Origin of the sequence: Aquidulcibacter sp. (genome assembly GCF_049239865.1) — a bacterium.
Classification (GTDB): domain Bacteria; phylum Pseudomonadota; class Alphaproteobacteria; order Caulobacterales; family Aquidulcibacteraceae; genus Aquidulcibacter.
On the sequence record NZ_JBMLTR010000176.1, the window covers coordinates 1 to 55,214 of the forward strand.

The window sequence follows — 55,214 nt, forward strand, 5'->3', positions numbered from 1 at the left end:
CGAAAAAGGTCGATGACATCAGCGAGAAACTGGGCCGTCGCTTGGCCTTTTTGGTGGGCAAGCCCGGCCTTGATGGCCATTCAAACGGGGCCGAACAAATCGCCACCCGCGCCCGCGCTGTCGGCATGGATGTGACTTATGAAGGCATCCGCATGACGCCGGAAGAAATCGTGGCCCGCGCGTTGGAAAAGAAGGCCCATGCGGTGGGTCTGTCGATCCTCTCAGGCTCACACCTCGACCTCGTGCGCGATGTGGTGGCCCGTATGCGGGCAGCAGGACTGGAGCATGTACCAGTGGTCGTCGGCGGCATCATCCCGCCAGAAGATGCCCGCGCGCTGAAGCAATTTGGCGTCGCCGCCGTCTACACGCCCAAGGACTTCAAAATCACGGAAATCATGGGCGATTTGGTCGATATTGTCGCCACGCGGGTCGATCAATTGGTATAAGTAGGGCTTTCCGACTCGCGCAAATCCTAGGTTGCCAGATCACGCGATTGGCCTTAGCCTCGGGCACTATTCAAGGTGTTGTGGGATTGGAGGCGGGAGTGGGCAAAAGGAAATATCTTCCGGGTGTCGAAGTCGCCCAAACGCCCGAGGAGAAAATCACGGCAGGATTGCTAGAGGTGCAACACTGCTTTGCGGGGGCATCTCACGGCTTATCGGTCGTTGCGATCGGTATGTTAAACTTGGCGTGGTTCACAATGGCCACCGAAGAGCAGGCTGTCCTTTTCTTTGTACAAATGGGTCTTGGAGTGCTGCTTCTGTTTTCTTGCATCGTATGGACGCTTCGAGTTCAGCCATGGCCAAAGGTCTCTTTGGTCACGGATCGAGAAGTACGTTGGCATGCGCCGTCGAGCCTTTTGGCGATCGTTGGGGTCGCAGCCTTTATCTCCACATTCTCAGTCCCAATTATCTCGGCATTCAATCAGGGTCCCGAGTGGGAGAAGGTCTTAAAGTCCGACTTTGGCATTTTGGCAATGGGTACTCTAATTGCGGGTGCTTTTGTTGCCCTGTCACGAATTGCCGCTGGTCTAGAAACGCTGGCGTGGATTAAGGACATCCGCCGAGGGGAGGGCGTCGTCGAACTTTCAACGGGCCAACGCATCACCAAACAAGCCGAACAAGAACCCCAACTGCCCAGCTGGGCGCAGACTTTATAGGGAGGGGTAGTATGACCGAACCTGTTAGCCACACGGCCGAAGTCCGAAAGTTTCTGTTCTTCAAGGATTCTCGCCCGCTTGGTCCAACCATTGACGACAAGATCAATGCGGCGGTGCAAGAGATTATCCATGGTGTCAGCATGGGGTTCTGGAGCGTGTTCCAGTTTTGCCTTCCTATCAGCATGATCGCGTCGTTCAGAGATAGTCCCCTATTTGATTTTTTGAGTGTTCTGCTGGTTGTTGTCTTCATACTTGCAGTCATCGGAATGCTCACTGCAAATAGCAAAATCGGACCAAGACCTTACCAAAGCGGTATTCCGAGGCATCGAACCTATGTTTCCGATGCTCTCGGTGTGGGTATGGTGGCGGTGGTGGGCTGCGCATTTGCTTTGGTCTTTGACCTATGGCGGCCAAATGGCCCGCTAAGCGAACAAAATGACGCCAGTAACCTCGCGCTACTTGCAAGTGCGTTCCTGATGCTTCTGTGGAGCTTACGCTCGATCCAAGAACGTATCCAATGGGTTCTCGATCTGCGGGCAGAGCAGGGCCATATGTTAGCGCGGGGTACTGAAAGGGACGAGATTGATCCGAACGTCGAGCCAGCTTGGTATCAACGGCCAGCGAAATGAAAAATCGAGGTTTCCCCCATGTCTGACAAACACCCCAGCCCGCAAAAAATCCTGTTCTGGACCGATAAGCGGCCCTTAGCGCCCGATGTGGAAACCAAAATCACCTGTGCGATTGCGGAGATTGGGGTGGCTGCTGCCCAAGTGGTGAGCAGTTTGACGTTCATCGGTTTCCTGTTCCTAATTCGAGCTGGGGAAACAGAAGATTTTTCATTGGCGCGATCTATGTTTGGCCCACTCTTAATGACGCTGGCAGTCGGTCTCGTGTTCGTGAGCGTGACTGGCGCAGACAAATGGTTTCCACGTTCGGTTTTTCAAAGTGGCACCCCCTCAGATCAGACCCGTTTGAGCCGAATTCTTTTGGTGATAGCGATGTCTGCCCTAGCTTGCCTGATGGTGAACGTCGTACTTCTGGTGCTGAACCGTGCCGAGCGTAGCGATTCCTATCTCGCAGAATTGGCCGGTCTTTACACCGTGTGTGCGCTGGCAAGCTACGGAAGCTCAATTATCGTTAGAGCCCGCTGGATTCTCGAACTGCGAGTAAAGCAAGGCCATAAGCTGCTACTACGCAATGATGACGATGAAACCACGGCGTCCCAACCCGCTTGGTATCAACGGCCAGCCAAATGATCCAGCGAAGTTTCCCTCATGTCTAACAAACACCCCAGCCCGCAAAAAATCCTGTTCTGGACCGATAAGCGGCCCTTAGCGCCCGATGTGGAGACGCGGATTACCTGCGCCATCGCGGAGGCCATCGGCGCGATTGCGGGGATGGCGTCGTTCCTTATGTTTGTTGGCTTCATCTATCAATTCAGTGTGCGGAGACAGAGCCCAAGCAATTCCCACCTCGGAACATCTGAATTTTCACTGGCGTTTGTTTTCATTGCGGTGGTGCTGATTTATGCGATTGGGAACAGTCTGGCGAAACGAACTGGCGGGCGAAATGTGTTGCTTCAAAGCGGAATTCCCCCTGTGCGAACTCGCGTCAGCCGCGTGATTAAGATAATTTTTTACGCCTGTTTGGCTGTCTTTCCGCTTGCATTGTTTTATGACCTAGCTGGTGGCCGATTCCGAGGTGGGGTTGCTGATGTCTACTTCGTTGAAATCTTTGTTTTGGTAGCAATCTTCGGACTTGCATCGGGGATCTCCGCCGCGCAAGAAAGATTGAGCTGGATCCTGGACCTCCGCGCCCAGCAGGGGCACCAAATTCCAATTAAAGACCACCCAATGGCCGCCCCAAACGTGGTGGAAAATGACTGGCAGAAGAGGCCGACGCCTTAAGTCACCAGCGCCTTGATAACCACCGCCAGCGCCGTAAAGGCCAGATAGGCCCCGAATACCCGGCGCAGCATGGTCTTGTCTAAGCGGTGGGCGAGCTTGGCACCATAGGGGGCAACGGCGCCGGTCAAGAGCGCTAAAATGATGAAACCGGGCACATTGATATAGCCGAGCGACAGTGGCGGTCTGCCGTCGACGCCCCAGCCCATCAGGATAAAGCCCAAGGTTGCAGGCACGGCGATGGCGACGCCAAAACCTGAAGCGGTCGCCACCGCTTGATGGATGGGTCTCCCTGCCAAGGTCATAATGGCGGAACCAAAGGCCCCGCCACCTATGCCCATCAAGGCGGAAACGGCACCAAGGCTTGTACCAATTCCGGCCCGCGCGGGTCCGGTGGGGACGTCGCGCATAATCGTCCAACTCTCCTTGCCAAGGCCCATATAGGCGGCCAAGGCAATGGCAAAGGCCCCATAAATCAGGCCAAGGGTTGCCTTATCGGCAAAGCCCGCCATCACGGCCCCAATAATGGCACCTAAAGCAATCCAAGGAATGAAACCCTTGAGGACCGCCTCATCCACCGCCCCATGCTTGCGGTGGGCAGCGACCGAGCGCAGTGAGGTGGTAATGATGGTTGAAAGGCTGGTGCCCACGGCCACATGCAGATTGGCTTCCCCCCCCAATCCAAACACGCCAAACGCATAAAATAGGGCAGGGACAAGGACGGTCCCGCCCCCTACACCAAACAGGCCTGCGATCAGGCCCGCAAACACGCCAGCCCCGGCCATAGCTGCAACCAGAATGACAAGGTCTTGGATTGGCGGCATCAGGCCGCGATCTCGCCGCGATTGGCAAAGCGGGTCGCTTCGCGCTCAATCAGTTCCAGCGCGCGATCGTAAACTTCAATGCCAGCTCCGGCGCGGCTCTCTTCACCCAATTGCCGCCGGAACATGCGTGCCCCGGGCTTTCCCGCAAACAGGCCCAGCATATGGCGGGTGATGGCATGCAAGGGCACACCCTCGGCCAAGCGCCGCTCTACATAAGGCCGATAGGCACGATAGGCTTCTTCTGGGCGGATAATCGCGCCATCATAGCCCAAAATCTCACGATCCACCCGACCCAGAAGGGCAGGGTCATGATAAGCGGCCCGGCCCAGCATGACACCATCCAGACCTGCGACCACTACTTGGGCCTGTTCGATACTACTTATCCCACCATTCAAGATGATGGTGAGGTGCTGGTGGGCGGCTTTGAGCTCGCGCACCAGACCATAATCTAAGGGCGGGATCTCGCGATTATCCTTGGGCGATAGACCTTTCAGGATCGCCTTGCGCGCATGGACAACAAACACAGTCACGCCTGCCTTGGCCACGGTCTCCACAAAGCCAAACAAGCTTTCGCGCGGGTCTTGTTCATCCACGCCCAAACGATTCTTCACCGTGACGGGTAAGTGTGTGGCCGCCTGCATGGCGCTGACGCATTCCGCCACCAGTTCCGGCTCACGCATGAGACAGGCACCAAACCGGCCCGACTGCACGCGGTCTGACGGACAGCCAACATTAAGATTTATCTCCCCATAGCCAAAGTCCGTGCTAATCTTCGCAGCTTCAGCAAGCTTGCGGGGATCAGAGCCACCAATTTGTATCGCGACGGGGTGTTCACTTGGGTCAAAACCGATCAGGCGGTTTCTATCGCCATGGATCAAAGCGTCGGCCGTGACCATCTCTGTATAGAGTAGGGCGCCTTTGGACAGCGTACGGTGAAACGCCCGGCAGTGCCGGTCTGTCCATTCCATCATAGGGGCCACGCAAAAGCGCCGGTCGAGTGTGTCGGAAGTCATGGCCGCTCCATGCCTTTTTTAGCCCCAAAACGCAAATCTGCAGAAAAATGCACAAGGGGCGAAAAATGTGTTTGACACATGTGGTGTGCTATAGTAGTAATACACCCATGCACTACAGCAGTGCAGCACAAACACAACGACAGACCAACAGGAGAAACCAACATGATCACTTTTATCGTCACAATCTGGCTCAGCGCTTTGGGTGCCGGCATGGCCACGATGGCAGCCACCGAACGCAACTAAGTCAAATCTTCCACATTCTACCTCCCCCCCAAAAATCCTCCCCGCTTCAAGAAATCAAAAGGAACATCAACATGATCACTCTCGCAATCACCGCTTGGCTCAGCCTCTTAGGCGCAGGTTTAGCTTCCATGGCCGCTGCTGAGCGCGGCTAAGACTTCAAGCGCACTCCACGCCATCTCCTTCGACCCTCCATAATTCGCCGCTAAAACACATCATAAACCTGCTCCTCCCCGAGCTTCACACCAAGGATAAACAAAATGATCAACCTTATTGTCGCCGCCTGGCTTTCTGTTGTCGCTTCTGGCCTTCTGGGTATGGCCGCTTCTGACCGCCACTAGTCGGACCACCTTTCAACGAACCGGCATCGTCAGCCCCTACGCCTCCAACGTCCCTACGATGCCCAAACTGGGGCCGGTTCAGCCGGCCCTATTTTTTGTCTGACGGTATTGTCTGGGGCTTGTGCGGTCCAAGCCTTGGATGGCGCGCTCAAATCGCCTACATCAAGATCATGGCTCGTTATCTGATCACTTCTGCGCTTCCTTATATCAATGGCATCAAGCATCTCGGCAATTTGGCGGGGTCGATGTTGCCTTCTGATGTGCATGCTCGCTTCCGCCGCTTACAAGGTCATGAGGTCTTGTTTGTCTGCGCGACCGACGAACATGGCACGCCTGCAGAATTGGCGGCGGCGGAAGCGGGCATGTCAACCAAGGCCTATTGTGATGAGCAGCATGACATTCAGCGCCGGGCAGGGGACGGTTATTCCCTGTCGTTTGATTGGTTTGGCCGCTCCTCCAGCGTGCAAAACTATGCGCTGACCCAGCACTTTGCCGAAATGCTCGAAGCCAATGGCCTGTTGGAAGAGCGCGTCACCAAGCAAGTCTATTGCATCGATGATGCCCGCTTCTTGCCCGACCGGTATGTGGAGGGGACGTGCCCAATCTGTGGGTTTGAGGATGCGCGCGGCGACCAGTGCGATAATTGCGGGTCTTTGCTCGATCCCACGCAACTGAAGAATCCGCGCTCAAAAATTTCGGGCTCCACCAATATTGAAGTGCGCGACACGGCGCACCTGTTCTTGCGCCAGCCTCTGATGGAAGACAAAATCCGCGCTTGGGTCGATGCCGCTCAAGACTGGCCGCATTTGGCGCGCTCCATCGCTTACAAGTGGCTTGACGAGGGCTTGCAGGACCGGGCGATCACGCGCGACCTTTCCTGGGGTGTGCCGGTCTTGAAAGATGGTAAGCCACGGCCCGGCTTTGAAAATAAAGTGTTTTACGTCTGGTTTGACGCGCCCATCGAATATATCGCCGCGACCGAAGAATGGGCGCTGGCCACGGGTGGCGACTGGAAGCGCTGGTGGCGGACCGACCAAGGTGGCGAAGACGTCACCTATGTGCAGGTAATGGGCAAGGACAATGTGGCCTTCCACACTGTCTCTTTCCCCGTCACGATCCTAGGCTCGGGCGAGCCGTGGAAATTGGTTGATCGCCTGAAGGCGTTTAACTGGCTGACCTGGTATGGCGGGAAATTCTCGACCAGCCAAAAGCGCGGTATCTTCATGGACCAAGCGCTGGAATTGCTCAGTGGCGATTATTGGCGCTGGTATCTGATGGCCAATGCGCCTGAAAGCTCTGATGCGGCCTTTACGCTGGAAGGCTTCCAAGCCACCGTGAATTCCGACCTTGCCAATGTGCTCGGCAATTTCGTCAATCGCATCATGAAGTTCGCTGCTGCCAAGTTCGAGGGCAAAGTGCCTGAGATCGGTGTGGCAGGCGAAGCAGAAGCCAAGTTATGGACCGAAGTCTCGGCCAAAATCGGGGCCATCACCGCCTTCCATGAAGAGATGGAATTCCGCAAAGCCGCTGCGGAAACCCGCGCGCTGTGGGCATTGGGCAATGAATATCTGCAAACAGCCGCCCCTTGGACCGCGATTAAGACGGATGAGGCCTTAGCTGCCGTGGGCGTTCGCACGGGCCTGAACCTCGTCGCGCTTTTCGCAATCTTGGCTCAACCCTTTGTGCCAGAGGCTGCCGCGCGGATATTGGATGGGATTGGCGTGCCTGAGAAGAATCGCATGTGGCCCAATGCTGATGATGCAAGCCTGCTCGACGCCTTGCCGCATGGGCTTCAAACTCAGGTCCCCGATCTCTTGTTCGCCAAAATTGAGGATGAGCAGGTGACAGCTTGGGCGGAACAATTTGGTGGCGGTGGCTAAGCCATGGTGACGACAAACGCGACCGATCCGATCCTATTTGTCGGCAATGGCGGCGGTTCTATGCTGGCCGAAATCGTCTTGGGTATGGCTGGTGTCCGGTTCCGGGTGGAAGTGGTTGGCTGGGGCGATAATGGCCTTGAAAGCGATGGCCTGCATGCCAGTAACCCGCTAGGCCAAGTGCCGACCTTGGTCTTTCCTAATGGGACGGTCTTGACTGAAACGGCGGCAATTATGCTGACGATCCATGACTCGCGGCCCGATCTTGAACTGGTCCCGACGCTTGAAAGTGGTCTTCGTCCGTCGTTCTGGCGCTGGCTGATGTTTATCAATGCAGCAATCTATCCAAGCTTCACGTATGGCGATTATCCTGCGAAATGGGCCGATCAGGACCAAGAGGGCCCGCTGCGAACCCGAACAGACCAGCACCGCAAGCGTCTTATGCTCCATCTGGAGCAGCAAGTCAGCCATCCGTGGTTCTTGGGCGAGACCTTTAGCGCGCTTGATCTGTATGTTTGGATGCTGATCCAATGGCGGCCTAAGCCTGATTGGTATCAGGCCCATGCGCCGAAGCTCTATACGATCGCCAAGCGCGTCGACGATCTGGCCGCCACCAAGCGCGTCATTGCACGCAATGGCGTAAAGGCTTTGCCCTAAGGCCAGTGGGTAACAAACAAAAAAGCCTCCCCATGACTGGAGAGGCTTCTTCGACTTAAGGACTAAAGCCCGTTGGCTTTAGAACTTACGGACATAGCTGACGGCATAGCCGTTAGTGCCCTTGCCTTCGGTATAGCGGGTGTAGTCCACGCGGACGCCATTGGCATCGTCCAGCATGTATTGGCCACCGACGCCGATTGCGAACGAGCCATCGTCGTCTTTAGCCTTTACGCCGCCGGCTTTGGCTTCGGCCCACTGGTGAACATAGCCGGCGCGACCCATCAACGACAGACGCTCCGCCACGGGTGCACTGACGACGGCGAACGCACCCAAGGTGCCACGGGTCTTGACGGTAACGCCATTGACCTTGTCGTCATTGACGCCAAGACCGCCTTCGCCTTCAACGGCGAAGTTTGGCGTGATCTGATAGCCAACGCGGCCGTTCACGGTGCCAGTGTCAGAGGTCTTGGATTGGAAGTGGTTGTAGCCACCATTGATATAGACTTGACCAGCTGCATCTTGTGCAAAGCTAGGAGCCGAAGCGAAAGCGGTAACAGCCAAAACGGCGAGAGCGAAAATACGCATGATTTAGTTCCTTTGTTCGTTCTGCGACCACATCTCACAAGCCTGATTGGCTAAGAGACGATCGCTAGTTGATCCAAAGGCTCCCGAGGTGTGACGCCGCTCTTTGTCGGTCGTCTAAAGGGGGAGGAGAGCCTTTCGACAGGACAAAGGTAGGGGCTCTCACCCTGCTTTCGCAAGTGACCATTCTGTCATGTTGGGAGTGCAAATAAGCAGTGTGATCAATAAGATACAGATTGTGGCGGAACCTTGTCCCTCAGATGAACCGAGGGTAAATGCATACCGATTTCGCCCAATTCGTGCCGCAATTGCCCCGAATTTGTGTCAGATGGAACATGCAAAACTGCATGGAACGATCACATGCCTATGCGTTTAAGGATTGCCGAATAGGCGAGCACGGGTTTGCTCTCTTGGCTCAACACGCCACGGACAAACAACATGGTGCGCGTCGCCCGCACAATTTCCGCCGTTGATTCGATCAAGAGACCGGCCTTCGCCCCGCCAACAAATTGGCTCTCAAACTGCATCGTCACGCAGGGTTGTTCATTCATATAGTCATGACAATGGGCAAAGAGCGCAAAGTCGGCAAAGGTCATTAAGCAACCACCATGAATATTGCCCATGCCATTGCAATGACGTTCTTCCGGCATAAAGGCACAAATGTATCCACCCTCTGGCAGGGGCTTCATATAAAAGGGGCCAGTTAAGGTCTCAAACGGGTCAGACCCATTTCCCCAGGTGGACCAGTTTGCAAACGCACCCTCTGTTACTAATTGCGGCTTGGAAGGCGTATTCTCGCTCATGTGCAACAGGCTTTCTTTTAGGTCTCGTCAGGAGGGTGGGTTGGGTCTTAAAGTGCTGAGCGAATAATACAAGAATGCCTGCTTGAGGAGATGCCAATGGCCTATGATTCTGAGACGACCCAAGAGCTGGTGAGCTTAGTTGCCCGCTTTGTGGCGGAAAAGCTGCGCCCCATTGAGGCTCAAGTCTCTGAGGAAGATGCCGTGCCCGACGCCATCGTCGCACAGATGAAGGAATTGGGCCTTTATGGTCTGACGATTCCTGCCGAGTATGGCGGGCTGGAGCTGTCGATGGAGGCAGAATGTCGGGTGGCGTTTGAGCTGGGCCGCACCAGCCCAGCCTTCCGTTCCTGCTTTGGGACCAATGTCGGCATTGGTGCGCAGGGCCTAGTGATGTTTGGCACCGAGGCACAAAAGCAAAAATATCTGCCCGGCATTGCCTCAGGCGAGATCGTCACCAGCTTTTGTTTGACCGAAGCCGAAGCCGGCTCTGATTCAGCAGCCGTGCAAACCACGGCGCGGCTGGAGGGGGACCATTATGTGATGAATGGCTCCAAACGTTACATCACCAATGCCAATAAAGCCGGCCTATTTACGGTCATGGCGCGCACAAGCCCTGACGTGAAAGGGGCTAAAGGTGTCACCGCCTTCCTCGTGGAGCGCGATAGCCCGGGCCTTAGCATTGGCAAGCCTGAAAAGAAGATGGGTCAGCAAGGTGCCCATATTTGCGAAGTCTATTTTGACAATGTCAAAGTGCCAGTTGAAAACCGCTTGGGCGGGGAGGGCGAGGGCTTTAAAGTTGCCATGCAAGTCCTCGACCGGGGGCGTTTGCACATTGCGTCGGTCTGCGTCGGTGTGGCTGAGCGCTTGATTGCGGACAGTCTGACCTATGCGATGGAGCGGCAGCAATTTGGCAAGCCCATTGCCGAACACCAATTGATCCAGGCCATGTTAGCGGATTCCAAGACCGAAGCTTATGCAGCCAAGTCTATGGTGCTGGATGCGGCGCGCCTGCGCGATTCCGGCCAATCCATCACGTTGGAAGCCGCAGCGGCCAAATATTATGCCTCAGAAATGGTCGGTCGTGTCGCCGACCGGGCAGTACAGATTTTCGGCGGGGCAGGCTATGTTGCCGATTATGGCATTGAGCGTTTCTACCGCGATGTGCGCATCTTCCGCATTTATGAGGGCACTAGCCAGATCCAACAAATCGTCATCGCGCGCGAGATGATGAAAGCGGCGAGGACCTAAAAACATGAGCCCGGAAGAAGCCGCCATTCTCGCCCTGATCGCCGCCTCTAAAAAAGGCCGCACCATCGACCCAACCGAAGCTGCACGCGCCGTCTATACCGGAGAAGACCCAGACGGCTGGCGCAAGCGTCTGCCATCGGTCCGCCAAGCAGCAATCCATTTGGCGCGATCTGGCCAAATCAGTATTTACCGCAAGGGCAAAGTCATTGATCCCAATGGCTTTAAAGGGGTGTATCGCTTGGGCGTTCCGGGCGAAGTGCCAGTTGTGACCCCATCTGATGTCGAGCCTGATGATGCGAGCGTGGTCGCTGACTAAGCTTCGGCAAAGTTTGAGGCGATGGGCCACAGCCTCGCTCGGCCTAATCGGCGTCTTGCTGGCCGCGTGTACACCCGTGCGGCAGAGCGCGCAGATTCCAGGGCCCGGCTACCAAGGTCCGCGCTTTACCCCAACCCAGTTTGTCAGTTTCGATGGCACGGCGCTGGGGCTTTCGACTTGGCAGGCGCAAACGCCGGAACCAAAGGCTGTCATCGTCGCGCTGCACGGCATGAATGATTATGCGCGTGCCTTTGAAACAGCAGCGCCCTATTGGGCGGCCCGAGGCATCACGACCTATGCTTACGATGCTCGCGGCTTTGGACGCTCACCCCAACGTGGGGTGTGGGGCAATGAGGCCCTGATGATCAAGGATCTGCGCACGGCCTTACAGGCGGCGCGCGCGGCCCATCCGGGGGCACAGATTGTGGCGGTCGGTGAAAGTATGGGGGCTGCAACGATTCTGGCCGCAGCGGGTGAAGCTGAAGGGATTGCAGCCGATCGCCTTGTCCTGATCGCGCCTGCGGTTTGGGGCTGGTCTAATCTGCCCTTGGCTTACCGGGTTTCTTTGTGGACCACGGCGCATCTACCCGTTTCGCGTAAGCCCTTCGATCCGCCCCGAACGGTAACGCGCACCATTACGGCGTCAGACAATATCGAAATGCTGCGCCGTTTGGGCCGCGACCCCAATATGATTTTCGCAACGCGCCTAGATGCGGTTTATGGCTTGGTTCGTTTGATGGAAAAGGCATATCGGGCAGCTGATAAATTGCCCCCACAGACCTTAGTGCTCTATGGCGCACGCGATCAGATTATTCCTCGTCCGGCTTTGACGGCGACTGTTGCAAAGCTTCCGCCGACCGTACGCACGGTAGAATATCCCGATGGCTATCATATGTTGACGCGGGACCTGCAGGCAGAACGTGTTTGGGCCGATGTCGCAGCTTTTATCGTCGACCCAAAGGGGGCCTTGCCCTCAAACCTTGGACCCATTGGTAGAGCGGCAAAATAAGGAACTCGTTAAGCCTGTTTTGCTAATTCTTTCACCATGGCTTTGAAGATCGCTCTGCCTCTACCTGCGTTGCCGAAGTTCGACCCCGTAACTTTGGCGCAAACCCGTGCCCGCTTGGTGGCTTGGTGGGATGGCGGCGATCCACCGGACTTAGAGGCAATCAAGGCCGAAATTGAGGCGCAGAATGAGCCGGGTAAGCTCAGTGCGAAACACAAAAAGCTTTATGTTACAGCCAGTCACATCATGTGGGGACCGGACCGGAACTTCCCAACTTCGCTCGATCTGACGGCGCAATTGGGCACAGCTGTGGGGGCCAAGAAAGACGCGACCCTCGCATGCATCGGTGCCGGCAGCGGTCTGATCAGCCGGACACTCCTCGAGCAATTTGGGGTCAAATTGACGGCCTACGAATCCGACCCCACCATTCGTGGATTGGCGGATAAGGCTGTCAAAAAAAGCAAGTCGCGCAAAAATTACGTCGCCAAACCCTATAACGGGCAATTGGCAGGCCTCGCAGAGCGCCAAGCCGAGCTTGCAATGCTGTTGTTCCAAGGTGGCGGCACCGAGCGGGCTGAGCGCGGGGCTTTTTCGATCCTGCGGCTTCTAAAGCCCGGTGGTCAGGCGATCTGGTTTGACCTGTTCTCAGCCGAGGGCGAAGCCTCTCTTGACCTCGCCAAAGGGATCGAGAATCGGGCGTTTACACCGGTGGACGTGTTCAAAGAAGCAGCCCAAGCCGCTGGTTTGACCATCGTCTCAGAAGCGGAGTGCAATTTGAACTTCTTGGCCGCGATCAGCTCGTGCTGGTCCGTGATCGGCAAGGACTTTAACAAGCGCCAAGCCGCCCTAATCAAGGCTGGCGGGCAAGAGGCAGCTAGCCTTGCCCTGCATTCGATTGTCACGTGGAAAGCGCGCGCCGCCGCGGTCCGTGCCGGGCAATTAAGCGCGCGCTATATTGTGGTCTCTGCGCCGGCTTAGGCCTTTGCGTTCCGCATCAAGAATTAGGCATTCACCGCAAAGGCATCGCCCAAAGCATCCGCAAGGCTAGAGCGCGGGGCTTCTTCATTGGCGACGGGTGCTTTTGTTTCGGCTGCAGCAGACGTTTGGGCTTTTGCCGCAGGTGCCTTTGCTTTTTTAGCTGGCCGTTCTGCGGTGGCTTTTTCCTCGATATGGGTTGTTTCAATCGACGGACCGGCGAGGGGGTCTGCCGAGCGCTTGGAACGACCTTCAAATTGACCACCCTCTTCGATGATCAATATCGCATGGGTCAAATCGCCATCGATAGAGCCAGAGGTTGCCAATTGGATCATGCGCGCCCGTACATCGCCGGAAACCCGGCCGCGGATGGTCGCGATTTCGCTGATCACATTGCCCTTAACTTCGCCATTCTTGCCCACAACCAAGGTGTCGCAACGTACGTCACCAATTACGATGCCTTCGATATGGACGTCACCGGGTGAGGAGAGCGAGCCGCTGACGACTGCGCCAGCTGCCACCACTGACGCGGCAGGCTTTGGGCTTGGTGCCACAACGGCGATCGCCGGGGGGTCATTCCGTGGTGCAGGCACAGCAACGGTTTCCGTTTCAACATAGGATTCTTTGGATTTAGCATTCCAAAAGGCCATCGTTTTCTTCCCTTAGATTGGCGATCTCGCGCCCTTGTTACGCATGCCGGAGTGTCACGCAACACCCGAAATCCTGTTTGGTGTGTATTCCCTTAGGAATTACACCAATTCTTGCACTGCCTTTAGAACAGCTTCATCATGACCGGGAACTTTTACTTTCCGCCAGATGTTTACGACCGTTCCATTTTTATCAATCAGGAAGGTTGCGCGTTCGATCCCGAAATATTTGCGACCATACATGCTCTTTTCAACCCAGACGCCATAGGCTTCACATATCTCTGTGCCAAAATCTGATGCTAAGGTCACATCTAAGTCATACTTTGCCTTAAACTTGTCGTGGCTAGCGACTTTATCCTTGGAGACTCCAATGACTTCGCACGAAAGGGCACGAAACTTGTCTATGTTCTCGGTGAAGGCAATGGCTTGGCTTGTGCAGCCCGAGGTGTCGTCTTTTGGATAAAAATACAGGACAACGCTCTTTCCTTTCAAACCAGACAAGGCCACGGTTGCGCCGCCATCTGTCGGCATCTCAAAGTCAGGGGCCAATTGGCCAATTGCAATTTCACTCATGGTGCTAAATCCGATCCGTTCGCGCCGAAAGCGCCGTGTTCAGGCAGATAAGCCTGAGGCCGCTGGCTTGCAAGCCGCGGACGGGCCACCTCGCGGGCAAGAGGCTTCTTCCACAAAAGTGCGGCAATCACGTGACAAGAAACGTGCAAAGCAGATCGCGCCAGAGTTTGAAGAAACACCAAGCGGGACTGTCGTCGCGAAGCGGACAAAAAAGCCGTTAAGCCAAACCCGTCATTCCCGGTTTTGGATGGAAAGCGCGACGGTGGCTCTGGCGCTTTCGGGTTTGTTTGCGGGCTATCTGGCGTGGCGCTTGTCGATTGGCACAGTTTCCATCTCAGCCACGACTCCCTTTGTCGAAGACTCGCTCAGCCGTCTCGTCGGCGGGCAAACCAAGATTGGGTCTCTTCGGTTAGGCTGGGACCAACAGGCGCGCGACTTTGTGGTTTTAGCGAGCCAAATCACAGCCAGAACGGACCAGAGAACTTCGCCTTTGCGTCTGGGGAAAGTGGATCTAACGCTCGATGCGCCGTCGCTCCTAATTGGTCGGGCTGTGGTTAAGCAGGCCCGCTTGTCTGGCGTTGAGGCCGTTCTGGTGGTCGACAAACAGGGCCGCACCGCCTTCGGGTTTGGCTCGGCAGAAGAAGTATTGGCGCTGCCGCGTATCAAAGGCGAAGATGGCGGCCTCGCGCGGATATTGAAGGCAACCCGCAAAGCCCTTGACCCCAAGGGTCAAGCAGGGCGTGTGGCCCAAGTCGTGCTGACCGACGCCCGGTTACAAATGATCGATCCAGACAGCGGCCAGCGGCTGATACTAGAGCGCGCGCGCGCCGGCCTGTTCCGCAGTGCCGCGGGCATCATTACTTTGCAAGCCTCTGGTAAGATTGAGAAGTCTAACTCGAGCATGAATGTAGCAATTGCGGCGCCGCCAGCAGAAGACGGTGCGCTGGCTCTGGTGGCGCAACTGCAAGACATGCGCTTTGCCCAACTGCCGCTTAGTCTGCGTGGGCAGAGTTTGGAACAACTCGCCAGTTGGACCAGCCCTTTGAGTGGCCGCGCTATGGTCTATTTGACACCCGAGGGCAGTCCGATATCCGTCCAAGGCACATTACGGCTTGGACGCGGACGTGCCGGAGGCGTGGCGGTCGAGCGGGCTGAAGGCACAGGCGCTTGGGCAGAAAGCACCGGCATTATCCGTTTAGACCGCCTCGATGTTGTCAGTGACCGGATCCAAGCGACAGGTGTAAGTGGTCAATTCTACCCCGCTATTGCGGGGCAGCGCCGCTTAGAATTTGCGGCGAAGTCCTTTTCCTTAGACGCGCCAAATGCGGGTGGCGTTGAAGGCGAAGGGGCGAGCGGTAAGGTCTTAGTTTCCGAAGATATGCACCTGATTTCCGCGGATCTTGTTGCGCAAGGATTTGGCTTGTCGCATCCAAATTCAACAAGCGCGAAACTCTTGGACGCAGAGATCAAAATCCTGACCAGTGGGCCTCGTGGCACTCAAGGCAAAGGTGAACCGCTTGGTATTTTTGCTGGTGGCAAAGTCAGCATTACGGCAAAGTCTGCTCGCCTCTCATTGGGCGATCGGCAGGGTACATTTGGCGGTGGAGCGGGCGTTGATGTGACGCTGGATCGCGCATCGGCCAGCAGCCCTTGGAATGCACAAGCCAATCTCGCCAGTCTAAACTTGTCAGGCCGCGGGCTTATAATCCCCCAAACCAATGGGCGTGGCTTGGCCCTTCAATGGAGCGGCACGGATTCCGCCGGTTCTGGCCAGATTGTTGCGCGCGTCGGTTCCATGACGACCAGCCAGTCTGGCATGCGTGGTCTGGGGCTTGCAGGGGCCAATCTTGCTGTTGAAGCCACCCGAACCAAGGATGGGGTTTTTGACCTCACAGGCTTCTCGGCGGACAGTTTTGCTTTCAACAATCCGGTTGTTTCGATTGCCACTGGATCTGTGGCGCTCGCAGGTAAGTTGAGCTCAGAGGGCTTGACGGAAGCGTGGCTCAAGACGCCGACTTTGACCCTAACAAACCCTAACCAATTGTCGCGACCGTTTGTGGCAACAGACGTGGACATGGTGGGCGATATCTTACCGCGCGGCGTTCGGTTGTCAGCCGTCCAATTGAACCATCGCGGTATCGCCGTTCAAGGCGGGGTAGAGGTTGCGCTCGCACGGCGCGGCTCTGCTATGGTCAATCTGGATGCCGATATCGATGGCGAGATTGATGTCGAATCCCTGCTGGCAGGGTGGCCCAAGAGCTTCTTGCCCGAGACGCGCACCGCCATCGCCAATGTGGTCAAAGAAGGTATTGGCGAAACAGATCGCTTGGTGCTGCGGATCCCAGCAGGCTTGTTGAAGGGCCAGCCAGGTGGGCCGGACATGATTGCTTTGGACTTTGATATCCGCGACGCGACCCTACAATATCTGCCACAAATGACGGCTTTGACCGACGTGTCAGGTCGCGCCCGTCTCACTGGCAATAGCTTCCATGTGGACATTGATGGCGGAAAATTGGGGGAGCTAACCCTCTCTGACTCTTCCTTTGCGATCCCGAAGTTCCAGCCCAAGAATTCAGAAGGTGTGGTGCATGCCAAGGTGTCGGGTTCTGTGGCCTTGATGGCGCAGGAAGCCGACCGCGAGCCTTTGCGCCTGCTCTCAAAGGCCCAGTTCGATCCCGCTAGATTGGACGGCGAAGGCAATTTGGAATTGGACTTAAGCTTGCCATTATCGGATCGGCTGCAACAAGACGCGGTCAAGGTGCGCGCGCGCGGACAGTTTGAGCAAGCCAGTTTGCAAAACGCCTTTGCAGGCTTAGAGGCCAATGATGGCACCGTTCAATTGGACATTGATAATGGCCGAGTGGATGTGAAGGGTCAGGCTTGGATCGCAGGCAATCCGTTTGATTTTACTTGGGTATCAGAACCCGAAACAGCGCCAAAGCCCGGCACCTGGCTGGTGGCTGACGGCATGGTGGATTTGGCAAGCTTGATCCAAATCGGCGTGGACGTGACGGCCTATGCGACCGGTCCGGTGCGGCTGAAACTCGATGCGCAATCCAAAGGCAGCAAGCTGATCGGTGCGGATTTAGACGCCGACTTTAACTTGGCTACGATGGTGTTGCCCGGCTCACTCTGGACCAAACCAGAAGGGGAAGCAGGCCAAGCCACGGCTCACATTACGATGCGCGATGCCGGCGGTTGGGAAGCCAATCAGCTGACCTTTAAGGCAAAAGGGGCAGATGTTCGTGGTGATTTGGTTTTCTCCGAGAAGCTGGATCTGATTGGTGCGGATTTTTCCCGCATCGCCATCGCGCGCGCGGCGGATTTGGCCTTGCGCATTGTTGAAGATTCCAATGGGTTAAATGTCAACGCCAAGGGCGATTATCTTGATTTAAGTCCGTTTTTGATCAAACGCGACGTGACGGAGCGGACCGTCGATTTGTTGGATCGCCCTCTCAATTTATCGGCTTCGATCAAACGGCTTGCGACGGGGCAATCGGCGGCTTTGGACAATGTTGAGGCAAGCATTTTGCGCGATCAGGACGGCTGGCGCTCCCTGACCATGACGGGAAACTCGCCTGCCGGGCAAACGCGCGTCGCGATGAGCCAGCAACAAGATGGTCGCCGGACGATTGTGGGCAATTTGTCCGACGCTGGCTTCTTTGCGGGCCTGATCTACCCCGGCGCACCCTTAACCGGTGGGACAGGCACTATTGAAGGCGAATTGCCAGTTGTCGGCGCTGACAGCGCGGGCACGTTGATGGTGAAAGTTAAAGGTGTCTCTTACACCCCCGCAAAACAAAGCCCAATCTTGTTTGACTTGGTACGTTTGCCGATGACGGTGAATGGCGGCATCATCGCGCTGCGCGACGGCAAGGCCGATGGTGCGGCCTATACGGTTAAGGCGTCTGGCTATGTCGACCTTGAAGACGGAAAACTGGACATACGCGGTGTTGCGACACCGGGCGGTCTGAACCGCGCCTTGGGCGAAATGCCGTTGTTTGGTAGCCTATTGGGCGGCGGGCAGGATGAAGGTCTGGTAGGCATGACCTTTACTGCACAAGGCAGTTTAGCAAACCCAAAACTGCGCACCAATCCGATTTCAGCCTTGGCACCTGGCTTCTTGCGGAAATTGTTCGAAAGCCAAGCACCCTTGGAACCGCCGCCGCGACTGAAGAAACCGGCCATTCCAAGTGTCGTGCCACCGCCACCTGAACCTGTGAGCGGAACAGACGCCGAAGCAACGCCTCAAAGTTGAACCTAAAGCCTAGGGCTGCCAGTGCGTAACGCGTGAGGCAGCTGTCGGGCGTGGCCGCTCCATCGGTGCTTCGGTTGGCGTGCCCAGATAGACCAAGCCCGCCAGCTTTTCCTGCGGTGACAGCCCCAAGAGGGCCAAAGCTTCTCGGTCATAGGCGACCCATTCGCTCAACCAACAACCGCCATAGCCAAAGCCATTGGCCGCCAGAAGCAGATTGTAACAGACCGCCCCGGCGGACAGGACTTGCTCCCACTCTGGAACCTTTGGACTTTCAACGGGCGAAAACACAATTGCCACGACGACTGGCGCACGCAAAAATCGGCCTTCTTCCTGGGCCAGACGCTCTGCATCCTTCACCTGACCACGGCCGGATAAAAGCGCCGCGATCTTCTTCCCAAAGGCGTGGCGATTGTCGCCAGACAGGATGATGAAACGCCACGGTCCAAGCTTGCCATGATCGGGCACGCGGGCGCCGAGACGCAGGATTGCGTCTAACGTCTCGCCCTCTGGACCCGGCGAGGTCAGATGCGCCACCTTCGTCGATCGGCGCAACGCCAGTCGCGCCAGAAAGGCTGCGTCTGGGCTTGGCTCAGGCAAAAGGTCATTTTCGACGGGTGGGGGCGGGAGGGTGCGTGGTGTAATTGTCATTGCTTTCAGACATAAGGCATAGTGTAGCCGTTTGCACCGCCCTTCGAAAGTTTTTTTGCTTCATGTCTGAGACTGATCCCTTCCAGATCCTTTCTGCCCATATTGCTTACCAGAATCCATGGATCAGCGTGGAGCATCAAGATGTGCTGCGCCCCGATGGGAGGCCCGGTATCTATGGCATCGTCCGTTTTGCAAATCGCGCCGTTGGGGTTTTGCCAATCGATGAGACTGGTCATGTCTGGATGGTGGGACAGTTTCGCAGACCGGTAGAAGCGTGGTCGTGGGAGATGCCAGAAGGCGGGGTGCCCTATGAAGAAGATATCGAAGCAGGCGCTCGTCGCGAATTGGAAGAGGAAGTTGGCGTCCGTGCGGAGACCTTAGTCAAGGTCCTTGAAATGGATCTGTCGAACTCAGTCTGCGATGAAACCGCCACGTGCTTTGTCGCGTATGGATTATCACGCGGCAACTTGGCGCCGGAGGGAACTGAGGTATTGACCATAAAGCAGCTTCATTTCACCCAATTATTGGCTGAAGTCGAAGCTGGAAAAATTCGTGACGCCTTGACGGTTGCAACCGTCTATCGGACTTACCATTTAGCACAAACGAACCAATTGCCCGCTGCGCTGACCCAGAAGATGTTAGCCCACCCAGACGGAGAGTGAAAATGGCAGGTGCAAGCTTAGAACTTGTCGGCGGCATGGCCGCTGGTTTAACCAACGTCTGGACCCATTTGCGCATTGAAGCGGCCACAGCCGCCGCCGAAGAACCGCTATTGGCGAGCCTTTTAAACGCCACCATCCTCAATCACACAAGTTTCGACGATGCGTTGGCCTATCTCTTAGCCCAAAAGTTGGGCGGGGCGGATATGAACGCGCTGCAGATGCGCGAAGTCTGTATGCAGGCCTTCAAGGAAGATCCTGCGATTGTTCGCAGCGCGCAAGCTGACGTGCGTGTGATCAAGGTGCGCGATCCTGCGTGCCGTACCTATTTGCAACCCTTCCTCTATTACAAGGGGTTCGCGGCTCTGCAGGCCCACCGCGTCGCCCATCACCTCTGGAAGACAGGGCGGGAAATGATGGCCTTCCATCTGCAAAGTCGGGTGGCTGAACTGTTCCAAGTCGATATCCACCCCGCCGCCCGCTTGGGCGAAGGGATTTTCATGGACCACGCAACTGGCATTGTGATCGGCGAAACAGCTGTGGTCGGCGACAATGTCTCAATGCTGCATAATGTCACTTTGGGCGGCACCGGCAAAGAAGGTGGTGACCGACATCCTAAGATTGGTGCCGGCGTATTGATCGGGGCAGGGGCCAAAATTCTCGGGAATATCAAAGTGGGCGAGGGCGCGCGGGTCGCCTCAGGCTCAGTCGTCCTCCACGAAGTGGCAGCAGGCTGCACGGTGGCGGGCATCCCTGCACGTCCAGTCGGTGGGCCTTGTTGTGAAAACCCGGCCGACAGCATGGATCATGTTTTTGATGTCGCGACTTTTGACCCAGGCCTCTAAGCGCTAAGCCGTGAGTGCCTTGGCAATGGTTTCGACATTATAGGCCAGCATCTTAATGCTGGTTCCTGCAGGGCCGTCCGGCTTTGACAGCGAGTCTGTGTAGAGCCTTCCGCCCAGCTTTGCGCCACTCTTAGCGGCAATCTGCGCCATCAAGCGTTGGTCAGCTTCGGTTTCGATGAAACAGGCCGCACTGTCTGCCCCTTTAATCTCGTCGAGAAGGTCAGCGAGCGCTTTGGCAGAGGGTTGAGCGCCCGTGGACAGGGACGAGACGCCTCGAAACTCTAGCCCGAACTCTCGGCCCAAGTAGCGGAATGAATTGTGCGGCACGATGATCAGGCGGCGGCCTTGGCGCACGGGTGCAAGTAAGGCTACCGCAGCTTTTTGCGCAGTTTCTAGCGCGCCCAGATAGGCTTTCAATCGCATCTCAAAATCAGGCGCGAGATTGGGCCAAATCATGATATAGGCCTTGGCAATCGTCTCAGCGTAGCTGCGCAGACCAGCAAAGCTCTGCCAAGTATGTGGGTCGGGGATGCGGCCTTCGATCAGAATAGGCTCAATGCCGTCTGAGGCCTGAATGATTGGTCCGCGGTAACCGGTACTTTCAGGAAGACGGTCAATCCAGCCTTCCAATTTAAAGCCAACATGGAGGAGGAGGCTGATATCGCCAAAGCCCGTCAACTCGCTGGGCGTGGGGTCTCGGTGGTGGGCAGATTGGTCTGGGCCAATCAGGGAAGCGATCTCTAAGTCTGGTGCACCGATCTGCTGGGCCACATCGGCCAAGATCGACATGGTCGCCAACACTTTTGGCTTGGAAACCGCAGGCACAACTTTTGGCGCAGGCTTGCACGCAGCGGCAAGCAGGCCAGTGGCGGCAAGGCCCAAGAGATTACGACGCGCGATTAGCAAGGGATGCTTTACCTAACGAGCGGGTCAAGAGGGATTGATTGGGGCCAACAAGGCTTGATGCCAACACAAGCCCAACCAAGCAGGAGACAATGGCTGCCCCCACTGGAGCTGCAAGGTGGAATGAAACCAAGAGGCCGGACAGCACCCCGATGATACCGAGCACTGCGGCACTGAGGATCATCAACGGGACGCTCTTCGCCCAAAAGCGGGCTGCAATGGCTGGCAAGATGGTCAGCCCGATACTCATCAAAGCCCCAAGCGCGTGAAACGAGGCCACGGTCGTCAATGCCAAAAGGCCGAAGAAGACCGATTGCGCCACTGGGCCTGCCCATTTGGCGCCGCCCGATGCGCGCAAGAATTGCGGGTCAAGCGTGTCAATGAGCAGCGGGCGATACACCAAAGCCATGCCAATCGACGTCACGATCGCGGCTGTGCAGGCCAGCGCTAACGCGGTGTTGTCGATGGCGAGTGCAGCGCCGAACAAGAGCTTGTCTAGATCAATCACCCCGCCGCCCATGCTGGCGATCATCACGCCTATGGCCAAAGCTGCGAGGTAGAAGACGGCAAAGCCCGCATCCTCTGGCAAGCGCAGCGCGCGACTGGCAGGGCCTGCGGTCATAAAGACCATCGTGCCCGTCAGGGCTGCGCCCAAGGTTGTGAGTAAAGTGCTGCCGCCGCTCAATAGGGCAGCCGCAGCGGCCCCAGGCAGGACAGCATGGCCAACAGCGTCGCCAACCAAGCTCATACGTCGCATCACGAGGAAGACGCCCAAAGGCGCCCCAGCTAAAGCAAGCGCCACGCCACCTAAAGCGGCACGTGTCATAAACTCATAGTCAAAGAAGGGAGCAAAAACCCCGACCACGGTCAGACCCCTAAGTCGATTGAGCGACGCCGCTCACCGCGCGTAGTGGTTGGGTCAAGCTGCTGAGGGGTTTGTCGTCGCTGCGACGCAGGATGGCACCAAATTTGGACAGCTCCCACCAAAGTGGGAAGTGGCGCGCGCAATCGAGATCATGGATGGCCGCAATCACGGTGCGGCCTTCGCCGACCCAATGCTGTATGACTTCTAAGAGTTTCGCTTGCGAGGCTGTATCGACAGCTGAGAAAGGCTCGTCCAGCAAAATCAGCCCGCAGTCCTGCACGGTCAAACGGGCAAAGAGAGCGCGCTGCAACTGCCCACCCGACAAAGTGCTGACCTGTTGGTTCTCAAGGTCGCTCAAGCCAACCATGTCTAAGGCTTGGTCAATCTTGTCTTGATCATGACGGCAGGGCTTGCCGAATAATCCAAGGCGCGCCCACAGACCCATCGCTGCCAAAGCGCGCACAGTCAACGGCGCATCTGGGCGCAGGCTGGGGCTTTGAGAAAGCCAAGCGATGCTGCGATGGCGCTTCACTGGGGCGTCCCATACACAGGTGCCACTTACCGGGCTCTGCTCACCCGCCAAGGTCCGCAACAAAGTAGATTTGCCCGCACCATTTTGGCCAATCAACGCAACAGCACTACCTGAATTAATGGTGCCACCAATGCCTGCCATCACCAATTTATTGGGATAACCAATTGCAAGATCATTTAAAATCAAGCTCATATTGCTAGATCCTGCGGGCCAATCTCAAGTGAGATCTGGCGGGATGGGGGGGAGGGGGCCGAACGCTTGAAGCCCTTACTCTCAATTGCACCAAAAGCGAAGCGGAAATGTTATGTTATTACAGTGCAGGTAACCGCCTCCGCCTCGGTCTTGCAAGCAGTGCCCGCATGCGGCTAGCCTGTTCGCACTGGCGCGCAAGGTGCCCGCAAAAGGAATTCGCTTCATGTCGATGGATGGTCTTGAACTCACTTCAGCCAATGGCCTGACCTATCCATGTGGTGAGCCTCCCGAAGTTGGCACCGTGAAAGAGGTTGCAGATGGTGTCTATTGGGTCCGCATGCCGCTGCCCTTTGCCCTCAAATGGATCAACCTTTGGCTTCTGCGCGACGTTGACGGTTGGGTGATTGTGGACACGGGTGTTGCGACCGAAGAAAGCCGCCTGCATTGGCGTACGATTTTTGACTCTGTTTTAGACGGGCTTCCGGTGAAGCGTGTGATGATCACCCACATGCATCCCGATCATGTTGGTCTTGCAGGCTGGATCACGCGTAAATTTGGCGCAGCTTTATGGATCTCCCGCCTAGAATATCTAACCTGTCGCACCTTGGTTGCCGACACTGGCCGCGAAGCGCCCGAAGATGGCGTGCGGTTTTACCGTGCGGCGGGCTGGGATGAAGATGCCCTCGACACGTATCGCATCCGCTTCGGTGGCTTTGGGAAGGCGGTATCGCGCTTGCCGGATTCCTTTGAAAGGATGGCCGATGGCGACGACATTGAGATAGGTGGCAGGAGTTGGCAGGTGGTTACAGGCTGCGGTCATTCGCCCGAGCATGTGTGCCTCTATCAGCCAGACTTAAAAGTCCTGATTTCCGGCGATCAAGTCTTGCCGCGGATTTCGTCCAATGTATCGGTCTTCCCGACAGAGCCCAATGGCGACCCGATGACGGATTGGATCAATTCCTGCCATAAGCTCAAGCAAGTCATCGCCAACGACGTCCTGGTCCTACCCGCCCATAATGAGCCATTTTATGGGCTGCATAAACGCTTGGACGACTTGATCGACAATCATGAGACAGCTTTGGCGCGACTGGCCACTTGGCTGGCGACGCCCCGTCGGGTGATCGACTGTTTCTCGCCTTTGTTTAAGCGCCCTATTGGCGGGGACGTCTTGGGCATGGCGACGGGTGAGGCGATTGCCCACCTCAATTGCCTGATTGCGCGAGGTCAAGCCGTTGTTGAGCGCGGCCCCGATGGGACGCTCCTGTATCGCCAAGTCGGTTAGGCCCGTTAGGGTGCAGGCTTAGGCTCGGTTGCCGGTGGTTCGGTTTGCGGGCTCGGCTCAGGCGGTGGACCACCTGGTTGATCGGCTCCTGCTGCAATCGTCACGTTAAAGATCGGCGGTGGGCGTTTGCCACGGCGAAGATCATCGGCAATCCCGATAGGGGCAGAACCACCGTTCAATCGCGCGCGATAAACTTGGATATTCTCCAGCACACGCTGCACATAATTGCGGGTTTCAGAGAAGGGGATTTTCTCCACCCAATCAATGGCGGTCTCAAGGTCGGTCTCGCGGAACTCGCCATAGGTCTGCACCCATTGGCGGGGGCGACCCGGCCCTGCATTATAGGCAGCGGCCGCCATGGCATAAGAGCCGTAGAAATTGTTGACCAAATCAAACAGATGAGCAGAACCCAAGGTCACATTGTGGCTGGGGCGGCTGATCAGCCAACTTGTGTCATGATCAAGGCCCATGCGGCGGGCTTGGCTGGCGGCGGTTGCTGGCAGGAATTGCATCAGACCACGGGCATTGGCCGAGGAGACAGCGCGGGTATTAAACTCGCTCTCTTGCCGCGTGATCGCCAGCGTATAGGCGTCCTCAATCTGGCCATAGCCAACAATCCGGGGGATTGCCATCAAGGGATAGGCGGCTTCGGTCGCCAGAATGCCGCGATTAAGGCCCGCTTTGGCAACGCGAACTGCGAGTGCCGGTTCATCCCGTGCGCGGGCATATTCGGACAGCGCTTGGTGTTCGCCTTCGGTGTCGAGTTCATCGTCTAAGGCGAGCGCAAATTGGCGGAAGAATTGGTTTTCGCCAGCTTCTGACAGCAGATTGATGATGGCCATCATGGTGCGGCCATTCAGGCGGTCGCGATCTTCCTGCGTCGCCTTTTTTTCAGGCGGCAAGGTCAGTTGTGCAACTTGGCCTAAGGTTTCTGCAAGTTTTACAGCCGCCAATTGTCCGTAGTAGACGGTCGGGAAAGCCGCGGCGGCGCGATATTGGCTTTGCGCGACCTCAGGCTGATTCAATGCTTCCGCCGTACGACCCAACCAGTAGGCGGCACGGGCGCGCGAAACCGGGGTGCGGACACCACTCTCAAGCCGCTTGAAATGTTCGAGCGCGACAGTGGGTTGGTTCAAGAAACGCAAAGCCACCCAGCCCGAAATAAACTCCCCGTCGGCAAAGCGCTCGCCGCGCTGATAGCCATGGGTGGAGGCGATCCGATAGGCCGATTGCCAATCGCGGGTGACAATGGCTTCATTCAGAAGATTGCGCCGCTCCGTCCAGATCAAGTCTTGGCCAGGCTCTGGAAGGCCACGTGAGTCGATTTGGGTGAGGAGGGAAAGGGCCTCTGCCCGGCGTCCGGCCTGACGCAAGTTGCGGACGCGCTGATACTGAATGCCGCGATCGTCGAGGCTAACACCGGTAAGGGTCACGGTGTCGCCTGCTTCAATGCCAACACGGCGCTGCGCATTGAGGCGGCCGGTCTCGCTCATCAGGGGCCATAGTGGCTTGGACTGGGTGATGCGGTCGGTCCACAACAGAAAATCGACGCGGGCGTCATGGTCTTCCGTCGTCAATTCGCTACCAAAGCGGGCAAGGAAAGCCGCTTGGCTCGCGCTATCAAAGCGGTGATTGCGCCATCCATCGGCCAAATATTTCTTGGCCTGCTCGCGTTCGCCCAAAGCAAACAAGACGGAGGCAAGCTCCAGTTTCCCCTCGCCAGAAATCGGGCCTGCATGGTCTAGGCCCTGTTCCTTGCGCTCTAAAAAGGTGCGCTTGGCTTGTGGGGTCAGAGTGGTCAAGGCAAGGCGTTGCTCGGCACGGATGCGAATGTTTTGACGGCTTGGGTAGAAAGGCAATTGGTCGAGCGCTTGGCGCAATTCGTCAAAACTGGCGGGGTTGGAATCAGCGGTCGCCAAGCGCCACAAGAGGAAGTTGCGAATTCGCGTATCGCTGGTAGTGGCGATGGTGGCGCGCACATAGCTCCAATCGCCGCGCTCGGCAGCCCGAAGGGCCGTCCTTAAAACCTCTAACGGTGTCGTGGGAACAGGGGCTGCAGTAAAATCAACCGGGACAGAAGTCGGAACGGGCACAGGCACCGGCGTCGGCACCGTGGTGTCTTGTGCCAACGCCATGCTCGAAAAAAACGGGCTTGAAGTCAAAAGGCCGGTCATAAAAATGGCGAGAGTTGCCTTACGCGTGTCAAACACGGACATTCAAAAAAACTCCGGCGAGGATCAGCACAAATCGGGGGAGGGCTGTCTTCGCATTGCGACCAACTGGCCGATTAGAGGGAACAGAAAGGATTGATCTTGGGAATCACCCCTTGTGTCTAGCGATCAAATCCCACTGAACCTAGTCGTATGTGTGAAAAAATCAGGGCAAGCACAGCCTTGTGCACGCCATTTGGTCTGCCCTTGGGTCTTGCATCCATATGAATTGCGGTCGAGAAGGGCATTCACGACCCACTCACGTTTCAGCTAGGCCAGTACCACCCATGACGGTTTTTAAAGGCGTTTATACCGCCCTGATCACGCCCTTCAAAGATGGCAAGGTCGATGATGCGTCTTTTCAGGCCTTGATCGAGCGCCAAATTGAAAATGGCGTACACGGAATCATTCCTGTCGGCACGACGGGCGAGAGCGCGACGGTGGACGATGCTGAACATTGGCATTTGTTTGACTTGGCAATTGAGGCTGCAAACCACCGTGTTCCTGTGTTGGCGGGCTGTGGCTCGAACGACACCCAAGCCGCGATCCGCCATATGCAGGTGGCCAAGAAGGCTGGCGCAGATGGGGCTTTGATCGTTGCGCCTTATTACAACAAACCCAGCCAAGCGGGCCTGATTGCCCACTTCAACGCGCTCGGTAATGCCGTCGATATGCCAATCATGGTCTATAATATTCCCGGTCGCACCAATGTCGACATTCTGCCCGATACGATGGCCGAAATTGCCAAGCATCCTAATGTCGTCGCTTTGAAGGATAGTGCAGGCGACCCGTCGCGCACGGCACTCCATTTGGCTCGTATCACCAAGCCATTTTCGATTTTTGCGGGGGATGACAATCTGGCTCTGGGCTTTGCTGCCTATGGGGCAGTGGGTTGCGTGTCGGTTCTGTCCAACATCATGCCGAAAGAATGTGCGCAATTGCAGGCCCTCTTGGCATCAGGTCAATTGGCCGAAGCGCGCGCTTTGAACCAAAAGCTGGACCCCTTGCAGCGCGCTTTATTCCTTGAGCCTAATCCGGGGCCCGCCAAATTTGCTATGGCAACTTTAGGCCTCTGTGCCGAAGATTTACGCCTGCCTCTGGTGCCACCGATTCCTGCAACGCGCGTTGCAGTACAAACGGCCATGATCGCAGCCGGGGCGTTACGAGGCAATTAGGCCATGCGCCCAGAACAACCCCGCAAGTTAATCGCCGAAAATAAGCGCGCGCGCTTCGATTATTATATTGAAGACACCTATGAAGCGGGGCTGGTTCTAACTGGCACCGAGGTCAAAAGCTTGCGTCTTGGCCGCGCCAATATTGCCGAAAGCTATGCGAGCCCAGAGCATGGTGAGGTCTGGCTGATCAATTCCTATGTGCCCGAATATGGGCCAGCCTCGCGCTTCAACCACGAGCCGCGACGCAAACGCAAGCTGCTATTGCGTGAGCGGGAGATCAACAAATTGTTCGCGGCTGTCGACCGCGAAGGGCGCACAGTCGTGCCGCTCAAGCTCTATTTCAATGAGCGCGGGATGGTGAAGCTAGAACTGGCGCTCGCCAAAGGCAAAAAGGATCACGACAAGCGCGATTCAACCAAAGAGCGCGAATGGAAGCGCGAGCAGGGGCGCTTGCTGCGCGACCGGGGCTAGATCCATGTCGGGCTGGCTGGACCGCTTTTATCGCTTCTTCACCGAAATGGACTCAACGGCTGCCCGCGCGGTCTGGGTCGCGTTCATCCTGTTTTCCATCGCGGGAGTCGTGCTGACAGCCGGCATGATGTTCATTGATTTGGACCAAGGCGGCATTGCTCAGTTTTTGCGTGGCTTGCGCGACGCGTGGTGGGCACCCGCGGCCGTTACCGGTACCTTTATCACGCTGGCCTTTATCGGTGCGCCGCAAGTTGTGCTGATCGCCGCAACCGTCGCGGTATTCGGTCCATCTGAAGGCATTGTGCTGAGCTGGATCGCCACATTGCTCTCAGCCCAAGTGGGCTTCATGCTGGGGCGGGTAGGCGGCGCTGCGGCGCTATCCAAACTCTTGGGTGGTCGTGGTGGCCGCGCGCTCCGCTTCATAGGCAAGAACGGCTTTCTGGCGAGCCTTATCATCCGTTTGGTGCCATCCGGGCCGTTCATTGTTTGCAATATGGCCTTGGGGGCGGCCAAAGTCCGCTTGACGTCTTTTGTCGGCGGGACCGGCCTTGGAATATTGCCGAAAATCTGCCTCGTTGCTTTCGGTGCGCACGGTGTCGGCGAGGTGCTCAAAGGCGAAAACCAGGGCGCGATTTGGTTTTTTGTTGCCGCCGCCATCATCTATCTGGTGCTCGTCTTGGTGGTGCGCCCGATGCTTGGCAAAGGCCAAGCACAAGAGGGCCTTGATTAAACGCGAATTTTGGATTAATTTGCTGTCAATGAGGTCGAAAATCTAACGATGCGCAAATTTTTTCCATATAAAGGATTAAGCACACAAGATTTTGCTTCAACCTTACGGGTTGGGCAGGAGATTGCGGCTGCGCACTATGATTTGGCCCAACGGGATGGTTCCCTCCTACTCGATGCAGGTCGACTTAATCTGAAGCTGGCAGGGCTGCTTATCAGCCCTTGGGCGCGCAAGAGTCGCTAGGCCAATTGGTCGGGTGACGGCGCTCAGGGGTAAAGCGCCGCTAAGGGCCGCACAAAGGCTCTCTCTTCAAATGTTCAGCAAATCAGGCCACACAACATCATGACCCAATCAATCCGTATTTTTGACACCACCATGCGCGATGGCGAGCAGTCGCCCGGCGCTTCTATGACTCATGACGAAAAGATCGAGCTCGCCAAATTGCTCGAAGATATGCGCGTCGATGTCATTGAGGCAGGTTTCCCGATTGCCAGCCAAGGCGACTTCGATGCCGTTCAAGCCATCGCACGCACCATCAAGACCAGCACCGTCTGCGGTTTGTCGCGGGCAGGGGCAAAGGATATTGAGCGCTGCGCGGAAGCCGTCCGCCCTGCACCCTTGAAGCGGATCCATACCTTTATTTCGACCTCGCCCATCCATATGAAGCACAAGCTGCAGATGGAGCCTGAGGCCGTGCTCGAAGCCATTCATGGCTCGGTCTCTTTGGCGCGGAACTATACCGACGATGTCGAATGGTCCGCCGAAGATGCCACCCGGACCGAGCGTGACTTTTTGTTGCGCGCCGTGGAAACCGCGATCCGCGCTGGTGCCACCACCATCAATTTGCCTGATACGGTCGGCTATTCTTTCCCCAGCGAGTATGGGGCGTTGTTTGCCGATGTGATCGCCAATGTGCCGGGCGCAGATGATGTCATTTTCTCCGCCCATTGCCATAATGATTTGGGTCTTGCGGTCGCCAACTCCTTGGCCGCTGTCCAAGGGGGTGCACGCCAGATTGAGTGCGCTATCAATGGCTTGGGTGAGCGGGCAGGAAATGCAGCCCTGGAAGAAATCATCATGGCGCTCCGCGTCCGTGGTGATGGAATGCCCTATACGACGGTCGTAGATGCGACGCGTTTGATGATGGCCTCTAAGATGGTCAGCCGCATCACGGGCTTCCCCGTCCAATATAATAAGGCGATTGTTGGCAAGAACGCCTTCGCGCATGAAAGCGGTATCCATCAGGATGGTATGCTGAAGCACGCCCAAACCTACGAGATCATGCGCCCCGAAGATGTTGGCCAAGGCGCAACCAATCTAGTCATGGGCAAGCATTCGGGCCGCCACGCTTTTAAAGATAAGCTGCGCGATATGGGCTATGAATTGTCCGACAATGCGTTCCAAGACGCATTTGGACGCTTTAAGGCGCTCGCAGACCGAAAGAAGCACGTCTATGACGATGACATCATCGCCTTGGTTGATGATGCCGCAGCCCATTATGACGACGCGATTAAGGTCTTGCGTCTTCGTGTCGTTGCGGGCACCGATGGCCCACAAACCGCTGAAATCGATCTGGAAATTGACGGCAAGTCGGCTTGGACCACCCAACGCGGCAATGGCCCGGTCGATGCGGTCTTCAATGCGATCTCCGCTTTGGTCCCCCACAGTGCGGTCTTGGACCTCTATCAGGTCCATGCGGTCACTGAAGGCACTGACGCGCAAGCCGAAGTCTCGGTTCGCTTGAGTGAGCATGGCCGGTTTGTCACGGCGCGCTCTGCTGATGCCGATACGCTGGTGGCGTCTGCAAAGGCCTATGCGAGCGCCTTGGCGCGCCTACGGGCTAAGCGCGAACGCGGTGAGGATGCGCAAGCGGCAGGCTAAGCCTGTCGGCCGATTCAGTTTGGCAACACCAACTTCACAAACGCCGAAAATTCTTCCGGCGGGGGTATTTTTAGGTGGATGGGCTCACCCGTCGTCGGATGGGTGAAGTCCAGCGCCGCAGCGTGCAACATCAGGCGCGGGCAGGGCTTGCCTGCGAGCAGGAGCAGCCCGCCATATTTCGTATCGCCCGCCAGAGCATGAGCAATGGCGGCGAAATGGACCCGGATTTGATGCATCCGGCCTGTTTTCGGGGCTACTTCCACTAAGGACGCTGCAGCGCCTGACCCCAAGACGCGATAGGCGGTCAAGGCGGCTTGGGCGTTTGCTTCTCCGGCATTGGCAGGACGCATCAGGTCGATGCCGCCGGACTTGATTTTGACCAGAGGCAGGTCGATTTGACCTTCCACTGCCGCCAGTTTGCCACCAACCAGCGCCAGATAGCGCTTCTCCAACTGTCGTCCGGCAAATTGGGCCGATAAATGCGCGGCAGCAGGGCTGGTCTTGGCGACGATCAACAGGCCAGAAGTCTCACGGTCTAAACGGTGGACGAGTTTTGGTTTGCGCCCTTTGCGGGTGGTGAAAGCAGCCAACAGCCGATCCACGTCGCGCGTCACCCCTGAACCACCCTGAACGGCTAAGCCGGAGGGCTTATTGAAGGCGATCAGCGCATCGTCCTCATAAACCACCATATCGCGGATATAGTCCTGCTCTTCTTGGCCGAGTGGGGCAGGGCCTTTGGCTGAAAAGCGACGGGTGGGACGATGGGCCATCGCCGCTGACTAGCCCATCTATGGCGCTACTCGCAAGGCGTTCATTAGGATCGTGCTCATGTGCGCCCGCGCGGCCTCGCGCGAGATCCCGCAAGCCTCAAACTCCCCCTCCGCCCAGGCATCGCACAGACGTTCGAGCGTGAAGATCAGGGTGAGTGCTTCAATTGCGGCAAGGTGTGGGAAGCTGGCGGTGATGGCACCCATTTGCTGTTGTCGTGTCTGCGCTCGAACAGCGGCAATCTCTGGATCAATTGCCGTTAAATGTCGAAGGGAACGACGAAACAATCGGTGCGCGATATGATGGTCTAGGAGCGTATCGATCATCGCCGGAACAGTGTCAGCTTTAGCCAAAGCTTGGGCCTCTGCTTCTGCCCAATCTAAATAGATTGCGAGGAAAATTGCCTTTTTGTCGGGAAAGTGCCGGTAGAAGGTTTGTGGAGCATAGCCCGCACGTCGGGCAATGGCATTGGTTTGGGTGCCGTCAAAGCCCTGTTCTTCAAATTCCAGCTGTGCAGCCTTGAGGAGTTCGGATCGCCCCGATTTGCGACTTTTCACGGCTTGAGACCTCCTGCTTGACAATAAGTGATATATATATCACTTAATTGAGCATGAACCAATCTTTTCTGCCAGTCAGTCAATTTCGTCGCGCCATTGGCGTTCAGCCGCCCTATGACTTGGTAGAAGCCGCAGGAACGAATGTCGCAATTGCGCGACGGGGTGCAGGGCTTCCGGTCTTGTGTTTGCACGCGACGGCGCATGGCGGCCGTGATTTCGAAAGCCTTGTCGACGCCTTGGTGCCCTTGGGTTTTGAATTGGTTTGTGTCGACTGGCCCGGTCATGGCGCAAGCCCACCCGATGCATCGGGTCAGCCAGCCAGCGCCACACGTTATGCTGCCGTTCTAAGCGACCTCATTCCTGTCTTGTTTGGCGACGCAAAACCCGTAGTCATTGGCAATTCCATAGGTGGGGCAGCAGCATTGATCGCCGCCCTCGAAAAGCCAGAAGCCATACGCGCCTTGGTTCTTTGCAATCCTGGTGGACTGGCACCGCTTGATCCTTTAGCGGCAGCGGTAATCAAGCTGTTGGTCAGTTTCTTTGAGGCCGGGGCCCGCGGCGCGCGCTGGTTTCCTTGGGCATTTGGCCTTTATTATCGGCTGGTTTTGTCGGTGAAGCCCGCGCAGGAGCAGCGCGCGCGCATCGTCGCGGCAGGGTCGGTAATGGCACCGATCCTTGTACAGGCTTGGCGCAGTTTTGGTGAAGCCAATGCTGATCTAAGGACACGAGCGCAGGCACTTAAACTGCCCGTATTTTTTGCTTGGGCTAAGTCCGATCAAATCGTCGCGTGGTCAAGGTCCAAGCGCGCGGTGGAAACGATCCCGCAGGCAAAGGTGGAATTCTTCAAAGGCAGCCATGGCGCCTTTCTGGAAGACCCGGTCGCGTTTCAAGCGTCGTTTTTGGCATTTGTGCGTCGCCTATCTAATGGCTAGGTGAAGAGCTATGTCGGTATCTAGACGCCTTTCTAATGGGTTTCACAAGAACTCACCAAAAATTGTATATACTTAAACTTGGAATCAACTGAACTTTCTCCATAATATCATTATGTTAAGATCAAGCTGAGAACTTTGAAGCGAGAATTCTCTGTTTTTATCGGCTACTTGTTTGTTTTTATTTTGGGCGACCCAAATGCTGTTGCTGCCGCCTCTGCGACAATTGAAGAAAGACCCGCTCCAGTCCGGCAACATGGCTCTGACTGCAGCCCTCCTTTTTGTGCCGCTCGCGATGATTGTTGCTATGACCAGTGAGTTTGTGGCGCTCAACTCAGAGAAGGCGCTTATGCAATCTGCCGCCGACGCGGCAGCGCTATCGGGGGCGCAAAATCTGATCTTGGTTGGAGCCAGTGCGCGCCAGTCAACCAGTGATGTTGAGCGTTTTGCGATGGCCCAAGTTGGTGAATTCGCTAACCGTGCAACTGTTTCCTTTAAAGCATCGCAAGGCCGTGACGGCACCTTTACGGTCGAAGGGCTTGCTCTACGCCCCTCCTTTTTCGGCGACTTGGTTCCGCCTGGCGGCTTTCGGATTGAGGTCAAATCCATCGCGGAATCAATGCAAGTACAGCCGTTGTGCGTGATTGGCGATGATGGCACGGTAGGTGGCAAGGCCATCACCGCCGCGAATAATAGCGGCATCCGCGCCCAGAATTGCATTGTCCATTCCAACAGTGATTTTGAGCTCAAAAATTTGGCTACGGTGGAAGCTGGTGCCCCGCGTGCGGCAGGCGTGGCGATCGGTGCGGGTTTCACTCCGGCTGCTAATAGCGGGGCTTTGAAGCTTACTGACCCCTTCCGAGGTCGGGCGATTGCCCCATCTGCGGATTGCACCACTGTGCCAGACGGCGGCGCTCAAGTCCGGTCTGCCGGAACGGTGTCTCTGCCGCCGGGCCTTCATCGCGTTGAGTATACGATGACGGGGACATCCATTCTCAAACTCGAGCCAGGTGAACATTATTTCTGCAAAAGCCTGAAGCTTCGAGGGCAAGGGCGCTTAGAGGGCGACGATGTCTTGCTGATGTTCACAGGCGGCAATGCCTTAGAGGCCAATCAGAGTAGCAGCGTTTCCCTGTCAGGGCGACAATCGGGCCTATGGGCAGGCTTCGTGATCGTGGCAACGCGCGGCAATTATGCAAATTTTTCGATCGCTTCCAGCAATGTAGATAAATTGTTGGGGACAATCTATTTGCCCATGACGCGGCTGCAGGTTAGCGCGACTGGCGATGTAGCCGAAAGCTCACAATGGAGCGTGATCGTCGCGAGAAACATCAATCTAACCAATAATGCGCGGCTGATCATCAATTCCGATTATGCAGGCTCCCCAGTTCCGGTGCCAATTGGTGTAGGCAATCAAGCAGGTGGGACGAATGTACCGCTCCGCTTGCGGCAATAGCCTTTGCTACCCCAAAAAAGGCTTGCCCAAAGTGACGAAGTTCTAGAGCATGGTTCGATCAGTAGGAATGATCATGCCCTTTGTGAACATCAAAGTAACCCCAAACGGTCTGACGCCAGAAAAGAAGGCCGCTCTCATTGCGGGCGTAACTGAACTTCTGCGCGTTGAGCTCAATAAGAACCCGGAAACGACCGTCGTCATCATTGACGAAGTGGAGACTGACAATTGGGGGATTGGCGGCAAGACCGTCACCCAAAGGCGCGCTGGGGGATGAGTGGCGGAGCAGCACCCGTCTGGCTCTCGGTCCTGATGTTGTTAGCGGGTTTTGGCATTCCCATTATGGCTGCGCTCAATAGTGGCCTAGGCCTGCGCCTTGGCAGCCCCGTGGCCGCAGCCTTTGTGCTGTTCATTGTCGGCACCATCTCCACGGGCTTAATTGTTCTGGCGACCGGCACCACCAATCCGTTTAGACCCGTCGCACCCTTTGGCTTTTGGCTCGGTGGGTTTTTGGTTGCCTTTTACGTCCTGTCCGTGACTCTCGCCGCGCCCCGCATCGGGGTCGGTAATGCGATCTTTTTGGTTCTGCTCGGCCAATTGGTCAGCGCGACCGCGATTGATCATTTCGCGCTGTTTGGAGCGCAGCGTTATCCTTTGACGCTGACACGGGCACTTGGCTTGCTGTTGATGGTCTGCGGAGTCTTTTTGGCGCGACGTCCGGGTTAGGCCTCATCCAACCCTAAATCGAGGCAGGGGGCCGAGTGGGTGAGGGCCCCGACCGAGATATAATCCACCCCCGTAGCTGCGATATCGGCCACGGTCGTCAAATTGACCCCACCGGATGCTTCCAAGGTGACAGCCCCCGCCACGCGTGCCACAGCCGTCTTCAAATCGGCCAAGCTGAAATTATCCAACATGATGCAAGTGGGGGCAAAGGGCAGGGCCTCTTCCAATTGTTGGAGGCTATCGACTTCCACTTCGATGGGCAGCAAATGGCCGCCATAGGCTTTTGCGCGGGTCAAAGCGGGCACAATGCCACCAGCGGCGGCAACATGATTATCCTTAATCAGGATGGCATCATCCAAGCCAAACCGATGGTTAGAGCCACCGCCTAAACGCACCGCTTTCTTTTGAAGCGCGCGCAGGCCCGGTGTCGTTTTGCGCGTGCAGGTAATTTTGGCGTTGGTGCCCTTTACCGCCTCGACATAGCGGGCCGTTAGGCTCGCAATGCCTGACAAGGGGCCTAGGAAGTTCAGCATGACGCGCTCGGCCATCAACAGGCTTTGGGCTTTGCCGTGCAAGGTGGCGATCACATCGCCAGCGGCGAGGACGGCACCTTCTTTCAGGTGCGGCTGTAAGACGGCTGCTGGATCAATCAGGCGCAGGGTCAACGCGGCGGCATCCAATCCCGCCAAAATTCCTGCGCTGCGTGCCCGCAACACCCAGTGCACCTCAAGATCAGGGTCGACGGTCGCCAGCGTCGTGACATCGCCCGCCCGCCCTAAATCTTCGGCAAGTGCCATGCGAACAATCGGCTCTAGCACCACATCGGGTAAGAAGGTCATCGGGTTAAATCCAGGGTGACGAAGCTGCGCTTGGCAGGATTGTGTTCTTTCGGGAAGTCGCTGCGATAATGGCCGCCGCGGCTTTCTTGGCGGGCCAAGGCGCCTTTCGCAATCAGTCCTGCGGTGATCAATTCATTGGTGCGGCCATGCTGAGCCTTCAGATCTTCGATTGTCGAGACGAGGCTCGTCAGGCCCGCTGCATCGCGCACCACACCGGCTTTGGCGGTCATTTCGGTCCGCAGAAACTGCAAGGCGTCTTTGGGCAAGGGCGAAATCGTGGGGGCGTCGCCGCCTGCCGTTCCACCGGAAGTCGCGTCGCGCAGACGTTCAGCAACCCGATGGGCAAACACCACGGCTTCAAGAAGCGAGTTAGAGGCCAATCGATTGGCACCATGCACACCCGTAGAAGCGCATTCTCCAATGGCAGAAAGGCCGTCCAACGTGGTTTTGCCCCAAACATCGGTCACAATGCCGCCCATATGATAATGGGCCGCCGGGGCAATCGGGATGAGGTCGGCGCGAGGGTCAATCCCCGCAGCCGCACAAGCCGCAAAGACAGTCGGGAAATGTTCCGGGAAGCCAGCCCCAATGGCGCTGCGGCAATCCAAATAAGCGCCCCGACCAGCCTTTATCTCGCTTGCCACCGCACGGGCTACCGTATCGCGCGGCGCAAGGTCGCCGAGATGATGATAGCCCACCATGAAGGGCGTGCCGTCTTGATTGACGAGTTGTGCGCCGTCACCCCGGAGGGCTTCGGTTGCCAAGGGGGCCGGGTCGCGCGCCAAATCCATGGCGGTGGGGTGGAATTGGATGAATTCAGCGTCCGCAACAAGCGCGCCAGCACGCGCCGCCATGCCTAAGCCTTGGCCGGCCGCTTCCACCGGATTTGTTGTCACGCGGAACAAGCCGCCGGAGCCGCCTGTGGCCAGCACGGTTTCTTCGGCCTCCAAGCGGATCGGCTTGCCATTCATGGCCAAAACGCCGCCGATGCGCCCTGTTTCGGTTTGCAAAAGGGCACGCGCAGCAACGCCTTCAACCAAGGTGATGTGATCGCATGCCCGGACCGCTTTGATCAGATTGGCCATGATCTCGCGGCCAGCCAAATCGCCGGCAACGCGTGCCACGCGGGCATGGCTGTGGGCAGCTTCCAAGGAAAGGGCGAGACTGCCATCTTCATGGCGATCAAAGGCAACGCCCAAGTCTAACAGGTCACGCACCCGCGCTGGCCCGTCCTTGGCGATCAGCATGGCGACAATTGGGTCCACCAAGCCTGCGCCAGCCGCGATTGTATCCTTCGCATGGCTTTGCGCACTATCTTCTGGGGCGAGGGCCGCAGCGAGCCCGCCTTGCGCCCAAGCACTTGACGCTGCTTGCCCAAAAGGCGCTGGCGAGACCACCACGCACGGGCGCGGCGCAAGTTTCAGGGCAAGGAACAGGCCAGCCAGACCCGCGCCGATGATCAGGACGCTACCGTCCTTCAGGCGTTGTGTGTCCACGTTAGATCAATTCCAAAGAGTCAGGGACCTGGCGCGTAGGATCAAATTTGCCAGCCGGGGCAGGGGGAATGGCCAACATGGCGTCGACCGCTTGCTTGGCACGCGCGGCAATATCTGGATCGACTTCCACCTCATAGCGCATCTCTTTCAGCGCATCATAAATGGCTTCCAGCGTGATGACCTTCATATGCGGGCATAGATTGCAGGGCTTGATGAATTCCACATCCGGATTGGCCACGGCGACATTGTCGCTCATGGAGCATTCGGTGATCAGAACCACTTTTTGTGGCTTATAATCCTGCACATAATCGCTCATCGCGCCGGTGGAGCCGGTAAAGTCAGAGGCTGCGACGACTTCAGGCGGACATTCGGGGTGCGCCAAAATGATGGCACCGGGGTGAGAGGCGCGGATCTCGGCAATATCATCGGCGGTAAAGCGCTCATGCACTTCGCATTTGCCCTTCCAGGAGATGATTTTGATGCCCGTTTGTGCGGCAACATTTTTGGCCAGATATTCGTCCGGCAACATAATGACTTGATCCACGCCCCATTCTTTCGCGATGGTTTCGACTACTTGGATCGCATTGGACGACGTGCAGCAAATGTCGCTCTCGGCTTTTACTTCCGCCGTCGTGTTGACATAGGTGACCACAGGCAAACCCGGATAACGCGCCTTAATCAAGCGCACATCGGCACCTGTGATGGACGCGGCCAGCGAGCAGCCAGCCTTCAAGGATGGGATCAGCACAGTTTTGTCAGGCGAGAGGATTTTGGAGGTTTCGGCCATGAAATGGACGCCACCTTGCACAATCACTTTGGCCGAAACCTTGGCGGCTTCGCGCGCAAGGCCAAGACTGTCGCCGCGAAAATCGCCTACGCAATTGAAGATTTCTGCCGTCATATAATTATGGGCCAAGATAACGGCATCGCGTTCTTTCTTCAGCCGGTTGATGGCCGCGATCAAGGGGGCATAGGCTGGCCATTCCAAGGGCGAGATCACATGGCGCACGATTTCAAAGAGGTGGTCGGTCTCTGCTTTGACCGCGGCATCATAGACGAGGCCGCGCGCAGCGGCGGGAGAAAGCTGGCGCGAGCCAGCAGCTGGGCTGACTTCGCGAGCGGGTTTCGAACCTAAATCCAGAACGGCCATATTCATTCTCCTGACCACTAATACTCAGACTGAGCATTAGTGCCTTGCGCCTCGGCAAAAGCCGTGTTTGGCGTAGGGGCTTATACTTAGTGTGAGCATAAGGGTCTGTCAAATGAAAAGCGACGTGGCGTGTTGAAACAGATCGCTGGAGGAAGGTTTAGCGCTTTGCCAGCGGTAGGCTTAGCCCCGATGCACCTGCCTGTCGGCTCGTGGCGCTGCGCGTGAATAGCATGGCGGGACGGCCCCCGGTCTCAGCATGCATGGCGCCGGTTGATTCGACGAGGCCAGAGCGCTCGAGCGTCCGGCGGAAGTTTTGCTTGTGCAGTTTCACGCCACACAAGGCCTCCACCAAATCTTGCAATTCGCTCAAGGTGAAGCGGGCAGGGGCCAAGTCGAAAACAATGGGGCGATAGCGGATTTTCGCGCGTAAACGGCCCATGGCGGTGGCAAGGATTCGGCGGTGATCGGAGACCAGTGGCTCGCCCACAAAAGTGCGCTCAGCCGCAGGCGCAGCGGACGCTTGGCCCTTCGCGCGGTCGCGTTGGGCTTCTTGCACAAGGCCCGCTTCATACAGGAGCTCAAACCGGTCAAGCACTTGGGATTCCTGCCACGACTGGCCATGCAGGCCAAACGCCATGGCGACACGGCTTTGCCGCTCCGTCGTGGTCGCCCAAGCCTTCAGGTCCGGCAGGAGCAGATCGATGGCCCGCAAACCTGCTTCGCTGCGACGATCTTCCCACGGAAAAAACCGGTACCAGTCCGCCCATACGCCCGCTCGGCGCTGGCCCTCATCAATGCTGCCAGCCAAAGCAATATAGCCAACGGAGACCACGCGATCGGCGTCTGAGGATTGGCCCATGTCGGCCACGGGGGCTTCGCGGCCTTTGTCGCCAAACGTGTAGAGTTGCTCGACATAGCCAAGCGCGAAGCCTGTTTGAGAGGTCACAAAGTCGCGCACGGCCAGTTCAAACGTGCGGTGGCCGATTGGGTCAAAGCTGCCAAAGGGCAGGCCGATTGCACCCGGGCTGCCGCTCAACAAAACTTCAGGGCCCTTGCCGCTGGCTGCCACGACGACGGCGGATAGGCCGATAATGACGCGTGGCGTGGCATTCATATTAGGGCTCCCACCGGGCTGGCAGATCGAAGGCTACACCTTCCCAACAATCTTCGCCACGGCCAATCGCGTCAATCGCATCGACCATCGCGCCACCTCGACCTAATAGATCATCGGCGTAACGGGTTAAAAGGCGATTGGGAGTAGCAGTCGGTGAAGCCTCACGGATGAAGTGCGCGATTTTGAGTGGGGGCACGTCAGGGTTAAGGGCACAAGCGGCCATAAAGGCAGACGCCGTTGAACGCGAGACACCAGCCCAACAATGCACGACTAAAGGTGCGGCCTGGTCCCACGCTTGCACATGGTCCAAAATGGCTGAGACATGGGCTTCGGCGGGCGTGATCAAGCCTTCTTGCACATAAGTAACGTCATTAAGGCCAAGCTTCAGATGTGTGTCTGGCGACAAGCCAGCAGGGGTTTCAATCATGCTGGTCGGGTCCAGAAGTGTGATCATGCCCCATGGCCGTAAGCGCGTGACGGTAGACGGGACCAAAGCGAGAGAACAGACTGAAATATAGGGCATTACACGACTTTCTTGTGCCGCTGGGGCAGGTTTTGCGCGTCAATTTCGGCGATCAAGGCCTGATGACGGGCAACATAGGCCGCTTGGGCCTGACGGGCAGGCCAAGGGTCAATCGTAACAGCTAGGCCAGCTGGCGGCGCGCCAAAAAAGCCCACCGATTCCTCGTGGCCAAAGCCCGCAACCTGGGTGGCTTCAAAAAAGGCGCAGGCAAGATCGGCGCGTTTGATCAGTTTCTTTAGCGGCGCAGGCGTCTTGGGCGGCAGGCCGAAGCGGATATGGACGGCGCGCTCCAACCGGTCCTCAAATGCGCGATAATCGACGCCCAGCGCGTTTTTAAATGGGCTGATCATATCCCCGACTACATATTCAGGGGCATCATGGAGCAGCGCCATCAAGCGTTGCTGGGGCGTCAAGCTCGGCTCAATATAGGCCGCAATTTCTTCGACAATCAGGCTGTGTTGGGCGACCGAGAAGGCATGGTCGCCCGTTGTTTGGCCATTCCAGCGCGCAACCCGCGCAAGACCATGGGCGATATCTTCAATCTCAATATCCAAAGGCGAGGGGTCTAGCAGGTCTAGACGCCGGCCCGACAACATGCGCTGCCACGCGCGCGGCGGGGCGGATTTGGCGGTTTTACGCGGGGAGGCGGGAGCTTGTGTGGCCATTTGTCTCATGTGGTTGATTGTCACTTGCGGACGCAGGTGGCGCGCCCCCATGTCTTAGGCGTGGAAACACACTCATGCCGAGAATGACACCGAAATGCCAGTGGACATCTCAGCAAAAAGGTGGGGCGAAGGGCGGGTCCATGTTGGAACCATAAGCGCGTCGCACGGTTTTATGGCGGTGGAGGAAGCAAAATGACTCATTCTGATATCTTGGCAGAAATTCTTGTACCCTTGCGGGGTGACGAAACCGATGTCGCACTTCTACAGCAAGGCTTGGCCCTCGCTGACTTGGTGAATGGCAAGGTCGCCAGCGTCTATGCGCAAATGGACCCAACCGAACTCATGGCTTGGTCTGCTGATGGCGCATTTGCCACCACCTCGGCGACCCTGATCCAATCGGCCCGCGATGGTAATGAACAAGCTTGGAACGACGTCCAAGCCCGGGTGGAAGCTTTGGCAGGCGGGCATGCTGGATTGACGGTCGAGCGGCTCGTTGGGCTGCAAGATCGCTTATTGGCGCGCCGGGCGGCCTTGAGCGACATCGTGATGTTTGCCTGCGAGACCGTGCGCGGCAAAACCAACATCTCGCCAGTTTTTGAAGCACTGCTGATGGACGCCCACGCGCCCATCTTCATCCCGCGGACGCCAATCAGCATGCTGACGGGGACCGCTTTGATTGCTTGGGACGGCAGTGTCGAAGCCGGCCGCGCCGCAAAAGCTGCGCTTCCACTGTTACGCAAAGCCAGCACAGTCATAATCATTCAATCGGTTGGTGCGCTTGAGGATGAAGGCAAAGACTTAAGCGATCCTGCGCGGCTACAGGACTGGCTCGGTCGACAAGGGATCACCGCCCAAATCGAGCTCATGGATGCCTCAAAAGACGCGGCTTCTGAAATCCTCAAGGCCTGCACTGCTCATGGGGCGGGGCTTTTGGTTGCTGGAGCCTATGGGCACAGCCGCGCGCGGGAGTTTGTGTTCGGCGGCGTCACCCGCACGCTTCTGAAGACAGTTACCACCCCCTCCTTGATGCTCTGCCATTGAAGCAGCGCAACCATACTTTGAAAGGACAAATCATGTCTGGTCTTACACAAATGATCCTGCGCCTCGCCCGCAACCCAGAAGCTGGCTACCCCACAGGCGACAGCCGCCACGGCTATGTGGTTATCGCGCCCTTGCGTCAGGATGGACATCTGGACGCGGAAGCTTGGAAGGCCCATCGCGCGCAGTGCACGGTTAAACGCTTTTCGCCGGATCCAGAGGACATTGCGGATGGTTGGCTCAGCCATCAAGGTGGGCGTTGGCGCGTCCATTACGATGAGAAGAATGAAGGCCCAGATGATGCGTTCGACCATCTCGCCGACCACCGTTTGTTTGTCGGCGACTATATCACGATCACGCGGCGTGGTCAGGCCTTGGTCTATCAGGTTGCCGAAGAGGCCGACGACTAAGCCACGCGAGGGCTTTCCCGCTTTGGCCACTGGTCAGGGCGGGGAAAGCCTGCTTAAGTTTGGCTATGCCTGACTCACTCGATTTCGACTCGCTCCGCCCCAAATCCCCATTCATGGGCGAGAGCCACAGCCTTTGGCGCACCCAATTGCGTCGCTTCATTGATCGCGAGATCATGCCCTATGTTGATCAGTGGGACGAGGCAGGGTCTATCCCCCGTGATTTGTTTTTGCGCGCTGGGGCTTTTGGCCTTTTGGGCGCGGGCTATCCGGTGGAATATGGCGGTACTGGGCGTGGGGCAGATTATGACTGGCACCACGGCATCGTCACCAGTGAAGAGTTGGGCCGCATTGGCGCAGGCGGGATCACAGCCGCCCTCATGATTCATGGCATCGGCCTGCCCCCCGTTTTGGCAGCAGGCAGTGACGCAATGAAAGCAAGCCTCGCCCCAGAGGTCTTAGCAGGCCGACAACAAATCAGCCTCGCCATTACCGAGCCGGACGCAGGCTCTGATGTCGCGAACTTGCAAACACGTGCCGTACGTGATGGCGATATGTTCCGGGTCAATGGCTCTAAACTTTATATCACCGGCGGCTGCACCTCTCATTGGTTGACGACGGCCGTGCGGACGGGCGGGCCGGGAGCAGGCGGGATCAGCCTATTACTGATTGATGCCAATGCCAAAGGTGTCACCCGCAACCTGTTGAAAAAGCAGGGCTGGTGGGCCTCAGATACGGCCGAAATCTTTTTTGAAGATGTGGAAGTGCCAGCCGAAAATCTGATTGGACCGGAGAATGGTGGCTTCTATGGCATCATGGCCAACTTCAATGGTGAGCGATTGGGCATGGCGTCGGGCGCTTTAAGTGCCGCGCGGGCCTGCGTTGAAGATGCGGTTATCTGGGCCCGCCAGCGCAAGACGTTTGGTAAGCGCTTAGCCGATCACCAAGTCGTCCGGCACAAAGTGGCGCAAATGGTGCAAAAAATCGCAGCCTCCACGGCTTGGCTGGACCAATGCGCGTGGCGGGTCAGCCAAGGCGAGACGCCTGTAGCCGATCTTTGTCTACTGAAGGTGCAAGCAACCGAGACTCTTGAGTTCTGTGCGCGCGAGGCTAGCCAAATCTTGGGCGGGGCCAGCTATATGCGCGGATCGCGGATTGAACGTATCTACCGCGAAGTGCGGGTGAATGCGATTGGCGGAGGCTCTGAAGAAATCATGCGCGACTTGGCTGCGCGTCAGCTTGGTTTGTAACCAGAAATGAATTGCCCGCGTTTTGTCTTCAATGATCCCATCTGACTATCTCATTTACCTCAGCGCCTTCATTGCTCCGTTCGTCCAAGAGGATGCGGCAGTCCTTGGGGCTGTGACGGCCTTTGCCCATCCCGGCATGGATCACATGGCCGATGGTGCGCTGATTGTCAGCGCGATGCTGGTTGGTCTGATTATCAGTGACTTGTGGAAATATTGGCTTGGTTGGGCTGGGCGGACGCAAAGCTGGGCACATCGGTTTTCAGAAAAGCCCGGCGTCGCGCAAGTCCGCGCCAAGATCGTAGCCCATCCCGGCAAAACCTTGCTGATCGCCCGCTTTGTGCCGGGCACACGGATACCCGCCTATATCGCAGCGGGGTTCTTTGGCGTTCCCTTTGGCCTGTTTGCCGCTTGGATTGTCGTATCTGCCTTAGCCTATACAGTCGTTGCTTGGGCACTGATCGTCACCGTCGGCACAGTTGCAGGCGAGAAGGGCCAGCTTTACCTGGCTATCGGTTTGATTTCAGCGATTTTGCTGTTCTTCGCGTTCAAAATGATCAAGGTCAAGCTTAGGCCACCAGCCCACGCGGACCTGTGATCGGAAAGCCCAAAAACACTTCAAACGCTTGGCGAATATCGCGTGGACTGTCGGTGAGGCCAGACAGCAGGATCGTCAAATGGCTATCGCCAACTTTGCGCCAGTTTCGGGCCTGTAGGCGCCGCCAAGCTGGCCCAGCATCTGGACGGACTATGGCGAGATCAAATGTAGCGACCAGCTCGATCTCGAGCAGCGCCACCAAACGGGCTTTGGCGTTCTGATTAATCTGTCGCTCATGATAATTGACCGTACCAATCGCCTCCCACGGGATGAGGCCAAGACCGTCCAGCCGGAAGCCCTCCGTTTTGAGGTCAATTGCCGCTCTGCGTGGCCAGAGCGCTGGCGCAAAATGAAAGACTAGAGCGGCCATACAGAGGAGTGGCGCAACCGGGATCGTCCGAAGGAGGGCAAGGCTCGCAAATCCGGCTAAACCGAACAGACCAATACCGGCAAGCACAAAGGCACGGGCAGGCCGAGAGTCAAAATCACTGATGAACGCACGCCCCAAAAGCTCTGGTCGATCAGATGGCCCCATCAGACCTAACCACCTTTTTGGCCACGATGGCGCAGCATATGATCTGCCAAAACGCATGCCATCATGGCTTCCCCAACCGGGGCCGCCCGTATCCCAACGCAGGGGTCATGACGGCCGATAGTCCGGAGTGAGACTTCTTCAAGATCGCGGTTTAAGCTGTTGACTTCGTTTAGAATAGAGGAAGTCGGCTTGATCGCGAACCGGGCGACAATGTCTTGGCCGGTACTGATGCCACCCAGGATGCCACCATTATTATTCGAGGCAAAACTGACCTCGCCATTGGGACCACGGCGCATTTCATCGGCATTGGTCTCGCCGCTTAACATTGCCGCCTCAAAGCCTGCCCCGATCTCAACACCTTTGACCGCATTGATAGACATGAGCGCGGAGGCGAGATCAGCGTCGAGCTTGCCATAAATGGGCGCGCCCCAGCCTGCAGGGACACCAGTTGCGACGACTTCTAGGATAGCCCCGGTGGAAGAGCCTGCTTTGCGGATCTCATCCAGGTAAGCCTCCCATACAGGTACGATGGCAGCGTCGGGCGCGAAGAATGGGTTTTCGCGGGTTTGCGACCAGTCCCAATTGGCGCGATTAATCTTGTGCGGGCCGATCTGGATCAGCGCGCATTGGATCGTGATCTTTGGCCCTAAGACTTTTTTGGCGACTGCGCCTGCGGCGACACGGGCAGCGGTTTCGCGCGCACTGGACCGGCCCCCACCGCGATAATCGCGCACGCCATATTTGACGTCATAGGTGTAGTCCGCGTGTCCCGGACGCCATTTGTCGCGGATGTCGGAATAGTCCTTGCTGCGCTGATCGGTGTTTTCGATCATCAGGCTGATGGGGGTGCCCGTGGTTACCGGCCCGCCAGTGCGATCATCCTCAAAAATGCCCGAGAGAATGCGCACTTCATCGGCTTCGCGTCTTTGCGTGACAAAGCGGCTGGTGCCGGGCTTACGGCGATCGAGATCGCCTTGAATATCGCTAGCCGTTAAGGCAATCCCCGCTGGACAACCATCAATCACGCAGCCAAGCGCAGGCCCATGGCTTTCGCCCCAAGTGGTGACACGGAAAAGATGGCCAAAGCTATTGTGTGACATGGCCATCTTCCTAAACTCAAAGGGCTGATTTTGAAAGGGACACCACCCATCACTTCTGTTGGTCGGCCTTTTGCATTTCTAAACTCAGTTTTGCGCGTTTTTCTGACGCTGCAACACCGCCAATTTTTTCGAGCGTGAACACAAAAAGGATGTCGGTCTGATTGGCATCTTTGAGAGTGAACAGAATTGTTTTGACTTTGCCGCGGTCGCGCCGGCTGACTTCCTTCAAGCTTGGGAAGCTTTGCGTCAGTTTTGCTATTGCGGCGTTAAGCGAAGCTTCTGCATCCAGCCACGCCCCGCCAATATAGCAGTCGGACTTGCTGCTCGAAGACATGCTGACGACCTCGGCGACCGGCGCCATCCCATAGCGGCTATAGTTTTGACTAGGACTCTTGTTCTGTTCAAGTAAGGTCCAGTCGCGCAGATCTTCAGCGGGCAAAGCATCCAGCCTGATTCCTTGGTACATTGCATTGGCGCATAATACGGCCCCGTTTGTAAAAGCAGTCGTCGAAGTCTCTAAATAATTTGCGGGAAAACGCGTCACATCGGCTGTAAACATCGGGAATCGAAACATCCTAGAGCCCATTCCCGGCTCACCACCCATCAAGAAAATATGCACATATGTGCCATCGCTTTCGACGCGCTCATAGCGTTCGATAAAGTCATCTGGCGTCGTTTCCTTCTGAATTTTCTTCCATTCATCGGATTGAGCCAGCAATTCCTTTTCAACCAATGCATAGCTCGGCAAGACACGCGGGCCGTAAGCCATGATTTGACAGTTTTTGGAGTTATCAACAAGGATTACGACAATGCCTTTCGCTGGGCCAACATCATAGAGCTTTTCGCCCTCGCTGGCCTTTAGAAGGGCAGGTGTATTTGGGTCCGCAAGGGAGATGGTTCCTTTTTCAAGTCCTTCTACTTTGTCGAGTGCGACATCCCGTCCTACTGCTTTTGAACAGGCGAGAACGCCATTGGCAAATGCGGTTTGAACATCGACGGGTCTGACACCCTGCGCGTGACTTGAATTGAAACTCAAGCAAAAAAGAACGGCTATTAAATTACATAAATTCACATACTTATTTCTAATTTTCATCCTATTCTCCTATGTCTTATCGCTTTCATCTGGTATCGGCCATTCTCGACGACGCACCACCGTTACGGTGCAGGGGGCGTGGGCGGAAACTTGGGCTGAAACTGCCCCTAAAAGATTACGTACCGTGCTTTCTGCCCGGGCACCCATAATGATGTGATCGACATGGTTGGCGCGGGCATAATCTAAAATGGCTTCAGCCGTGTTGAGCGCTTCGGGCACGTGATAGGAGATGGCTTGCTCTTCCAGACCCAAAGGCTTTGCCCATTGTTTCAAGGCAACCATACGCGCCACGTGCCGATTGGGCGACGTGACGACGGGGTTTTGATCCAAGGCCACGACACTATTGTTCAAAACCGTCATGACCACAGCGCGCGCTTGGGGTGTGGCTGCTAGGGTGCTTTGCAATTTGTCCCGCAATGCCCGGCCGAGCGGGCCATTGATTGTCGTCGGGTCCAGCGCCACCAGAATAATCGGGGCGGCGGCAAACTTACTCTGGCTTGCCAGTTTGCGAGCTGGGGCATAGGTCTCTCGATTGTGTTTCCGCCGGAATGCCGTGAGCCAGGAATCCTGCTGTAAGCGCTGGCCGCGTGGTGTCAGCACGATCTGGTCTGGATTCTTCAGATCAAAGGCGACCTGGGCGGCGGTGGGATAGCGTTGTTCCGGATTGGGCTCGAGGCAACGAAGGATAACTTCCTGTAACCAAGGTGGAATATCCTCTCGCCATCGGCGCGGGGGGATGGGATCGCGCCAGAGACGCTCTTTCAAGCCCTTCAAGCTAATGGGGTCGCCAAAGGGGCGCACGGCAGTGGTAAAGAAATAGAGCAGCACACCCAACGCAAACACGTCAGACCGGCGATAATTGCGGACGCCCAACACTTGTTCGGGGGCCATATAGGGCGCGGTGCCATAGGGCAGGCGGAATTGCTCAGCCATTAGGTCGGGTAAATCGGTATGGTGCGACAGACCATAATCAATCAGGACCGCTTCACCACTGGCCCTGAACAAGATGTTAGAGGGTTTGAGGTCGAGGTGGATAACGTTTTGGCGGTGTAGGGAATCGAGCGCGGTGGCCAAAGCAATGCCAATGCGGGCGACTTCCTCAGCAGGCAGCGGCAATTCCTTCAGCTTTGGCAGCAAGGTCTCGCCAGCAATCTCTTCCACGACGATATAGGGCTGTTTTGAGAAATCGCCGACACCAAAGGTCTTGGGCACATGCTGGCCTGACAGGCGTGGCAGGATCATCTGCTCCATCTCAAAGCTAACGATCGCCGCAGGGTCTTCGCCATCGGCGAGGCGCGGCACTTTCATCAAGAGCGGGAAGGGGATTTCAGGGTGGGTGCAGCGCCACAGCACTGCCATGCCGCCGCGATGCACAATCTCGCCAATGGTAAAGTCGTCAATCACCATGCCGGTTTCGATCATGTGTGACGCGCCCATGGCTTAGCGCCCAACATGTAGGCGGTCAGCTAACCTGCCAGGCAGGCCTGCTGCACGAATAGAAGCGGCAGCTCCATCGATGTCATACGGCAACCGCCGAAACTCAAGTTGACGTGTGACAGGGTCATAGAGGCCATAGCCAGCGAGCGGATTGCCATCACGTGGCTGGCCAACACTGGGCAAAACCACATGCCAGCGTCGCGAACTGAGAAGGGGGACTTTGGCTTCCTCTGCGGGAACGAAGCGCGAGATCGACCCATCACTGGCCAAGCCATAAATCGCGGGCTGATGCACATGCCCGCAAACGACGATGCGGCTTTGGGTGCCTTCCAGCGACAGCTGCGCACTGGCACAATCGGTCACATAGCGCCATTTTTCAGGCGCTGAAGCGTCTGCGTGGACATAAAGGCGGTCTTCGTCCTCAACCACCATGGGAAGGCTATCAAGAAACCCTTGCTGCTCTCGTGACAATTGATTGCGCGTCCAATTGGCGGCACTCGCGGCCGTCTCATTCATCTCGCGATCAAAGTCGCTGGCCATATCATCATGATTGCCTTTGACCGCAACGGCACCGTCAGCGACCATAGCTTCGATCTTGGCCAGGACTTTTCCGGGGTCGCCGCCATAGCCAACAAAGTCGCCCAAAAACACGTAGCGGGTGACGCCATGCGCCTCGGCATCCTCCAAGCACGCTTCAAGCGCTTGGATATTTGAATGAATATCGCCGAATAAAGCGATCACGCGCATCCCCCCATGCAGGAACACACTATAGCGGAGGATGACCCACGAGTCGCCTCTATCGCACTGTACAAAAAACGGGCCCGACAGTGATCTGTCAGGCCCGCCATTTTTGCTTAGATCAAACCTATCTAAAGCTTAGAAATTGACTTTCGCTTCAACGCCCCAGATGCGTGGCGCATTGGTGAAGCCCGTCAGATTGTTGAAGTCGATACCACCGACCAAACGCTCTTCATTGGTGATGTTGCGGCCATAAGCAGCGATCTCATACTTGTTGTCGAACAAGGTGACACCGGTGCGCAGACCACCTTCCCAATAGCCGTCTTCGGAGAATTCGATCGACTTATAGAGGGTGAAATAGGTCTCACCCTTATAGGCCCAATCGGTCAGAGCGAAGAACTCATGGCCGTTGCCGAATGGCTTGGAATATTTTGCCGACACATTGGCAATCCACTCTGGCGCGTTCGGGAAGGGGTTGCCATCGATCTTGGCATTGCCGCCGACCAGAGGGTTTTGCAGGGTGCAGGGCGCACCGCACGCGCCAACGGTCAGGGCAGGGTCGTTGATTTCGGTCTTGTTGTACGACAGCGAACCGGCAAACGACAAGTTTTGCGTTGGCAACCACTGAAGTTCAGCTTCGAAACCCGAAGCCTTGCCTTCTTTGGCGTTCAGCAATTGGTTGAAGTTGCCAGCGCCACCGATGGCGGTGAATTGCTGGTCTTCAATGTTCATGGCGAAAACGTTGAAGTCTGCCCGGATCTTGCGATCCATCGCAAAGGCTTTCACGCCGGCTTCAAATGAGGTCACAAATTCAGACTTCGCCGTGGTGACGGCGGTACCGAACAAGATGCGGCCTTGGATCGAAGGCGCGCGATAGCCGCGTGCAGCGCGAGCATACACATTGACCGCTTCGGTGGCTTCATAGGTTGCCGACAAGTCCCAGGACACAGCTTCATCCGAAACGCTCTTGCGGACTGGAGCAATATTGGCGATGCCGCCTCGGGCAACCAAGTCTTTGCTGTCGTCGGAATAGCGTAGGCCAGCCGTCAGAGCCAAACGGTCGCTTGGCTTATAGGTCAAGGAGCCGAACAATGCCCAAGAATCGGTGTCTTGGGTTTGACGCGCATCGGTGAAGATGCCGGTTGGCGAGAAGAAGCCGAGCGAGAAGATCGACAGCTCTTCTTGGAACACATAGGCCCCAACTTGCCAGCTAAGCGCACCGTCGCCATTGCTGGACAGACGCAATTCCTGCGTGACTTGCTTGTGATCGTCAACGCCGTCAGCCGTATCGGAGCTGAAGGGGATGAAGCCTGGGCCAACGCCGGCTACGCCACCGTCGATATCGCCACGGCCATAGAAGGTCAGGGTCTCATAGCCAGTGACCGAGGTCAGGGTGACGTTGCCGAAGTCATAAGCGATGCGGGCAGTGAGGCCCTTGGACTCAAGCTCTTGGTTGTTGCCTTCACCTTGGTCATAGCTAACGCGATCGGCAACGAAATTGCTGTTCAAGCCGCGCTTGCCCTTGGTGATGACGTTGGCGCGGAAGATTTGCGACGTACCTTCGAGCTTGCGAGCGTGTGCGTTCAACAAGATGTCGAGCTGATCGCTGGGTTGGATGCGCAATTGGCCACGGATCGCACGGTCATCAAAGCCGCCCAGATTCTTTTCAGCCAAAGGTCCGGTGTTCGTGATCCAGTCGTCTTGGCCGGTCAGCAAGGCTGAGACGCGGAAGGATACCGTGTCGCTCAATGCGCCACCCAAAGCCCCTTCAGCATCACGGCCGCCGAACGAGCGGAAGCCGCCCTTCAAATAGCCGCCAGATTTGCCATTTGGCTTTACGCTGTCGAATTTCACGATCCCTGCTGGCGTGTTGCGGCCGAACAAAGTGCCTTGTGGCCCGCGCAGCACTTCGATGCGCTCTACGTCAAATACGGGAAAGCCTTTGAGAACTGGGTTTTCGAAGACCACTTCGTCATAGATCAAGGAAACAGGCTGGGAAGCGTTCAGATCGAAGTCGGAATTCCCTAGGCCGCGCAGATAAAAGCGCGGGAAGGTGCGGCCGAACGAGCTTTCAACAACTAGCGATGGCACGCGACCGGAGAAGGCGTTCATGTCAGCGCCGCCCGAGGTCAGGGTCGTCAATGCATCACCGCGCACCGTGGTCAGCGAGGCAGGCACATCTTGGCTGCTTTCTTCGCGCTTACGAGCCGTAACGATCACGGTCTCAATGCCGGTTGGCTCTTCCGCCGCTGCTGCGGTTTGGGCAGCCGCAAAACCTGGTGCGAATGCAAGGGTGCTGAAAGCGACGGCGCTAACCGAGGCCATTGCAAGGTGACGTTTAGAAATCATGTGAGGTCCATCCTGATTGTCGAAATCTCAATCCGTTGTTTCGCTCCAGTAAGACCGGATTGGTCGAGGAGGAATCTGAAGCGCCGGATTGCTGATGGACGAGTGGGCTAACGTGCGACTACGGATGAATCTACCTTGTACATGGTGAAATACACGTTCTGGGCGACTCTATTTCGCTTGTGTTGCGTTGTTGCAACAATTTGGCGACAGTTTTGCTGCGGGGAATGTCAACTTCGCAAGGGGCTTGTATTCACTGCACAGATCACATCATTTGATGCGACTTGTTTCACCTGCCCCTCTTGCGTCAGAGGGGGTGTTCGGGCATATGCGGCGGTCCGCGCCCAAGGTCTAATGCCTTCGGGCGCGGCGCGCTTTAGGGGTTTAGCTCAGCTGGTAGAGCATCGGTCTCCAAAACCGAGGGTCGTGGGTTCGAGTCCCTCAGCCCCTGCCAGGCGCGGGACGGTAATTGGAATAGGGTGGCTTCACTGAAGAAGTCGCTCAACGGAATGCAAAACAGGAACGATTGGGGCTGGCGCTTTCGGGATGCCCGCACCACCTAGAAAATCATGGCACAAGCACCAACCACGCCCACACCGGCTCCAAAGCCTGCGGTCAAGAAGTCTGGCATCGTCCAGTACTTTAAGGACGTGCGTTCGGAAATCCGCAAGATTTCCTGGGCGTCGCGCAATGAGACCCTGGTTTCGACTGTTTTCGTTTTCCTGATGGTCGTGGTTGCCGCGATCTTCTTTTTCTTAGTTGACTTGCTGTTGCGCAGCGCAGTCGGTTTCATACTCGGTATTGGCGGGGGACAATAGGTTGAGCGCCAAATGGTACATCGTGCACGCTTACTCGAACTTCGAGAAGAAAGTTGCAGAGCAGATTAAAGAGACCGCAGCCCAGAAGGGTTTGGCCGATAAGGTTGAGCAAGTTCTGGTGCCGTCGGAAGAAGTGACAGAGACTGTCCGTGGCCGCAAACGCGTGAGCGAGCGCCGCTTCTTCCCGGGCTATGTTTTGGTGAAGATGGAGTTGGATGACGCCACCTATCACTTGGTGAAGGACACCCCAAAGGTGACCGGATTCTTAGGTGCTGATGCTGGAAAGCGTCCAACGCCTGTGTCTGAGCGGGAAGTTCAGCGCATTTTGGGCGTGGTCGAAGACGGCGTTGAGCGTCCAAAGCAAGTTATTTCGTTCGACTTGGGCGAGAAGGTGCGGGTCATGGATGGCCCATTTGCTTCCTTCGAAGGCCATGTTGAAGAAGTCGATGAGTCGCGTCAGCGCCTCAAAGTTGCAGTTTCAATCTTCGGCCGGTCGACACCGGTTGAACTTGAATATGGGCAGGTGGAAAAGCTTAGCTAATCCATCGGTTCATGAGATGTGGGAGGTTCGCGCAAATTAGCCAGCGCGACCGGACCACGTAACCCTCGATCTTCCAGCCGTGCTGGCTTGATCGAAAAACCCAAGCACACCTGAATAGGGTGGCTTTTAGGAGTGGGACTATGGCGAAGAAGATTCTCGGGCAAATTAAGCTCGAGGTGATGGCAGGCGAAGCAAAGCCTGCTCCACCAATCGGGCCTGCGTTGGGTCAACGCGGCTTGAACATCATGGAATTTTGCAAAGGCTTTAACGCCAAGACGCAGGAAATGGAAAAGGGTACCCCTTGCCCAACCGTGATTACCTATTACCAAGACAAGAGCTTCACCTTTGAGATCAAGACGCCGCCTGCGTCGCATTATCTCAAAAAGGCGGCTGGTCTCTCGAAGGGCTCGTTGAAGCCAGGTCGTGACCGCGCCGGTTCGGTGACCATGGCCCAGTGCCGTGAGATCGCTGAAAAGAAAATGAAGGACTTGAACGCTATGGACCTCGACGCCGCGACGAAAATCATCGCTGGCTCGGCACGTTCCATGGGCTTGGAAGTGGTGGCATAATCATGGCTAAAGTTGGAAAACGGCTCTCCGCCGCCCGTACAAGCGTTGTTGCTGAAAAGCTCTACACCTTGGAAGAAGCCATCGCGATCGTGAAGGCAAACGCAAAAGCTAAGTTTGACGAAGGCGTGGATATCGCTGTCAATCTGGGCGTTGAACCAAAGTACGCAGACCAAATGGTCCGTGGCGTGTGTAATTTGCCAAACGGTTCTGGCCGTTCGGTTCGCGTGGCTGTGTTTGCTCGCGGTCCAAAGGCGGACGAAGCCCGCGCAGCTGGTGCTGAAATCGTTGGTGCAGAAGACTTGCTCGAAGAAGTGCAAGGCGGCCGCATGGACTTTGATCGCGTCATCGCAACCCCAGACATGATGGCTCTCGTGGGTCGTTTGGGTAAGGTCTTGGGTCCACGCGGCCTGATGCCAAACCCAAAGGTCGGCACCGTGACCATGGACGTCAAAAAGGCTGTTGAAGATTCCAAGGGCGGCGCTGTTGAGTTCCGCGTGGAAAAGGCCGGTATCATTCATGCAGGCATCGGCAAGGCAAGCTTCACCGAAGCGGCTCTGGTTGAAAACGCCCGCGCATTGGTCGACGCCCTCGTGAAAGCCAAGCCAACCGGCGCGAAGGGCACCTATGTCCGCCGCGTGTCGATGTCTTCGACCATGGGTCCAGGCGTCAAGGTTGACACCGCTTCTGCGATCAACGTCCCAGCTTAAAGTTTTGACGGGCAGGCCAAACGGTCTGCCCGTCCAACCCATTCAAACGGGGGCAACCCCGCGCGAATGCTCTGTGTTGTGTTGTTATCGACGCAGAGCAACCTGTCCGAGATCATGGACGCCAGCAATGGCTTAATCAGAAGGGAGACTTTCTGGTCCACGTTAGACGGGAGCGAGTGTAACTGATGATAGGTTTGGCAACAAACGGATCAGAGGTCCTTCGTCCCCGGGCAGGCCTGTCGCCGCCCTTTCTTTGGGAGGTGGCAGTCACCGATAGATAGGATGGTCCTATCTATCAAACCTGAGGAGACCGCGATGGATCGGACCGAAAAGGCCGAAGTCGTCGAGACACTGAAAAGCGTCTTTAACGAGAATACCGTTGTTGTGTTTGCGCACTACACCGGAATGACCGTCGCGGAATTGACGGACCTCCGCATCAAGGCTTCGGCCGTTGGTGCGGGCGTGAAGGTGGTTAAAAACCGCCTCGCGAGGCTGGCTCTTGAAGGGCATGCGGGCGAAGGCGCCCATGTGCTTCTGAAAGGCCCGACAGCTGTTGCATTTTCGGAAGACCCAACGGTCGCACCGAAATTGATGGCAGACTTCGCCAAGACGAACGACAAGCTCGTTCTGACTGGGGGCTTCATGGGCGCAACAGTACTCGACGCTAACGGCGTTAAGTCACTGGCTACCTTGCCATCCTTGGATGAGCTGCGTTCGAAGATCATTGGCGTTATTCAGGCACCTGCCCAGAAAATCGCTGCTGTGGTCCAAGCACCTGCCGCCCAGCTGGCCCGCGTTCTGCAGGCATATGCCGACAAGGATGCTGCGTGACGTCCGTCGTCCGCGATACCATTTACAAACCTATCCAAGTTAGGAAACACGAAAATGTCTAAACTCGAAAAGTTGGTCGAAGACCTGTCCGCATTGACCGTTTTGGAAGCTGCAGACCTTGCAAAGCTTCTGGAAGAAAAGTGGGGCGTAACTGCTGCTGCTCCTGTGGCTGTTGC

At 56.7% G+C, this 55,214-nt stretch carries 58 protein-coding genes and 1 tRNA gene (1 of these 59 running past the window's edge); 34 read left to right on the plus strand and 25 right to left on the minus strand.

Annotated elements, in window-relative coordinates:
* From ACOVRA_RS12060 to ACOVRA_RS12080, 5 genes are all read left to right on the plus strand, one after another.
* On the plus strand, positions 1–446 hold a 446-nt coding region (locus tag ACOVRA_RS12060), incomplete at its 5' end, for a cobalamin B12-binding domain-containing protein (RefSeq protein WP_421720503.1).
* A gap of 47 nt (positions 447–493) precedes the next feature.
* A complete protein-coding gene (locus ACOVRA_RS12065; protein WP_421720504.1) occupies positions 494–1,159 on the plus strand; it encodes a hypothetical protein in 666 nt (221 codons plus the stop codon).
* A gap of 11 nt (positions 1,160–1,170) precedes the next feature.
* A complete protein-coding gene (locus ACOVRA_RS12070) occupies positions 1,171–1,788 on the plus strand; it encodes a hypothetical protein (protein ID WP_421720505.1) in 618 nt (205 codons plus the stop codon).
* 18 nt (positions 1,789–1,806) lie between these two features.
* Positions 1,807–2,415, plus strand: a complete 609-nt coding sequence (locus tag ACOVRA_RS12075; RefSeq protein ID WP_421720506.1) for a hypothetical protein — start codon at positions 1,807–1,809, stop codon at positions 2,413–2,415.
* An 18-nt stretch (positions 2,416–2,433) separates the two neighbouring features.
* A complete protein-coding gene (locus ACOVRA_RS12080) occupies positions 2,434–3,066 on the plus strand; it encodes a hypothetical protein (RefSeq protein ID WP_421720507.1) in 633 nt (210 codons plus the stop codon).
* Here the strand turns inward: ACOVRA_RS12080 and ACOVRA_RS12085 are convergent.
* A complete protein-coding gene (locus ACOVRA_RS12085) occupies positions 3,063–3,887 on the minus strand; it encodes a sulfite exporter TauE/SafE family protein (RefSeq protein ID WP_421720508.1) in 825 nt (274 codons plus the stop codon). The two genes, ACOVRA_RS12080 and ACOVRA_RS12085, sit on opposite strands and share 4 nt — an antisense overlap.
* The gene (gene dusA / locus ACOVRA_RS12090) at positions 3,887–4,900 is read right to left on the minus strand and encodes a tRNA dihydrouridine(20/20a) synthase DusA (RefSeq protein ID WP_421720509.1); all 1,014 of its coding nucleotides are present in this window, start codon (positions 4,898–4,900) and stop codon (positions 3,887–3,889) included. The genes ACOVRA_RS12085 and dusA overlap by 1 nt, the downstream gene beginning before the upstream one ends.
* A 751-nt stretch (positions 4,901–5,651) precedes the next feature.
* On the opposite strand from dusA, the gene metG reads away from it, so the two are divergent.
* Complete coding sequence (metG, locus tag ACOVRA_RS12095; protein ID WP_421720510.1) at positions 5,652–7,361, plus strand: methionine--tRNA ligase; 1,710 nt, start codon at positions 5,652–5,654, stop codon at positions 7,359–7,361.
* A 3-nt stretch (positions 7,362–7,364) separates the two neighbouring features.
* On the plus strand, positions 7,365–8,015 hold the full coding sequence (locus ACOVRA_RS12100; protein ID WP_421720511.1) for a glutathione S-transferase family protein: 651 nt from the start codon (positions 7,365–7,367) through the stop codon (positions 8,013–8,015).
* A gap of 78 nt (positions 8,016–8,093) precedes the next feature.
* Here the strand turns inward: ACOVRA_RS12100 and ACOVRA_RS12105 are convergent, their stop codons facing one another.
* A complete protein-coding gene (locus tag ACOVRA_RS12105) occupies positions 8,094–8,600 on the minus strand; it encodes a porin family protein (protein WP_421720512.1) in 507 nt (168 codons plus the stop codon).
* Between the two features lie 353 nt (positions 8,601–8,953).
* Entirely contained in the window at positions 8,954–9,400 is a 447-nt protein-coding gene (locus tag ACOVRA_RS12110) for a PaaI family thioesterase (RefSeq protein WP_421720513.1), read from the minus strand.
* 96 nt (positions 9,401–9,496) lie between these two features.
* Between ACOVRA_RS12110 and ACOVRA_RS12115 the strand changes: the two genes are divergently transcribed.
* The 4 genes from ACOVRA_RS12115 to ACOVRA_RS12130 are packed head-to-tail and all read left to right on the plus strand — an operon-like array spanning position 9,497 to position 12,948.
* Positions 9,497–10,648 carry an acyl-CoA dehydrogenase family protein gene (locus tag ACOVRA_RS12115; protein ID WP_421720514.1) on the plus strand — a complete coding sequence of 384 codons (1,152 nt, stop codon included), beginning with the start codon at positions 9,497–9,499 and terminating at the stop codon, positions 10,646–10,648.
* 4 nt (positions 10,649–10,652) lie between these two features.
* Positions 10,653–10,964 (plus strand): DUF3253 domain-containing protein, encoded by a 312-nt coding sequence (locus ACOVRA_RS12120; protein WP_421720515.1) that lies wholly within the window; start codon positions 10,653–10,655, stop codon positions 10,962–10,964.
* Between the two features lie 13 nt (positions 10,965–10,977).
* Complete coding sequence (locus tag ACOVRA_RS12125; RefSeq protein WP_421720516.1) at positions 10,978–11,973, plus strand: alpha/beta fold hydrolase; 996 nt, start codon at positions 10,978–10,980, stop codon at positions 11,971–11,973.
* 36 nt (positions 11,974–12,009) lie between these two features.
* Positions 12,010–12,948 (plus strand): hypothetical protein, encoded by a 939-nt coding sequence (locus tag ACOVRA_RS12130; RefSeq protein WP_421720517.1) that lies wholly within the window; start codon positions 12,010–12,012, stop codon positions 12,946–12,948.
* Positions 12,949–12,971: 23 nt separating this feature from the next.
* Here the strand turns inward: ACOVRA_RS12130 and ACOVRA_RS12135 are convergent, their stop codons facing one another.
* Both ACOVRA_RS12135 and bcp read right to left on the minus strand, forming a co-directional pair.
* Positions 12,972–13,595: a bactofilin family protein gene (locus tag ACOVRA_RS12135; protein WP_421720518.1), complete on the minus strand. Its 624-nt coding sequence runs from the start codon at positions 13,593–13,595 to the stop codon at positions 12,972–12,974.
* A 99-nt stretch (positions 13,596–13,694) separates the two neighbouring features.
* Complete coding sequence (gene bcp, locus ACOVRA_RS12140) at positions 13,695–14,165, minus strand: thioredoxin-dependent thiol peroxidase (protein WP_421720519.1); 471 nt, start codon at positions 14,163–14,165, stop codon at positions 13,695–13,697.
* Between bcp and ACOVRA_RS12145 the strand changes: the two genes are divergently transcribed.
* Entirely contained in the window at positions 14,164–18,423 is a 4,260-nt protein-coding gene (locus ACOVRA_RS12145; RefSeq protein WP_421720520.1) for a DUF3971 domain-containing protein, read from the plus strand. The genes bcp and ACOVRA_RS12145 overlap by 2 nt on opposite strands.
* A 9-nt stretch (positions 18,424–18,432) precedes the next feature.
* Here ACOVRA_RS12145 and ACOVRA_RS12150 read toward each other — a convergent pair whose 3' ends face one another.
* On the minus strand, positions 18,433–19,071 hold the full coding sequence (locus tag ACOVRA_RS12150; RefSeq protein ID WP_421720521.1) for a nitroreductase family protein: 639 nt from the start codon (positions 19,069–19,071) through the stop codon (positions 18,433–18,435).
* Between the two features lie 62 nt (positions 19,072–19,133).
* Here ACOVRA_RS12150 and ACOVRA_RS12155 point away from each other — a divergent pair, with 62 nt between their 5' ends.
* A complete protein-coding gene (locus ACOVRA_RS12155; protein WP_421720522.1) occupies positions 19,134–19,733 on the plus strand; it encodes an NUDIX domain-containing protein in 600 nt (199 codons plus the stop codon).
* A 2-nt stretch (positions 19,734–19,735) separates the two neighbouring features.
* Positions 19,736–20,575, plus strand: a complete 840-nt coding sequence (gene cysE, locus ACOVRA_RS12160; protein ID WP_421720523.1) for a serine O-acetyltransferase — start codon at positions 19,736–19,738, stop codon at positions 20,573–20,575.
* A 3-nt stretch (positions 20,576–20,578) separates the two neighbouring features.
* Here cysE and ACOVRA_RS12165 read toward each other — a convergent pair whose 3' ends face one another.
* From ACOVRA_RS12165 to ACOVRA_RS12175, 3 genes are read right to left on the minus strand one after another with little or no spacing between them, the layout of a single operon-like run.
* Positions 20,579–21,481, minus strand: a complete 903-nt coding sequence (locus ACOVRA_RS12165; protein ID WP_421720524.1) for a metal ABC transporter solute-binding protein, Zn/Mn family — start codon at positions 21,479–21,481, stop codon at positions 20,579–20,581.
* On the minus strand, positions 21,462–22,343 hold the full coding sequence (locus ACOVRA_RS12170) for a metal ABC transporter permease (protein ID WP_421720525.1): 882 nt from the start codon (positions 22,341–22,343) through the stop codon (positions 21,462–21,464). The genes ACOVRA_RS12165 and ACOVRA_RS12170 overlap by 20 nt, the downstream gene beginning before the upstream one ends.
* 10 nt (positions 22,344–22,353) lie before the next feature.
* Complete coding sequence (locus ACOVRA_RS12175; RefSeq protein WP_421720526.1) at positions 22,354–23,067, minus strand: metal ABC transporter ATP-binding protein; 714 nt, start codon at positions 23,065–23,067, stop codon at positions 22,354–22,356.
* 223 nt (positions 23,068–23,290) lie between these two features.
* Between ACOVRA_RS12175 and ACOVRA_RS12180 the strand changes: the two genes are divergently transcribed.
* Positions 23,291–24,349: an MBL fold metallo-hydrolase gene (locus ACOVRA_RS12180; protein WP_421720527.1), complete on the plus strand. Its 1,059-nt coding sequence runs from the start codon at positions 23,291–23,293 to the stop codon at positions 24,347–24,349.
* A gap of 5 nt (positions 24,350–24,354) precedes the next feature.
* Here the strand turns inward: ACOVRA_RS12180 and ACOVRA_RS12185 are convergent, their stop codons facing one another.
* The gene (locus ACOVRA_RS12185) at positions 24,355–26,565 is read right to left on the minus strand and encodes a lytic transglycosylase domain-containing protein (protein ID WP_421720528.1); all 2,211 of its coding nucleotides are present in this window, start codon (positions 26,563–26,565) and stop codon (positions 24,355–24,357) included.
* A gap of 281 nt (positions 26,566–26,846) precedes the next feature.
* Between ACOVRA_RS12185 and dapA the strand changes: the two genes are divergently transcribed.
* The 4 genes from dapA to ACOVRA_RS12205 all read left to right on the plus strand — a co-directional run bounded on the left by dapA (position 26,847) and on the right by ACOVRA_RS12205 (position 30,813).
* Positions 26,847–27,734 (plus strand): 4-hydroxy-tetrahydrodipicolinate synthase, encoded by an 888-nt coding sequence (dapA, locus tag ACOVRA_RS12190; protein WP_298229493.1) that lies wholly within the window; start codon positions 26,847–26,849, stop codon positions 27,732–27,734.
* A 3-nt stretch (positions 27,735–27,737) separates the two neighbouring features.
* Positions 27,738–28,205: an SsrA-binding protein SmpB gene (gene smpB / locus ACOVRA_RS12195; protein ID WP_085338064.1), complete on the plus strand. Its 468-nt coding sequence runs from the start codon at positions 27,738–27,740 to the stop codon at positions 28,203–28,205.
* A 4-nt stretch (positions 28,206–28,209) separates the two neighbouring features.
* Complete coding sequence (locus tag ACOVRA_RS12200) at positions 28,210–28,935, plus strand: TVP38/TMEM64 family protein (protein ID WP_421720529.1); 726 nt, start codon at positions 28,210–28,212, stop codon at positions 28,933–28,935.
* Positions 28,936–29,274: 339 nt separating this feature from the next.
* The gene (locus ACOVRA_RS12205; protein WP_290807027.1) at positions 29,275–30,813 is read left to right on the plus strand and encodes a 2-isopropylmalate synthase; all 1,539 of its coding nucleotides are present in this window, start codon (positions 29,275–29,277) and stop codon (positions 30,811–30,813) included.
* A gap of 14 nt (positions 30,814–30,827) precedes the next feature.
* On the opposite strand, the gene ACOVRA_RS12210 is transcribed toward ACOVRA_RS12205, so the two are convergent.
* A complete protein-coding gene (locus ACOVRA_RS12210) occupies positions 30,828–31,583 on the minus strand; it encodes an RluA family pseudouridine synthase (protein WP_421720530.1) in 756 nt (251 codons plus the stop codon).
* Between the two features lie 18 nt (positions 31,584–31,601).
* A complete protein-coding gene (locus ACOVRA_RS12215; RefSeq protein ID WP_421720531.1) occupies positions 31,602–32,138 on the minus strand; it encodes a TetR/AcrR family transcriptional regulator in 537 nt (178 codons plus the stop codon).
* A 53-nt stretch (positions 32,139–32,191) separates the two neighbouring features.
* On the opposite strand from ACOVRA_RS12215, the gene ACOVRA_RS12220 reads away from it, so the two are divergent.
* From ACOVRA_RS12220 to ACOVRA_RS12235, 4 genes are all read left to right on the plus strand, one after another.
* On the plus strand, positions 32,192–33,070 hold the full coding sequence (locus ACOVRA_RS12220; RefSeq protein WP_421720532.1) for an alpha/beta fold hydrolase: 879 nt from the start codon (positions 32,192–32,194) through the stop codon (positions 33,068–33,070).
* 196 nt (positions 33,071–33,266) lie between these two features.
* Positions 33,267–34,523 carry a pilus assembly protein TadG-related protein gene (locus tag ACOVRA_RS12225; RefSeq protein ID WP_421720533.1) on the plus strand — a complete coding sequence of 419 codons (1,257 nt, stop codon included), beginning with the start codon at positions 33,267–33,269 and terminating at the stop codon, positions 34,521–34,523.
* A 73-nt stretch (positions 34,524–34,596) separates the two neighbouring features.
* Positions 34,597–34,797: a tautomerase family protein gene (locus ACOVRA_RS12230; protein WP_421720534.1), complete on the plus strand. Its 201-nt coding sequence runs from the start codon at positions 34,597–34,599 to the stop codon at positions 34,795–34,797.
* The gene (locus tag ACOVRA_RS12235; RefSeq protein ID WP_421720535.1) at positions 34,794–35,246 is read left to right on the plus strand and encodes a DMT family transporter; all 453 of its coding nucleotides are present in this window, start codon (positions 34,794–34,796) and stop codon (positions 35,244–35,246) included. The genes ACOVRA_RS12230 and ACOVRA_RS12235 overlap by 4 nt, the downstream gene beginning before the upstream one ends.
* Here ACOVRA_RS12235 and nadC read toward each other — a convergent pair.
* The 6 genes from nadC to ACOVRA_RS12265 all read right to left on the minus strand — a co-directional run bounded on the left by nadC (position 35,243) and on the right by ACOVRA_RS12265 (position 40,964).
* Complete coding sequence (gene nadC, locus ACOVRA_RS12240; RefSeq protein ID WP_421720536.1) at positions 35,243–36,085, minus strand: carboxylating nicotinate-nucleotide diphosphorylase; 843 nt, start codon at positions 36,083–36,085, stop codon at positions 35,243–35,245. The two genes, ACOVRA_RS12235 and nadC, sit on opposite strands and share 4 nt — an antisense overlap.
* Positions 36,082–37,581: an L-aspartate oxidase gene (locus ACOVRA_RS12245; protein ID WP_421720537.1), complete on the minus strand. Its 1,500-nt coding sequence runs from the start codon at positions 37,579–37,581 to the stop codon at positions 36,082–36,084. Before ACOVRA_RS12245 ends, nadC begins: the two co-directional genes overlap by 4 nt.
* Before the next feature lies 1 nt (position 37,582).
* The gene (nadA, locus tag ACOVRA_RS12250; protein ID WP_421720538.1) at positions 37,583–38,731 is read right to left on the minus strand and encodes a quinolinate synthase NadA; all 1,149 of its coding nucleotides are present in this window, start codon (positions 38,729–38,731) and stop codon (positions 37,583–37,585) included.
* Positions 38,732–38,888: 157 nt separating this feature from the next.
* Entirely contained in the window at positions 38,889–39,845 is a 957-nt protein-coding gene (locus ACOVRA_RS12255) for an NUDIX hydrolase (RefSeq protein ID WP_421720539.1), read from the minus strand.
* Between the two features lies 1 nt (position 39,846).
* Positions 39,847–40,299, minus strand: coding sequence for a tyrosine phosphatase family protein (locus ACOVRA_RS12260; RefSeq protein WP_421720540.1), 453 nt, complete (start codon positions 40,297–40,299; stop codon positions 39,847–39,849).
* Positions 40,300–40,367: 68 nt separating this feature from the next.
* Positions 40,368–40,964: an HD family hydrolase gene (locus ACOVRA_RS12265; RefSeq protein WP_421720554.1), complete on the minus strand. Its 597-nt coding sequence runs from the start codon at positions 40,962–40,964 to the stop codon at positions 40,368–40,370.
* Between the two features lie 261 nt (positions 40,965–41,225).
* Here ACOVRA_RS12265 and ACOVRA_RS12270 point away from each other — a divergent pair, with 261 nt between their 5' ends.
* The 4 genes from ACOVRA_RS12270 to ACOVRA_RS12285 all read left to right on the plus strand — a co-directional run bounded on the left by ACOVRA_RS12270 (position 41,226) and on the right by ACOVRA_RS12285 (position 44,323).
* Positions 41,226–42,074, plus strand: a complete 849-nt coding sequence (locus ACOVRA_RS12270; protein WP_421720541.1) for a universal stress protein — start codon at positions 41,226–41,228, stop codon at positions 42,072–42,074.
* A gap of 32 nt (positions 42,075–42,106) precedes the next feature.
* A complete protein-coding gene (locus ACOVRA_RS12275) occupies positions 42,107–42,481 on the plus strand; it encodes a hypothetical protein (RefSeq protein ID WP_421720542.1) in 375 nt (124 codons plus the stop codon).
* Positions 42,482–42,546: 65 nt separating this feature from the next.
* Complete coding sequence (locus tag ACOVRA_RS12280; RefSeq protein ID WP_421720544.1) at positions 42,547–43,728, plus strand: acyl-CoA dehydrogenase family protein; 1,182 nt, start codon at positions 42,547–42,549, stop codon at positions 43,726–43,728.
* 22 nt (positions 43,729–43,750) lie between these two features.
* Complete coding sequence (locus tag ACOVRA_RS12285; protein WP_421720545.1) at positions 43,751–44,323, plus strand: DedA family protein; 573 nt, start codon at positions 43,751–43,753, stop codon at positions 44,321–44,323.
* On the opposite strand, the gene ACOVRA_RS12290 is transcribed toward ACOVRA_RS12285, so the two are convergent.
* From ACOVRA_RS12290 to ACOVRA_RS12315, 6 genes are all read right to left on the minus strand, one after another.
* Positions 44,295–44,858 carry a hypothetical protein gene (locus ACOVRA_RS12290; protein WP_421720547.1) on the minus strand — a complete coding sequence of 188 codons (564 nt, stop codon included), beginning with the start codon at positions 44,856–44,858 and terminating at the stop codon, positions 44,295–44,297. The genes ACOVRA_RS12285 and ACOVRA_RS12290 overlap by 29 nt on opposite strands.
* A 5-nt stretch (positions 44,859–44,863) precedes the next feature.
* A complete protein-coding gene (gene aroC, locus ACOVRA_RS12295; RefSeq protein ID WP_421720548.1) occupies positions 44,864–45,958 on the minus strand; it encodes a chorismate synthase in 1,095 nt (364 codons plus the stop codon).
* Positions 45,959–46,007: 49 nt separating this feature from the next.
* Complete coding sequence (locus ACOVRA_RS12300; RefSeq protein WP_421720549.1) at positions 46,008–47,051, minus strand: hypothetical protein; 1,044 nt, start codon at positions 47,049–47,051, stop codon at positions 46,008–46,010.
* 9 nt (positions 47,052–47,060) lie between these two features.
* Positions 47,061–48,488, minus strand: a complete 1,428-nt coding sequence (locus tag ACOVRA_RS12305; RefSeq protein WP_421720550.1) for a serine/threonine protein kinase — start codon at positions 48,486–48,488, stop codon at positions 47,061–47,063.
* A gap of 3 nt (positions 48,489–48,491) precedes the next feature.
* Positions 48,492–49,229, minus strand: a complete 738-nt coding sequence (locus tag ACOVRA_RS12310) for a metallophosphoesterase family protein (protein WP_290807920.1) — start codon at positions 49,227–49,229, stop codon at positions 48,492–48,494.
* Between the two features lie 135 nt (positions 49,230–49,364).
* Complete coding sequence (locus ACOVRA_RS12315) at positions 49,365–51,575, minus strand: TonB-dependent receptor (protein ID WP_421720551.1); 2,211 nt, start codon at positions 51,573–51,575, stop codon at positions 49,365–49,367.
* Between the two features lie 375 nt (positions 51,576–51,950).
* On the opposite strand from ACOVRA_RS12315, the gene ACOVRA_RS12320 reads away from it, so the two are divergent.
* The 7 genes from ACOVRA_RS12320 to rplL all read left to right on the plus strand — a co-directional run.
* Positions 51,951–52,026: transfer RNA gene (locus ACOVRA_RS12320), tRNA-Trp, on the plus strand.
* A 115-nt stretch (positions 52,027–52,141) separates the two neighbouring features.
* The gene (secE, locus tag ACOVRA_RS12325) at positions 52,142–52,390 is read left to right on the plus strand and encodes a preprotein translocase subunit SecE (RefSeq protein ID WP_290807916.1); all 249 of its coding nucleotides are present in this window, start codon (positions 52,142–52,144) and stop codon (positions 52,388–52,390) included.
* Between the two features lies 1 nt (position 52,391).
* Positions 52,392–52,931, plus strand: coding sequence for a transcription termination/antitermination protein NusG (gene nusG, locus ACOVRA_RS12330; RefSeq protein WP_290807914.1), 540 nt, complete (start codon positions 52,392–52,394; stop codon positions 52,929–52,931).
* Positions 52,932–53,071: 140 nt separating this feature from the next.
* On the plus strand, positions 53,072–53,500 hold the full coding sequence (gene rplK / locus ACOVRA_RS12335; RefSeq protein ID WP_290807912.1) for a 50S ribosomal protein L11: 429 nt from the start codon (positions 53,072–53,074) through the stop codon (positions 53,498–53,500).
* Positions 53,501–53,502: 2 nt separating this feature from the next.
* Positions 53,503–54,207, plus strand: coding sequence for a 50S ribosomal protein L1 (gene rplA / locus ACOVRA_RS12340; RefSeq protein ID WP_298228088.1), 705 nt, complete (start codon positions 53,503–53,505; stop codon positions 54,205–54,207).
* 315 nt (positions 54,208–54,522) lie between these two features.
* Positions 54,523–55,038 carry a 50S ribosomal protein L10 gene (rplJ, locus tag ACOVRA_RS12345; RefSeq protein ID WP_290806045.1) on the plus strand — a complete coding sequence of 172 codons (516 nt, stop codon included), beginning with the start codon at positions 54,523–54,525 and terminating at the stop codon, positions 55,036–55,038.
* Positions 55,039–55,092: 54 nt separating this feature from the next.
* On the plus strand, positions 55,093–55,214 hold the 5' end (the start) of the coding sequence (gene rplL / locus ACOVRA_RS12350) for a 50S ribosomal protein L7/L12 (RefSeq protein ID WP_290806043.1). It continues 256 nt past the right edge of the window; only the first 122 of its 378 coding nucleotides appear in the window; it begins with the start codon at positions 55,093–55,095; its stop codon lies off the right edge, out of view.

Excerpts from the sequence above, each read along its gene's own strand:
- rplJ (WP_290806045.1), top strand. The coding sequence starts at position 54,523 with ATGGATCGGACCGAAAAGGCCGAAGTCGTCGAGACACTGAAAAGCGTC.
- ACOVRA_RS12235 (WP_421720535.1), top strand. The coding sequence starts at position 34,794 with ATGAGTGGCGGAGCAGCACCCGTCTGGCTCTCGGTCCTGATGTTGTTA.
- dusA (WP_421720509.1), bottom strand. The coding sequence starts at position 4,900 with ATGACTTCCGACACACTCGACCGGCGCTTTTGCGTGGCCCCTATGATG.
- cysE (WP_421720523.1), top strand. The coding sequence starts at position 19,736 with ATGGCAGGTGCAAGCTTAGAACTTGTCGGCGGCATGGCCGCTGGTTTA.
- smpB (WP_085338064.1), top strand. The coding sequence starts at position 27,738 with ATGCGCCCAGAACAACCCCGCAAGTTAATCGCCGAAAATAAGCGCGCG.
- ACOVRA_RS12185 (WP_421720528.1), bottom strand. The coding sequence starts at position 26,565 with ATGTCCGTGTTTGACACGCGTAAGGCAACTCTCGCCATTTTTATGACC.
- ACOVRA_RS12105 (WP_421720512.1), bottom strand. The coding sequence starts at position 8,600 with ATGCGTATTTTCGCTCTCGCCGTTTTGGCTGTTACCGCTTTCGCTTCG.
- bcp (WP_421720519.1), bottom strand. The coding sequence starts at position 14,165 with ATGAGTGAAATTGCAATTGGCCAATTGGCCCCTGACTTTGAGATGCCG.
- ACOVRA_RS12315 (WP_421720551.1), bottom strand. The coding sequence starts at position 51,575 with ATGATTTCTAAACGTCACCTTGCAATGGCCTCGGTTAGCGCCGTCGCT.
- ACOVRA_RS12155 (WP_421720522.1), top strand. The coding sequence starts at position 19,134 with ATGTCTGAGACTGATCCCTTCCAGATCCTTTCTGCCCATATTGCTTAC.
- ACOVRA_RS12175 (WP_421720526.1), bottom strand. The coding sequence starts at position 23,067 with ATGAGCTTGATTTTAAATGATCTTGCAATTGGTTATCCCAATAAATTG.
- rplA (WP_298228088.1), top strand. The coding sequence starts at position 53,503 with ATGGCTAAAGTTGGAAAACGGCTCTCCGCCGCCCGTACAAGCGTTGTT.
- ACOVRA_RS12075 (WP_421720506.1), top strand. The coding sequence starts at position 1,807 with ATGTCTGACAAACACCCCAGCCCGCAAAAAATCCTGTTCTGGACCGAT.
- ACOVRA_RS12150 (WP_421720521.1), bottom strand. The coding sequence starts at position 19,071 with ATGACAATTACACCACGCACCCTCCCGCCCCCACCCGTCGAAAATGAC.
- ACOVRA_RS12220 (WP_421720532.1), top strand. The coding sequence starts at position 32,192 with ATGAACCAATCTTTTCTGCCAGTCAGTCAATTTCGTCGCGCCATTGGC.
- ACOVRA_RS12180 (WP_421720527.1), top strand. The coding sequence starts at position 23,291 with ATGTCGATGGATGGTCTTGAACTCACTTCAGCCAATGGCCTGACCTAT.
- ACOVRA_RS12270 (WP_421720541.1), top strand. The coding sequence starts at position 41,226 with ATGACTCATTCTGATATCTTGGCAGAAATTCTTGTACCCTTGCGGGGT.
- ACOVRA_RS12290 (WP_421720547.1), bottom strand. The coding sequence starts at position 44,858 with ATGGGGCCATCTGATCGACCAGAGCTTTTGGGGCGTGCGTTCATCAGT.
- ACOVRA_RS12225 (WP_421720533.1), top strand. The coding sequence starts at position 33,267 with ATGCTGTTGCTGCCGCCTCTGCGACAATTGAAGAAAGACCCGCTCCAG.
- ACOVRA_RS12230 (WP_421720534.1), top strand. The coding sequence starts at position 34,597 with ATGCCCTTTGTGAACATCAAAGTAACCCCAAACGGTCTGACGCCAGAA.
- dapA (WP_298229493.1), top strand. The coding sequence starts at position 26,847 with ATGACGGTTTTTAAAGGCGTTTATACCGCCCTGATCACGCCCTTCAAA.
- ACOVRA_RS12070 (WP_421720505.1), top strand. The coding sequence starts at position 1,171 with ATGACCGAACCTGTTAGCCACACGGCCGAAGTCCGAAAGTTTCTGTTC.
- ACOVRA_RS12085 (WP_421720508.1), bottom strand. The coding sequence starts at position 3,887 with ATGCCGCCAATCCAAGACCTTGTCATTCTGGTTGCAGCTATGGCCGGG.
- nadA (WP_421720538.1), bottom strand. The coding sequence starts at position 38,731 with ATGGCCGTTCTGGATTTAGGTTCGAAACCCGCTCGCGAAGTCAGCCCA.
- ACOVRA_RS12200 (WP_421720529.1), top strand. The coding sequence starts at position 28,210 with ATGTCGGGCTGGCTGGACCGCTTTTATCGCTTCTTCACCGAAATGGAC.
- ACOVRA_RS12135 (WP_421720518.1), bottom strand. The coding sequence starts at position 13,595 with ATGGCCTTTTGGAATGCTAAATCCAAAGAATCCTATGTTGAAACGGAA.
- ACOVRA_RS12255 (WP_421720539.1), bottom strand. The coding sequence starts at position 39,845 with ATGAATGCCACGCCACGCGTCATTATCGGCCTATCCGCCGTCGTCGTG.
- nadC (WP_421720536.1), bottom strand. The coding sequence starts at position 36,085 with ATGACCTTCTTACCCGATGTGGTGCTAGAGCCGATTGTTCGCATGGCA.
- metG (WP_421720510.1), top strand. The coding sequence starts at position 5,652 with ATGGCTCGTTATCTGATCACTTCTGCGCTTCCTTATATCAATGGCATC.
- ACOVRA_RS12260 (WP_421720540.1), bottom strand. The coding sequence starts at position 40,299 with ATGATCACACTTCTGGACCCGACCAGCATGATTGAAACCCCTGCTGGC.
- ACOVRA_RS12120 (WP_421720515.1), top strand. The coding sequence starts at position 10,653 with ATGAGCCCGGAAGAAGCCGCCATTCTCGCCCTGATCGCCGCCTCTAAA.
- ACOVRA_RS12305 (WP_421720550.1), bottom strand. The coding sequence starts at position 48,488 with ATGGGCGCGTCACACATGATCGAAACCGGCATGGTGATTGACGACTTT.
- ACOVRA_RS12115 (WP_421720514.1), top strand. The coding sequence starts at position 9,497 with ATGGCCTATGATTCTGAGACGACCCAAGAGCTGGTGAGCTTAGTTGCC.
- secE (WP_290807916.1), top strand. The coding sequence starts at position 52,142 with ATGGCACAAGCACCAACCACGCCCACACCGGCTCCAAAGCCTGCGGTC.
- ACOVRA_RS12145 (WP_421720520.1), top strand. The coding sequence starts at position 14,164 with ATGGTGCTAAATCCGATCCGTTCGCGCCGAAAGCGCCGTGTTCAGGCA.
- aroC (WP_421720548.1), bottom strand. The coding sequence starts at position 45,958 with ATGTCACACAATAGCTTTGGCCATCTTTTCCGTGTCACCACTTGGGGC.
- ACOVRA_RS12130 (WP_421720517.1), top strand. The coding sequence starts at position 12,010 with ATGGCTTTGAAGATCGCTCTGCCTCTACCTGCGTTGCCGAAGTTCGAC.
- rplK (WP_290807912.1), top strand. The coding sequence starts at position 53,072 with ATGGCGAAGAAGATTCTCGGGCAAATTAAGCTCGAGGTGATGGCAGGC.
- ACOVRA_RS12110 (WP_421720513.1), bottom strand. The coding sequence starts at position 9,400 with ATGAGCGAGAATACGCCTTCCAAGCCGCAATTAGTAACAGAGGGTGCG.
- ACOVRA_RS12275 (WP_421720542.1), top strand. The coding sequence starts at position 42,107 with ATGTCTGGTCTTACACAAATGATCCTGCGCCTCGCCCGCAACCCAGAA.
- ACOVRA_RS12080 (WP_421720507.1), top strand. The coding sequence starts at position 2,434 with ATGTCTAACAAACACCCCAGCCCGCAAAAAATCCTGTTCTGGACCGAT.
- ACOVRA_RS12205 (WP_290807027.1), top strand. The coding sequence starts at position 29,275 with ATGACCCAATCAATCCGTATTTTTGACACCACCATGCGCGATGGCGAG.
- ACOVRA_RS12210 (WP_421720530.1), bottom strand. The coding sequence starts at position 31,583 with ATGGCCCATCGTCCCACCCGTCGCTTTTCAGCCAAAGGCCCTGCCCCA.
- ACOVRA_RS12100 (WP_421720511.1), top strand. The coding sequence starts at position 7,365 with ATGGTGACGACAAACGCGACCGATCCGATCCTATTTGTCGGCAATGGC.
- ACOVRA_RS12300 (WP_421720549.1), bottom strand. The coding sequence starts at position 47,051 with ATGAAAATTAGAAATAAGTATGTGAATTTATGTAATTTAATAGCCGTT.
- ACOVRA_RS12265 (WP_421720554.1), bottom strand. The coding sequence starts at position 40,964 with ATGTTGTCGGGCCGGCGTCTAGACCTGCTAGACCCCTCGCCTTTGGAT.
- ACOVRA_RS12280 (WP_421720544.1), top strand. The coding sequence starts at position 42,547 with ATGCCTGACTCACTCGATTTCGACTCGCTCCGCCCCAAATCCCCATTC.